General features: G+C 40.2%; 54 protein-coding genes and 2 pseudogenes. 27 read left to right on the top strand and 29 right to left on the bottom strand.

Annotation, left to right across the window (positions count from 1 at the left end):
• On the bottom strand, positions 1-785 hold a 785-nt coding region (locus ACJAZP_RS12780), incomplete at its 3' end, for a LysR family transcriptional regulator (RefSeq protein WP_415231127.1).
• 287 nt (positions 786-1,072) lie between these two features.
• Here ACJAZP_RS12780 and ACJAZP_RS12785 point away from each other — a divergent pair.
• The 5 genes from ACJAZP_RS12785 to ACJAZP_RS12805 all read left to right on the top strand — a co-directional run bounded on the left by ACJAZP_RS12785 (position 1,073) and on the right by ACJAZP_RS12805 (position 6,230).
• On the top strand, positions 1,073-2,191 hold the full coding sequence (locus ACJAZP_RS12785; protein ID WP_415231128.1) for an L-dopachrome tautomerase-related protein: 1,119 nt from the start codon (positions 1,073-1,075) through the stop codon (positions 2,189-2,191).
• Positions 2,192-2,321: 130 nt separating this feature from the next.
• Positions 2,322-3,365 (top strand): alkene reductase, encoded by a 1,044-nt coding sequence (locus tag ACJAZP_RS12790; RefSeq protein ID WP_415231129.1) that lies wholly within the window; start codon positions 2,322-2,324, stop codon positions 3,363-3,365.
• Between the two features lie 153 nt (positions 3,366-3,518).
• Positions 3,519-3,809 carry a putative quinol monooxygenase gene (locus ACJAZP_RS12795; protein WP_415231130.1) on the top strand — a complete coding sequence of 97 codons (291 nt, stop codon included), beginning with the start codon at positions 3,519-3,521 and terminating at the stop codon, positions 3,807-3,809.
• 132 nt (positions 3,810-3,941) lie between these two features.
• Entirely contained in the window at positions 3,942-4,730 is a 789-nt protein-coding gene (locus ACJAZP_RS12800) for a type 1 glutamine amidotransferase domain-containing protein (protein WP_415231131.1), read from the top strand.
• Positions 4,731-5,024: 294 nt separating this feature from the next.
• Complete coding sequence (locus ACJAZP_RS12805; RefSeq protein WP_415231132.1) at positions 5,025-6,230, top strand: MFS transporter; 1,206 nt, start codon at positions 5,025-5,027, stop codon at positions 6,228-6,230.
• Between the two features lie 493 nt (positions 6,231-6,723).
• Here ACJAZP_RS12805 and ACJAZP_RS12810 read toward each other — a convergent pair whose 3' ends face one another.
• Positions 6,724-7,152 carry a universal stress protein gene (locus ACJAZP_RS12810; protein WP_415231133.1) on the bottom strand — a complete coding sequence of 143 codons (429 nt, stop codon included), beginning with the start codon at positions 7,150-7,152 and terminating at the stop codon, positions 6,724-6,726.
• Positions 7,153-7,447: 295 nt separating this feature from the next.
• Between ACJAZP_RS12810 and ACJAZP_RS12815 the strand changes: the two genes are divergently transcribed.
• The gene (locus ACJAZP_RS12815) at positions 7,448-8,068 is read left to right on the top strand and encodes a glutaredoxin family protein (protein WP_415231134.1); all 621 of its coding nucleotides are present in this window, start codon (positions 7,448-7,450) and stop codon (positions 8,066-8,068) included.
• A gap of 396 nt (positions 8,069-8,464) precedes the next feature.
• On the opposite strand, the gene ACJAZP_RS12820 is transcribed toward ACJAZP_RS12815, so the two are convergent.
• The 5 genes and pseudogenes from ACJAZP_RS12820 to ACJAZP_RS12840 all read right to left on the bottom strand — a co-directional run bounded on the left by ACJAZP_RS12820 (position 8,465) and on the right by ACJAZP_RS12840 (position 11,559).
• Positions 8,465-8,926 (bottom strand): DMT family transporter, encoded by a 462-nt coding sequence (locus tag ACJAZP_RS12820; RefSeq protein ID WP_415231182.1) that lies wholly within the window; start codon positions 8,924-8,926, stop codon positions 8,465-8,467.
• Positions 8,927-8,971: 45 nt separating this feature from the next.
• Positions 8,972-9,310: pseudogene (locus ACJAZP_RS12825) on the bottom strand (EamA family transporter); the annotation flags it as partial.
• 200 nt (positions 9,311-9,510) lie between these two features.
• A complete protein-coding gene (locus tag ACJAZP_RS12830; RefSeq protein ID WP_415231135.1) occupies positions 9,511-10,608 on the bottom strand; it encodes an alkene reductase in 1,098 nt (365 codons plus the stop codon).
• A 19-nt stretch (positions 10,609-10,627) separates the two neighbouring features.
• On the bottom strand, positions 10,628-11,011 hold the full coding sequence (gene gloA, locus ACJAZP_RS12835) for a lactoylglutathione lyase (RefSeq protein WP_415231136.1): 384 nt from the start codon (positions 11,009-11,011) through the stop codon (positions 10,628-10,630).
• Positions 11,012-11,058: 47 nt separating this feature from the next.
• Complete coding sequence (locus tag ACJAZP_RS12840; protein WP_415231183.1) at positions 11,059-11,559, bottom strand: lactoylglutathione lyase family protein; 501 nt, start codon at positions 11,557-11,559, stop codon at positions 11,059-11,061.
• A gap of 155 nt (positions 11,560-11,714) precedes the next feature.
• Between ACJAZP_RS12840 and ACJAZP_RS12845 the strand changes: the two genes are divergently transcribed.
• Positions 11,715-11,834 carry a helix-turn-helix domain-containing protein gene (locus tag ACJAZP_RS12845; RefSeq protein ID WP_415231137.1) on the top strand — a complete coding sequence of 40 codons (120 nt, stop codon included), beginning with the start codon at positions 11,715-11,717 and terminating at the stop codon, positions 11,832-11,834.
• A 336-nt stretch (positions 11,835-12,170) separates the two neighbouring features.
• Here ACJAZP_RS12845 and ACJAZP_RS12850 read toward each other — a convergent pair whose 3' ends face one another.
• Positions 12,171-13,142: an EamA family transporter gene (locus ACJAZP_RS12850; RefSeq protein WP_415231138.1), complete on the bottom strand. Its 972-nt coding sequence runs from the start codon at positions 13,140-13,142 to the stop codon at positions 12,171-12,173.
• A 603-nt stretch (positions 13,143-13,745) separates the two neighbouring features.
• Here ACJAZP_RS12850 and ACJAZP_RS12855 point away from each other — a divergent pair.
• The 4 genes from ACJAZP_RS12855 to ACJAZP_RS12870 all read left to right on the top strand — a co-directional run bounded on the left by ACJAZP_RS12855 (position 13,746) and on the right by ACJAZP_RS12870 (position 16,699).
• The gene (locus ACJAZP_RS12855) at positions 13,746-14,156 is read left to right on the top strand and encodes a DUF4174 domain-containing protein (protein WP_415231139.1); all 411 of its coding nucleotides are present in this window, start codon (positions 13,746-13,748) and stop codon (positions 14,154-14,156) included.
• A gap of 153 nt (positions 14,157-14,309) precedes the next feature.
• Positions 14,310-15,473 carry an alpha/beta hydrolase gene (locus ACJAZP_RS12860; protein ID WP_415231140.1) on the top strand — a complete coding sequence of 388 codons (1,164 nt, stop codon included), beginning with the start codon at positions 14,310-14,312 and terminating at the stop codon, positions 15,471-15,473.
• Between the two features lie 250 nt (positions 15,474-15,723).
• Positions 15,724-16,248, top strand: coding sequence for a hypothetical protein (locus ACJAZP_RS12865; RefSeq protein ID WP_415231141.1), 525 nt, complete (start codon positions 15,724-15,726; stop codon positions 16,246-16,248).
• 163 nt (positions 16,249-16,411) lie between these two features.
• The gene (locus tag ACJAZP_RS12870) at positions 16,412-16,699 is read left to right on the top strand and encodes a transposase (RefSeq protein ID WP_415231142.1); all 288 of its coding nucleotides are present in this window, start codon (positions 16,412-16,414) and stop codon (positions 16,697-16,699) included.
• A gap of 593 nt (positions 16,700-17,292) precedes the next feature.
• On the opposite strand, the gene ACJAZP_RS12875 is transcribed toward ACJAZP_RS12870, so the two are convergent.
• The 3 genes and pseudogenes from ACJAZP_RS12875 to trpS all read right to left on the bottom strand — a co-directional run bounded on the left by ACJAZP_RS12875 (position 17,293) and on the right by trpS (position 20,634).
• Entirely contained in the window at positions 17,293-18,048 is a 756-nt protein-coding gene (locus ACJAZP_RS12875; protein WP_415231143.1) for a PEP-CTERM sorting domain-containing protein, read from the bottom strand.
• Between the two features lie 758 nt (positions 18,049-18,806).
• Positions 18,807-19,355: a hypothetical protein gene (locus tag ACJAZP_RS12880; RefSeq protein ID WP_415231144.1), complete on the bottom strand. Its 549-nt coding sequence runs from the start codon at positions 19,353-19,355 to the stop codon at positions 18,807-18,809.
• A 257-nt stretch (positions 19,356-19,612) separates the two neighbouring features.
• Positions 19,613-20,634, bottom strand: a pseudogene (gene trpS / locus ACJAZP_RS12885) (tryptophan--tRNA ligase).
• Positions 20,635-21,087: 453 nt separating this feature from the next.
• Here trpS and ACJAZP_RS12890 point away from each other — a divergent pair.
• Positions 21,088-21,588, top strand: a complete 501-nt coding sequence (locus tag ACJAZP_RS12890) for an asparaginase domain-containing protein (RefSeq protein WP_415231145.1) — start codon at positions 21,088-21,090, stop codon at positions 21,586-21,588.
• Positions 21,589-22,085: 497 nt separating this feature from the next.
• Here the strand turns inward: ACJAZP_RS12890 and katG are convergent, their stop codons facing one another.
• From katG to ACJAZP_RS12915, 5 genes are all read right to left on the bottom strand, one after another.
• Positions 22,086-24,260 carry a catalase/peroxidase HPI gene (gene katG, locus ACJAZP_RS12895; protein WP_415231146.1) on the bottom strand — a complete coding sequence of 725 codons (2,175 nt, stop codon included), beginning with the start codon at positions 24,258-24,260 and terminating at the stop codon, positions 22,086-22,088.
• Positions 24,261-25,407: 1,147 nt separating this feature from the next.
• Positions 25,408-27,639, bottom strand: a complete 2,232-nt coding sequence (locus ACJAZP_RS12900) for a CehA/McbA family metallohydrolase (RefSeq protein ID WP_415231184.1) — start codon at positions 27,637-27,639, stop codon at positions 25,408-25,410.
• A gap of 244 nt (positions 27,640-27,883) precedes the next feature.
• Positions 27,884-28,006: a hypothetical protein gene (locus ACJAZP_RS12905; protein ID WP_415231147.1), complete on the bottom strand. Its 123-nt coding sequence runs from the start codon at positions 28,004-28,006 to the stop codon at positions 27,884-27,886.
• Positions 28,007-28,120: 114 nt separating this feature from the next.
• The gene (locus ACJAZP_RS12910; protein WP_415231148.1) at positions 28,121-30,700 is read right to left on the bottom strand and encodes an EAL domain-containing protein; all 2,580 of its coding nucleotides are present in this window, start codon (positions 30,698-30,700) and stop codon (positions 28,121-28,123) included.
• 350 nt (positions 30,701-31,050) lie between these two features.
• Positions 31,051-31,590 (bottom strand): helix-turn-helix domain-containing protein, encoded by a 540-nt coding sequence (locus ACJAZP_RS12915; RefSeq protein ID WP_415231149.1) that lies wholly within the window; start codon positions 31,588-31,590, stop codon positions 31,051-31,053.
• Between the two features lie 94 nt (positions 31,591-31,684).
• Here ACJAZP_RS12915 and ACJAZP_RS12920 point away from each other — a divergent pair, with 94 nt between their 5' ends.
• Positions 31,685-32,893: a benzoate/H(+) symporter BenE family transporter gene (locus ACJAZP_RS12920; protein WP_415231150.1), complete on the top strand. Its 1,209-nt coding sequence runs from the start codon at positions 31,685-31,687 to the stop codon at positions 32,891-32,893.
• A gap of 58 nt (positions 32,894-32,951) precedes the next feature.
• On the opposite strand, the gene ACJAZP_RS12925 is transcribed toward ACJAZP_RS12920, so the two are convergent.
• Both ACJAZP_RS12925 and ACJAZP_RS12930 read right to left on the bottom strand, forming a co-directional pair.
• On the bottom strand, positions 32,952-33,734 hold the full coding sequence (locus ACJAZP_RS12925; RefSeq protein ID WP_415231151.1) for a phytanoyl-CoA dioxygenase family protein: 783 nt from the start codon (positions 33,732-33,734) through the stop codon (positions 32,952-32,954).
• A 168-nt stretch (positions 33,735-33,902) separates the two neighbouring features.
• Positions 33,903-35,318: a PLP-dependent aminotransferase family protein gene (locus tag ACJAZP_RS12930; RefSeq protein WP_415231152.1), complete on the bottom strand. Its 1,416-nt coding sequence runs from the start codon at positions 35,316-35,318 to the stop codon at positions 33,903-33,905.
• Between the two features lie 197 nt (positions 35,319-35,515).
• On the opposite strand from ACJAZP_RS12930, the gene ACJAZP_RS12935 reads away from it, so the two are divergent.
• On the top strand, positions 35,516-35,704 hold the full coding sequence (locus ACJAZP_RS12935) for a DUF1127 domain-containing protein (RefSeq protein WP_415231153.1): 189 nt from the start codon (positions 35,516-35,518) through the stop codon (positions 35,702-35,704).
• A gap of 1 nt (position 35,705) precedes the next feature.
• A complete protein-coding gene (locus ACJAZP_RS12940; RefSeq protein WP_415231154.1) occupies positions 35,706-36,329 on the top strand; it encodes a LysE family translocator in 624 nt (207 codons plus the stop codon).
• Positions 36,330-36,408: 79 nt separating this feature from the next.
• On the opposite strand, the gene ACJAZP_RS12945 is transcribed toward ACJAZP_RS12940, so the two are convergent.
• Complete coding sequence (locus ACJAZP_RS12945; RefSeq protein WP_415231155.1) at positions 36,409-37,407, bottom strand: NADP-dependent oxidoreductase; 999 nt, start codon at positions 37,405-37,407, stop codon at positions 36,409-36,411.
• Between the two features lie 166 nt (positions 37,408-37,573).
• Here ACJAZP_RS12945 and ACJAZP_RS12950 point away from each other — a divergent pair, with 166 nt between their 5' ends.
• The 8 genes from ACJAZP_RS12950 (at position 37,574) to ACJAZP_RS12985 (ending at position 43,592) form a co-directional block, all read left to right on the top strand.
• The gene (locus tag ACJAZP_RS12950) at positions 37,574-38,482 is read left to right on the top strand and encodes a LysR family transcriptional regulator (RefSeq protein WP_415231156.1); all 909 of its coding nucleotides are present in this window, start codon (positions 37,574-37,576) and stop codon (positions 38,480-38,482) included.
• Between the two features lie 102 nt (positions 38,483-38,584).
• Positions 38,585-39,394: a hypothetical protein gene (locus ACJAZP_RS12955; RefSeq protein WP_415231157.1), complete on the top strand. Its 810-nt coding sequence runs from the start codon at positions 38,585-38,587 to the stop codon at positions 39,392-39,394.
• 196 nt (positions 39,395-39,590) lie between these two features.
• The gene (locus tag ACJAZP_RS12960) at positions 39,591-40,463 is read left to right on the top strand and encodes an MYG1 family protein (RefSeq protein WP_415231158.1); all 873 of its coding nucleotides are present in this window, start codon (positions 39,591-39,593) and stop codon (positions 40,461-40,463) included.
• A 383-nt stretch (positions 40,464-40,846) separates the two neighbouring features.
• Positions 40,847-41,227: a putative zinc-binding protein gene (locus ACJAZP_RS12965; protein ID WP_415231159.1), complete on the top strand. Its 381-nt coding sequence runs from the start codon at positions 40,847-40,849 to the stop codon at positions 41,225-41,227.
• Between the two features lie 360 nt (positions 41,228-41,587).
• Positions 41,588-42,268 carry a hypothetical protein gene (locus ACJAZP_RS12970; RefSeq protein ID WP_415231160.1) on the top strand — a complete coding sequence of 227 codons (681 nt, stop codon included), beginning with the start codon at positions 41,588-41,590 and terminating at the stop codon, positions 42,266-42,268.
• A 129-nt stretch (positions 42,269-42,397) separates the two neighbouring features.
• Positions 42,398-42,727 carry a DMT family transporter gene (locus tag ACJAZP_RS12975; protein ID WP_415231161.1) on the top strand — a complete coding sequence of 110 codons (330 nt, stop codon included), beginning with the start codon at positions 42,398-42,400 and terminating at the stop codon, positions 42,725-42,727.
• Between the two features lie 32 nt (positions 42,728-42,759).
• Positions 42,760-43,125 carry an MmcQ/YjbR family DNA-binding protein gene (locus ACJAZP_RS12980; RefSeq protein WP_415231162.1) on the top strand — a complete coding sequence of 122 codons (366 nt, stop codon included), beginning with the start codon at positions 42,760-42,762 and terminating at the stop codon, positions 43,123-43,125.
• Positions 43,126-43,268: 143 nt separating this feature from the next.
• The gene (locus ACJAZP_RS12985; protein ID WP_415231163.1) at positions 43,269-43,592 is read left to right on the top strand and encodes a hypothetical protein; all 324 of its coding nucleotides are present in this window, start codon (positions 43,269-43,271) and stop codon (positions 43,590-43,592) included.
• Positions 43,593-43,739: 147 nt separating this feature from the next.
• Here the strand turns inward: ACJAZP_RS12985 and ACJAZP_RS12990 are convergent, their stop codons facing one another.
• A complete protein-coding gene (locus ACJAZP_RS12990; protein ID WP_415231164.1) occupies positions 43,740-43,919 on the bottom strand; it encodes a DUF6435 family protein in 180 nt (59 codons plus the stop codon).
• A 274-nt stretch (positions 43,920-44,193) separates the two neighbouring features.
• Between ACJAZP_RS12990 and ACJAZP_RS12995 the strand changes: the two genes are divergently transcribed.
• Positions 44,194-45,090, top strand: coding sequence for a LysR family transcriptional regulator (locus ACJAZP_RS12995; RefSeq protein ID WP_415231165.1), 897 nt, complete (start codon positions 44,194-44,196; stop codon positions 45,088-45,090).
• 49 nt (positions 45,091-45,139) lie between these two features.
• On the opposite strand, the gene gnd is transcribed toward ACJAZP_RS12995, so the two are convergent.
• The 3 genes from gnd to zwf are packed head-to-tail and all read right to left on the bottom strand — an operon-like array spanning position 45,140 to position 48,813.
• Entirely contained in the window at positions 45,140-46,588 is a 1,449-nt protein-coding gene (gnd, locus tag ACJAZP_RS13000; protein ID WP_415231166.1) for a decarboxylating NADP(+)-dependent phosphogluconate dehydrogenase, read from the bottom strand.
• Positions 46,578-47,312, bottom strand: a complete 735-nt coding sequence (gene pgl / locus ACJAZP_RS13005; RefSeq protein WP_415231167.1) for a 6-phosphogluconolactonase — start codon at positions 47,310-47,312, stop codon at positions 46,578-46,580. The genes gnd and pgl overlap by 11 nt, the downstream gene beginning before the upstream one ends.
• Position 47,313: 1 nt before the next feature.
• Positions 47,314-48,813 (bottom strand): glucose-6-phosphate dehydrogenase, encoded by a 1,500-nt coding sequence (gene zwf / locus ACJAZP_RS13010; protein ID WP_415231168.1) that lies wholly within the window; start codon positions 48,811-48,813, stop codon positions 47,314-47,316.
• Positions 48,814-49,305: 492 nt separating this feature from the next.
• On the opposite strand from zwf, the gene ACJAZP_RS13015 reads away from it, so the two are divergent.
• Positions 49,306-50,250, top strand: coding sequence for a siroheme synthase (locus ACJAZP_RS13015; protein WP_415231169.1), 945 nt, complete (start codon positions 49,306-49,308; stop codon positions 50,248-50,250).
• A 132-nt stretch (positions 50,251-50,382) separates the two neighbouring features.
• Here ACJAZP_RS13015 and ACJAZP_RS13020 read toward each other — a convergent pair whose 3' ends face one another.
• Positions 50,383-51,177, bottom strand: coding sequence for an LEA type 2 family protein (locus tag ACJAZP_RS13020; RefSeq protein ID WP_415231170.1), 795 nt, complete (start codon positions 51,175-51,177; stop codon positions 50,383-50,385).
• Between the two features lie 365 nt (positions 51,178-51,542).
• Positions 51,543-51,788: a hypothetical protein gene (locus tag ACJAZP_RS13025; RefSeq protein ID WP_415231171.1), complete on the bottom strand. Its 246-nt coding sequence runs from the start codon at positions 51,786-51,788 to the stop codon at positions 51,543-51,545.
• A 331-nt stretch (positions 51,789-52,119) separates the two neighbouring features.
• Between ACJAZP_RS13025 and ACJAZP_RS13030 the strand changes: the two genes are divergently transcribed.
• Positions 52,120-53,466, top strand: coding sequence for a magnesium transporter (locus tag ACJAZP_RS13030; protein ID WP_415231172.1), 1,347 nt, complete (start codon positions 52,120-52,122; stop codon positions 53,464-53,466).
• A 58-nt stretch (positions 53,467-53,524) separates the two neighbouring features.
• Here the strand turns inward: ACJAZP_RS13030 and ACJAZP_RS13035 are convergent, their stop codons facing one another.
• Complete coding sequence (locus tag ACJAZP_RS13035) at positions 53,525-54,373, bottom strand: LysR family transcriptional regulator (protein ID WP_415231173.1); 849 nt, start codon at positions 54,371-54,373, stop codon at positions 53,525-53,527.
• Between the two features lie 414 nt (positions 54,374-54,787).
• On the opposite strand from ACJAZP_RS13035, the gene ACJAZP_RS13040 reads away from it, so the two are divergent.
• Positions 54,788-55,996 carry an acetate kinase gene (locus tag ACJAZP_RS13040; protein ID WP_415231174.1) on the top strand — a complete coding sequence of 403 codons (1,209 nt, stop codon included), beginning with the start codon at positions 54,788-54,790 and terminating at the stop codon, positions 55,994-55,996.
• A gap of 97 nt (positions 55,997-56,093) precedes the next feature.
• Here the strand turns inward: ACJAZP_RS13040 and ACJAZP_RS13045 are convergent, their stop codons facing one another.
• From ACJAZP_RS13045 to ACJAZP_RS13055, 3 genes are all read right to left on the bottom strand, one after another.
• Positions 56,094-56,465: a VanZ family protein gene (locus tag ACJAZP_RS13045; protein WP_415231175.1), complete on the bottom strand. Its 372-nt coding sequence runs from the start codon at positions 56,463-56,465 to the stop codon at positions 56,094-56,096.
• Positions 56,466-56,770: 305 nt separating this feature from the next.
• The gene (locus ACJAZP_RS13050; RefSeq protein WP_415231185.1) at positions 56,771-57,016 is read right to left on the bottom strand and encodes a cation transporting ATPase C-terminal domain-containing protein; all 246 of its coding nucleotides are present in this window, start codon (positions 57,014-57,016) and stop codon (positions 56,771-56,773) included.
• Positions 57,017-57,070: 54 nt separating this feature from the next.
• A complete protein-coding gene (locus ACJAZP_RS13055) occupies positions 57,071-57,619 on the bottom strand; it encodes an HAD-IC family P-type ATPase (RefSeq protein ID WP_415231186.1) in 549 nt (182 codons plus the stop codon).
• Positions 57,620-57,671 lie beyond the last annotated feature (52 nt).

Here is a 57,671-nt window from a genome sequence, read left to right on the forward strand (position 1 = left end):
TGTAAGTTAGGAAATTGATCCATGGCCTGATCGGCAACTGAATCGAGACAAGTCAATATAAAATCTGATTGACTCACTATCTGTGCAGGTATCACAAAGCTTGATATACCAGAGATAACATTTCTCTGTTTTCCCATCAGTGACAGGGCTTGATCAACAACACCATTGAGATCTCCCGTAAGCGTGGTCACGATATGTTTACATTCTAAATAGGTCTCTAGACTGAATTTGTCACCTATCGTTGGATGGTCTTTTCTGGCTAACACATTCAATCGTTCTTCTTTTAACTTTTGCTGATAAAAAGTACTGGGGAGATCTGAGTAAAATCCAGCAATCGCGATATCACATTGGCCATTTTCTAGCATTTTTCTGGGCAATTTCCCCTGCGTATTATGAGTCACAATCTGCACAAAAGGCATGATTTTTTGAATTTCACATAGCAATTTAGGCAGCAGAATGCTTTCCATATAATCGGTTGTATAAATATGAATCACATCTTTCACTTTATCTAAAGGAATGTCTAATTCAGATTGATAAAAATGTTCTAACTCACACACCAAACGAGATATTTTTGGAGCAATAGCATGTGCCTTAGGCGTCGGAACCAGCCCTTTTATTCCTCTAACAAATAAAGGGTCGTCAAACTCATGCCTTAACTTATTGAGCCTGTGGCTAATCGCGGGCTGACTTATCGCTAATCTTTCTGCTGCTATCGAGGCGAGACCTTCTTCATACAAAATCTGAAACAGATAGAGAAGATTGATATCACGATTTCTAATATTCATATTTTGGAACTCAGTTATAAATTACATTCAATTTTCAATTGTATACATTAGTCATAAACTCCACGCAACTTAAATTGCTTATTAGGTAAGAGCAAAATGTCTATTGCCTTTTATACATCGCTATTTATGAGATGAGTAAGCGCATTTTAAAAAACTGAATACCGCTATTCATTAGTTTTTTAGGTTACGGAAATGCTTGTGGTGTGAAGTAGTCAATATCTTCAAAGCACCAAAGCAAAGTTAATCCAAGCAGATAAATCGGAAAATAACGTTAAAAGGTTTCAAAAATGGTAAATAATTTAGGCCAAGCTTCCCCAATGAAAAAAACGGTTATTAGCCTGCTAATGGCAATTACGGTTGCTGGTTGCGGTGTATTAAAAAGCACAAACCAGAATGTCGAAAAAGTGGCAACGCTTGGACAAATAGAAACGGTTATTGAACTGCCTTTTCGGCCAGGAAATGTGAGTGCCACAAAATCCGGTAGAGTCTTTGCAACAGTCCACCCTTTTGCCGGTGAACAAGGTGTACAACTGCTGGAGGTGACGGGCCCAAAAAGCTATCAACCTTGGCCCTCAAGCGAGGTGCAGTCACCAAAAGGCCAATACAGTGAAGAGACTATTGATACACCACTGGGTATCACTAAAGATAAGCAAGGTGGTTTGTGGATAGTCGACATGGGGCAGCATCTGGGTAAAACACGCATCTGGGGCTTTGATATCGACAGTGGTGAATTAATCAGCAAAATTGTTCTGCCAACGGATATAGCACCTGCTGACAGTTTTGTTCAGGATTTAGTAGTTGACCGTGAAAGAGGTTGGGTTTATTTAGCCGATCTGGCCAATCCCGGCATACTCGCGGTGGAATTGGCAACCAATAAGGTCCGACGCTTTGGCAACCACCCCTCATTAAAACCCGAAGCAAATGCAAAAATGGTGATTAATGGTCAAGCCGTCATGTTTGGTGGTAAGCCAGCCAACACAGGCATCAACCCAATCACCTTATCTGCTGACGGAGAAACATTGTTTTTCGGGGCAATGAATGGGAGAACTTGGTACAGCGTACCGGCTAAATTGTTCCGTGATGGTGTAACCGATGACGTTATTGCCCATCATATTACACGCGTAGGTGAGAAACCGATTTCAGATGGTGCAACGACGGATAGCTTTGGCAATCATTTCATTACTAACTTAAATGAAAATGGCATTGATAAGTTGAGTGCTAACGGAGTGCTTACCCCTCTTATCAGAGATGCTCGCCTAAGTTGGCCAGACAATGTATCGGCTGATGATAATGGCTGGCTCTACATTTCAGTCAACCAACTGCACAAATCTCCGCCCTTTAATGACGGGGCGGATATAGGCAAAGCGCCATATTACATTTACCGAGTATGGGCAAATACTCAATAAATTATGTCGTTATTGACACTTAACATTAATCATTTTAGATGATTGATTAACAGTACCGAAATCGTACTATTTTATAGAATATTTACGATAAATTTAAAAAACCGACAAATAATCTAGAGAAGTAATCAAAATGACCAATAATTTATTCCAATCATTCCAATTGAATGATGCAATAACGCTACAAAACCGAATTCTTATGGCACCACTCACTCGTTGTATGGCAGACAATAATTTGGTACCGACCAAAACGATGGCTGACTATTATGCCCGTCGTGCCGATACCGGTTTAATTATTTCAGAAGGCGTAGTCATTCGACCTGACGCTCAGGGAAACCCTAATGTACCAGGTCTCTTTACCGCAGAACAAATTAAAGGATGGCGACAAGTTACCGATGCAGTCCATGCCAATGGGGGGAAAATGTTCGCTCAGCTATGGCATACCGGTAGACTTGCACATTCTTATTTTTACGGTGGCGGTGATGTTTTAGCCCCATCAGCACTAGCGATTGAAGGCACAGTGCCTCGTCAGCGTGAATTGGTGTATGAAACACCTAAAGCCGTCACAATAGAAGATATTGAAAAACTGATTAAAGATTACAGTCAGGCAGCTGCAAATGCTATTGACGCCGGTTTTGATGGTGTTGAAATTCATGGTGCAAATGGTTATCTCGTTGATCAGTTTCTTCACCACAGCAGCAATATTCGCCAAGATAAATTTGGTGGTTCGCCTGAAAATATGACCCGCTTTCCATTAGCGGTTGTTGATGCCATTTCAGAGCGTATTGGTGAACAGCAAACCGCACTTCGTCTATCACCCGGTGCTTATCTTTGTATGGAAGAGGACTCTCGTGATCGCCAAGTTTTCGACTACCTGCTAGCTGAGCTTGAAAAACGCAATTTAGCTTACCTACATGTTGGTATTTTTGATGACAGCATGATCTTTACATCATTGGGTGGCAGAGTATCAGCATATATGCGTGCTCATTATAGCAAGACGCTTGTGGGTGTTGGTAGCTATACGCCACAAACAGGAAGTCAGGCTATTAGTGAACAAAAATTTGATTTACTTGCCATAGGTCGTCCACTTATTGCCAATCCAGATTACGTTACCAAAGTAAAAATGGGCGAAGCGTTAATTGAATTTTCAGACGAAATGCTTTCGCAATTAATTTAGCCTTGCTTATTAGATGAAAAGTACGGCTTTCCCCATATATTTTAGCGAATAAACTTCAATCGCAATCATATTCAGTGTGTGCCATAAAATTACAGAGATACAAAAAGATATTACATATCAAAAGTATATGTACTTATATATAGGTAAAACGAAATGAACAATAAATTGACAATCGTAGCAAAAATTGAAGCTAACAACGATAAAATCGAATTGGTTAAAGCTGAACTATTAAAGCTAATTGAACCCACTTTAAAAGAAACGGGCTGTATTCAATATGAGTTACAGCAAGACAACGATAACCCTGCGGTATTTGTGTTCTATGAAAAATGGGGAAGTTATGAGCTTTGGCAGCAACACCTGAGCAGTGTTCACATTGCAGAGCATATGAAGGCTGTTGAAGGAGCGGTTTCGTCTTTTACATTAAATGAAATGACAAATTTGTAAAAATATAAGCATGGCTATTTAGACGTATCTAAATAGCCTCTTGGATAACATAAACCGATGTATAACTATTAACATAGATAATTAAAAGAAAATTTTCACATCAAATTACAATTATAAAAGGATACAAATATAATGAAATCAAAACTAGCACAATGGTTAACTACTTTTGTCAGCATGATCATTTTAACCACTGGTTTGGCTTCAGCCTCAGTTGCTTCTGAATTAAGTGTCGCCGCTGGTTTAAAAACAACGACTTTAGCACCCACTATCAATACCGCCTCTCTTTTGGATAAAAATCCTGCTTTGAAAGCATTTTTTATGGCTCCGGTAAAAGAGGAAGAAATGATAACAGGGAAGCGGATTGCAATTGTCACAACGGATGGCGTGGAAGAGATTGAGTTGACCGCTTTTTTACAATATTTACAGGCTCGAGGCGCTATTGTGGATATTGTTGCGCCAAAATATTCTCCATGGCCTGAAAAATACGCAATACAATACCCTGCTAGTAGAAAAGAATATATACAGACCGTGCGATTTATGGAAAACGCCGGCACCATAAAAATCGACCGTTTTATAGGCGAAGTAAAAGCGGTTGACTATGACGCAGTGGTCATTCCTGGTGGTGCATGGAATCCTGATTCTTTACGTATGGACAAAAATGTCCTTGCTTTTGTCAGAGCAATGGATAAAGCCAAAAAACCGATTGCCTCAATCTGTCACGGACCATGGGTTCTTATCGATGCCGAGATTGTTAAAGGACGTAAAATGACAGCCGCTTGGAGTATTCATACCGATTTGAAAAATGCCGGAGCGATTGTAGAGGATAAACCATTAGTTGTGGATGGCAATCTTATGACGAGTCGTTTCCCTACCGACTTAGCTGATCTTCTGGCTGAAATGTTGCGTCAGTTAAAAAAGTAGATCTATTCCTGAAGCCGAACGCCTTGTCTAAATAAGATACACGGTGACGATTACGTTGCCGTGCATTGGAAGAATAAACTCTCGTAATTTTTCACCTTACAGTCGATAATCCAAAACAATTAATAGCGACGTTAATTATTGCAATAATGTTTGGATTAATTCGCGCACGCTTCTTTGACAGATGATAGTTTATCGACGACTTTCAAGCCTTAATGTTGCTTGTCTCTGTCACTATAGACTGCGCAGTTAAATCGTACCCATCACTGTTTTTCTTTTATCATTTACAGGATTTTTATGACACCAGCTACAACGTTACCTAACCAACTGAATACCACCGCCATTTTGCTGGTTTTAGCGTTAGGCACATTTATTTTGGGATTATCGGAGTTCTCGATGATGCCGATGCTGCCTTTAATCAGCGAAACATTTGCCTCAACACCGTCACAAAGCGGTTATGCCATTAGTGCTTACGCGATAGGGGTGGTTGTCGGGGCGCCGATTTTAATGCTGACGACGGCCAATATGAAAAAACGCCATGCCCTGGTTATATTTCTAACATTAATGTTTATCGCCAATGGCTTAAGTGCCATGGCAACCTCACTTGAGCAACTGATTGTGTTTCGTTTTTTAAGTGGCCTGCCCCATGGCGCTTACTTTGGCGCTGCCATATTATTAGCCGCCGATATTGCCCCACAAGATAAACGCGCCAGCTATATTTCCAAAGTGTTTATGGGCTTAACCATTGCGACTATCGTCGGGGTGCCTATCGTGACATTAGTCGGGCAAAATTTAAGCTGGCGCTATTGTTTAGCGGGTGCATCTGCTCTCGCCTTAGTGGCACTGGTGTGCGTGTATTTAGTGATCCCTAAAATAGAAAACAGCCAACCGTCAAATTTAATCAATGAATTTGGCGTGCTGAAAAATAAATTGGTGTGGTCAATTCTAGGCATTGTGATTATTGGCTTTGGCGGCGTATTTTGTATTTACACTTATATTGCCGACACCATTTTAGTGGTCACCGAAACACCGGCATACACGATTTCAATCGCGATGGTGATGTTTGGTATTGGCTGTACATTGGGTAACTATGTATTAGGCAAAGCGGCTGATCGTGCGGCTTTATACACCACCGGCATAGCCTTAATTTGTATGATTATATTTTCCCTCGCCTACGTCGGTGCCAGCCATAACATTTGGTTATTGTATGCGGTGATTTTCTTTATTGGCTGTAGTTTGGGCTTAGCCACCTTAATTCAAACTTTGCTGATGGATGTATCACCAAACGGCCACGCCATGATAGGTGCTTTGGTGCAGTGTTCATTTAACATTGCCAATGCCATCGGGCCTTGGGTGGGCGGCATGGTTATCGCACAAGGTGCATTACCCAACGAGACGGGTTATGTTGCGGCGGTACTCTTTACTGGCGGTTTCATAATGTGGCTGTTAAGTTATCTGCAAATGAATAACAAAAATGCCCAATTGGAGCAATGCACAGCGTAATCAGATTGGCGATGACATACCCTATGACATCGCGCTTAATGGACCCATTACATAGATGGGTCGCATCTTGCTTTTGCCTTTCTAAATTAACACTCACTTGCAACCTGTTTGGAGGTGTTAGCGAGTTAACTTTCTGACACAAAGGGGCAAAGCGCCTTGTTTTTGTTAGCAACCAACATTGCTCTATAGGCCTGGCTATTTGTCACGTTCAATATTGATTTTTAGTTGTCCGAGGTATTATATCGCCTTTAATTTAATGCATTAAAATGCATGAATTTCCTGCCTTTTAGTTTCTCGGCCAGCCAAATTCCATTCATCTGCGCCGTTATAGAATCTCAATGTAGGACAACTATACTTCAATTTCATGCCTCGTATCTAAGTACAATTTGGCTTGCTGATTTTGCATTTTGAAGTGACATGAGTATATATAAAGCACTCATCATTTAACCCATTCGCATGAGTTAACTAATACAGCCCGTCACCTATTCAGATATCATTTCTCAATATAAATAATTAATAAGTCTGTAACAGCTGTATTGACTAATTTACGCGCCGAAGATAATATTCGGCTCCAAAAATCATGATGATGCCCGCAGACTAGTAGATCAACTTCCATTTCTTGAACTGTTGCTTTTAATTTTTCATTTAAATCTCCTATTACAACCAAAGTATTTGCAACAGGATAATCCGCCTGTTCGGCTAATGTTTGCAACTCTTTTTGCATTATGGCTTGTTTTTCATCGAGCGGCATGTCCATCTCAATTTTTGTACTGACCCCCCCTATGCGACTAACAGAATTTACATCAACACAAACAAATGAAAGTTTAGAATTAGCGTCTTTAGCTAACGAGATTGCTTTATTGATCACTACTTCACTGGATTTAGATAAATCAACAGCTACTAATATATGCTTATAGCTCATTGTCTCCTCCCGATTGGCTCTACCATTATTAATGCGTTTAGAATAAGTCTAGCACCAATATCAAATCTTTTAGTTTGCAGTGGTCAAGTAAATCTGACCACTGTTTTATGTTTTGTAAGCTAAGGGGCATAGCGCCATACAAAATATCATCCATTTGCCAGCAAACGAGTAGCCAGAATCACTGTGCTATCACAAATCTACTATAATCATTTCATCAGGAAATATATTTCAGCTGCGCGCAAGTGGGAATGAGGGTTGATACACAATTTATTCACCCTATGAAAAAGGAAAAGAAATGACTCAACAAGCGATAAAAGTGTATTTATTTCGTTGGGCTGGCTCTTGGGGGCCCTTTCAAGTCAAGATACCTTGTGGTGAATGTACGTTAACCAAAGATGTGATTCTCGACACGATTAACAAGGAGTTATCTGGAATTCCAGTAGAATTAGAATTACGAGAGTGGCTTAGTGAATGGTGGAAACCTTTATTGAAAGGCGGATGGCATGCACCTATAGTAATAGTCGCAGGTAAGGTCATTAGCCAAGGAAGTGCGTTAAACCGAGGGCTTCTCACTCAAGCTGTCATTGAAGCTTACGCAAGTCGAGTAAAAATCACAGGGAATCACCTTTTTGGAAAAGAAAGTTGTCCTCATTGTAAACGTGCGAAAGGGTATCTTGAACAAGCCAGCATCACCTATGATTATCACGATGCAGTTAGTAGTCCACGCGCTTTATATGAGATGCTTGCCAGAGTAAAACCTCATATTGGTCCTAAAATGCCAATAACTGTTCCTCAGATCTGGATCGATGGTAATTATATCGGCGGCGCAGATCAGCTTCGCGATGTAGTCAAACAAAACGTCGAGCCTAATTATGATCGCGGACAAAGTTCATTGTCGCCTTTCAAAGATAATTAAGAACGGATCCTGCTTTCCGTTAAATTAAGAATCAATCAGTTAAAATATATCCGTTCACAAAAACATCCCCATTGATAGGCAAGACGCCATCGTTATTGTCAGATATTTATGGCGGCAATAACGCCCTGTAGTGGCCAAGTAAAACTGGCCATTGATTTGTAGCTTGCTAACGCTAAGGAGGCGTTAACGAGCCTGCTTTCTAGAGCGCAACGGGGCACAAACCGGATAATGTTTCTTCCGCGGTTTATTATGCCAGTCACGAATAGTTTTCATTGGTATATATCTATGGCTTTAACGGATTAAGGAGGCTGTCTAATTTATCCACATTAAGAAAAAACACTCTTTATCTGTTGGAAAAATCACTCAAAAGTGGGTTAACCACTTCATAAAAACCAGCTATCGCCTTGAAAGCCTTGTATAAACAAATAACGATAAGAAAATAACACCGGCACCTATTATTTTTTGCGGTTCAACTATTTCACTCAGGATCGTTATACTGAGTATTAATGTCCAAATAGGCTCTAAAATCATAATCAATGAGGCGGTTTCGATATTCACTGAATACTGCCCTACTGCCTGAAGCAAATAACGCAGTGTGGTTGCGATAATGGTCGACACAACAAACCAACATATAACGCTACTACTTAATTCGTAAGGTGCGTGCTTGGTCAAGGAAACAAAAATTGCACTGCTGATTCCGACGGTGAATAGTTGTAAAAATATAGAGACCAACGGTTTAACGTCTTTTGTCACTTTTTTATTAAACACAAAATAGACGGAAACTAATGCTGAAGAGAGTAAGAAATACCACTGACTTTTCTCGACATGCCAACCATTAGACAGAGTCAGCAGCATCATTCCTATAATGGCAACCGGTAATGCCAACCAAAATGCCTTGTTGGGTCTTGTTTGAAAAAATAGCCATGAAGTAAATGGTGCAATTATCATGGCTAAGCTCATGATAAAAGCCCCCCCTGAAAGACTGTTAGTGATAGAAACAGCATACACCCAGACTTGCATTGATAGCGCTAAAACAAGGCCAACAGCGCAAGCTGAAATCACTTGCTTCGCATTTAAACTTAGAACATTTTGGTAGCAAAAAGGAAATAAAATGATACTGGCAATCAGAAATCTAGCTGCAATAAAAATGTCTCCAGGCATCTCTACAACAACCGCTTTTGATGCAATCCACCCAACGGCCGCAAGCAGCGTTGCCATTAACAGATGAAATTCTCCGCGCATAATGTTGTCTCTTGTTAGGAATTGTCAGGCAGTCACTAAATATTTCGAAAAGAGATCACAGCAGCTTGTTTTTATTATAACTTTTGTAGCACTGTGTATCTTTTTTAAATCAACTTAAAGCATCTAATACAAAGAAAAATAGCAACCGCGCAGGGTTGCTATTCGAGGGTATATTTTAGGCTGTACTTGGCGGTTATAACCTACCTATTATATTCCGGGTAATCAGTAAGCCCCTTTTGTGCACCACCAAAAAAAATATCCGGATCGTGTGCCGCTAACGGGTAACCTTGTTTAATACGATTTGGAAGATCTGGGTTAGCAACAAAGGATCGCCCGAAAGCAATCATATCGGCTACGCCTTCAGCAATCGCTTGCTCTGCTTTCTCGGCGTGATAGCGACCGGCATAGATTAGAACACCATGGTAGGCTTCACGTAGCGCATGTTTAAATACTTGAGGAGTATCCGGTGCATCATCCCAGTCAACTTCTGCAATATGGAGATAAACAATCTTGTGCCTATTAAGTAATGCCGCAGCTGCCGTGTATGTATCAATCGGCGTGGCGTCAACGGTACCATTTAGCGATGTAAACGGAGCCAGACGAACACCAACACGCTCAGCGCCTATCGCATCAACCATAGCGCCAACAACTTCTCCCAAAAAGCATAATCTATTTTCGATAGAGCCACCGTATTGATCGGTTCGATTATTGGCTTCTGAATCAATAAACTGATTGATCAAATAACCATTTGCAGCATGTAATTCGATGCCATGAAATCCCGCCTCAATGGCATTGAGTGCTGCTTGACGATACTCTCCCACCACTTGCTTGATATCTAATTTTGTCATTGCTCGCGGCTCTACGACGTCAACAAATCCAGTCTCATCAGTGCCGTTATCGATGAACACTTTTACATTTTCAGCTTTCAGTGCAGAAGAAGATATTGGCTGTTCTCCGCCAATATTATCCGGGTGAGAAACACGTCCAACATGCCAAAGTTGAGCGAATATAACGCCACCTTTATTATGAACAGCATTAGTGACTTTCTTCCAGCCATCAATTTGCTCAGGAGTATAAATACCAGGTGTCCAGGCGTAGCCTTGGCCGAGTGCAGATATCTGAGTACCTTCGGTGACAATAAGGCCTGCAGTCGCCCGCTGTGCATAGTACTCAGCCATCATATCATGGGGCACATTACCCGGTTGACTGGCTCGAGCGCGAGTCATCGGAGCCATGACAATACGATTCTTGAGTGAGATGTTACCCAAGTATAATGGTTGAAATAGTAAGTCTGCCATTATCTGCTTCCTTGAAGAATTAGTTTGCTTGAATCAGCTCAATTTGGTATCCGTCAGGATCGCTAATAAAAGCAATATGCGTTGAGCCACCTTTAACTTGACCCGGCTCACGAGTAACGTTGCCGCCTGCTGTTTTTATGTTGTCGCATGCCGCATAGATATCGTCTACGCCAATTGCGAGGTGACCAAAAGCATTGCCCAGATCATATTGTTTCGGATCCCAATTGTAGGTCAATTCGATGCTTGTACCGTCTGCTTGATTTTCATAACCGACAAACACTAATGTATAGCGATATTCACTATTTTCAGATCGTGTTAATACTGTCATACCAAGAACCTTGCTATAAAAATCAATTGATTTTTCAAGGTCAGTCACCCGGATCATAGTGTGTAAAAATTTCATATATTGTCCTGTTAAAAGCCTCACTATAAATGAGGTCATAATCTAAATTAAGCGTTGTATGCGCCACTAGCGTAATGTAATTCATAGCTGTGACTATAAATTTCAATAATGTTGCCAAATGGGTCTTCCATATAAATCATGCGGTACGGTTTTTCGCCCGGGTAGTAATAACGTGGTGCTTTCATGCGTTTCTTACCGCCTGCTGCAACGATCTTTTCTGCCAGTTCTTCTAAATTTGGATCCTGTACGCTGAAATGAAATACACCGGTTTTCCAGTATTCAAAATTATCTTCAGGGTTTTCCTGGTATTTAAATTCAAACAGTTCAATACCAATGCGATCACCGGTAGATAAGTGAGCAATACGGAATTTATCCCAACCTGCGCCGAAAACATCCGTGCACATTTCGCCGATTGCTGAGTCATCTTCAACAACTTCAGTTGGCTCCATAATCAGATACCAACCGAGTACTTCAGTGTAAAACTTAACAGCAGCTTCAAGGTCAGGTACAGAAATACCAATATGGGAGAAAGTTCTTGGATACGGTATTGGATATTATGTAGACATAATAACCTCAATATTTTATATTAATAAGAGTGTTTTCCCTTCGATAGGGGAAATATACGCCCATCCGTCACGCTCGTGAAATTATCATTAATTATTATTATTATAATTTTTTGTTATAAACCTAAGGGCTCTCCCCGATGTTAAAACCATTTTGGCTAAATACATTTAAAACTTTGATAGAAGTTGGCCACTTTACTCAAACGGCTGAAAAGCTGAATATGACTCAGCCAGGTGTAAGTCAACATATAAAAAGCTAGAAAGTGCAGGTGCTCATTAGGCGTAAAAATAAAGGGTTTGAACTCACTGAACAAGAAATGATTGTTTATCAATAGGCACTAAAATCGCTAAAGATGAAGCTCACCTGGTTGAGAAGCTGAGTTTTGATAATCCCTACTCAGGGCAATGTATTTTATCTTGTTCAGGCTCTTTGGCGTTGTTGCTGTATTCGGAACTTTTGTCATTACAGCAACAATATCTCGATTTGAGTATTCATATTGAAGCCGCGCCCAATCAGAAAATTCTGTATTCTTATTATTTATATTTAACGACTTGTTCGTTTTTAGCCGACAAAATGGACTTTGATTGTTTTGCTTTTAAAAACCAGTTGCAATTATGCCGAAAATAACAGAAATAATACCAACCACCTGAAGTTTATGGACTTTTTCTTTTAAAAATATAATAGCCATCAATATAGTCACTACCGATAAAGCAGATGCGATGGGTGTAATTAAAATTGCATCTCCAATCGTTAATCCAAAATTAACGATTGCAATTGCACCGGCTTCTATAATACCTATCAATACAATTATTAATTTTGTTTTCTTTGTCGATTTCGTTAAGCAAATATCTTTTTTTACGAAAAATGAAAAAAGGAGAAGAATCAAAATTATTCCAAATTTAATAAATAAGGTAGCTTGTAACCATCCAATTTTTTCAGATATCAATTCACTTATATTCCAAAAAGAACCGAAGAAAAAAGCACCAATAACTGCTTCTTTAACACCCGCTGAAAGCTGAAATTTTTTGTTTTTAATATCACTCCAATTTAAAGATGCAATAATAGCTCCAGATATAATCATTAAAACGCCAATGAACTGAAACATTGAAAGCCGTTGACCCATAAAAGAAAAAGAAATGAGTATTGTGAATACAGCCCATAGATTCATTATTGCAGCAACAATCGAGATATTGCCAATCTCAAAGCCTTTCATGAAAAATAAGTATCCAGCAGAATATAAAAGTGAAGCGATTGGAAGTAAAATGATCACTAGAACTGGAATATTGAGATCAACTGAAAATAGCGAAGCAAGCAAAATGATAAAACAACAACCCGCTAATTGTGACCAGAATAGGGTTTTATACGAACCTATCTTTTTGGCATAAACTCCTGCGGCAAAATCGTACACCCCCCATCCAAACATTCCACCTAACCCTGATAAAAGGCTTATACTAGTTAAATTAATGAGCATAATTTCTCTTTCTCTTTCCCTTAAAATTGAGACAAAACGCACTGCTTTAGCAAGATTAATTTCAGCGCAGTAGCCCAACTGAAAACACCCAAGCATGAAGCACCTATACTTAAATACAAGTGTTAATTAATCAAGCCCATTTATTTCTCTTGGAAATCACCTACACCGACAGAAGCCCCATACACAAAATACCTATTATGGTAAGTAGCAACTTTTTCTTCCATAAATAATGGTTTCATTATCAGATTTAAAAAAAGCACTTAAAACCCAGAGTCAATTAATTTATATAACCTCAAAAATAACAGGTTGAAATTTTGTTTTAATGATTGTTTTTTTTGAGCATAAAAATGCTTTTTTCATTTGGTGTTTTGTTCAAGTTCAAATAGCTAAATGAACCTTTTTCGTTTTTGCAGAGGGTAAGTGATTTTGGTCCAAATTTTATAAGTTGCTAACTCACTAAGGGGGCGTTTGTGGCTCTGCCTTCTATGGCGCTTCGGGGCACAAAGCGAGATAGCTATATGAAAATTTTCATATGTTTTTGTCTCAATTTATGTTGTATCGAGCTGTATGAAAATATGTTTTTGATCCATTAATGTTTTATGTGCGTATGTATAAATGATAAAGAAATTCCGCAATCTAAAAGGTATTTTTATAGGGATTGTTAACAGCGCATATCATTTAATTATTAGGGCAGAGAATATGAAGTACGTTATTTTTTTTATCTTTAGTTTTTCCATTCAGGGTAAGGAGATTGTCATACTTCAAGACTTCAATTCATTAAAGTGGGGGAATAGGATAATTTTAGTCAATACAGTAAACAATAAAGACAGTATTATGAAAACATTTGAACAAAATGAAGATAATATTAATGAGCGTGATATTGTTTGGTTCGTAATACAAGACGACACTTTAGCAACAAACTTCAATGGCAATCTTACTGATGACTTTTTATCTAACACGGTTAAAAAATATAAAAGTAGCCAAGGAAAAATAACTTTAATCGGTAAAGACGGCGGTATAAAATCTAGTCGTGAAAGCCTGGATTTAGAGGCTATATTTTTAGAAATTGATGCGATGCCGATGCGTCAAATTGAGATGCAGAGTCAATAAGTTAAGATATTTTTCTTTCTGTCTAATCTAATACCTAAAAGGGCACATTCCGATTAGATTATATTAATTGATATACCTAAGACGTTGGACATATATGCTTGTTCACTGCACATTTTATTATTTTGTGTTTATTATTTTTAATAGGCTACTATCGTGACTTCATCTTTTTATCGCATTACTTTTATTGCTTCTTTTGCTCTTCTAATCGCCTGTAGTCAATCTACTACTGATCCTAACTATCAAGCCTCAAAATCTTTACCAAGTTATTCCCAAGACAATTTTCAACAGTACATTGATGAGACCAAGCTGTGGTTATCGCAACATCGAGTATTTAAAACAGATGATATTGAAAAAGAACTGCAAGCTAATATTCCTTTTGAATTAATTCCTGAAAACCCAAATGGTGACGCGGTTCTTTTAGTGCATGGTTTGGGAGATTCCCCATACTCTTTTATCGATGTTGCACGGCACTTAGTCTCACAAGGTTATCTTGTAAGAACGCTATTATTACCCGGGCATGGCAGTAAAGTGGGAGATCTAATGCTATCAACATTGGAAGATTGGCAAAATGTGGTGAGCCACCATATTGCTTTACTAAAGCCACAATCAAACAAACTCTGGCTTGGTGGTTACTCTACAGGTGCAAACTTAGTTACTTCAGAAGCATTAAATGACGACGACATAGAGGGACTATTACTATTTTCACCCGCCTTTAAACCGGGAAAAACCGCCGTGAAATGGGCAAGAGCTGCCAGTTATGTAATGACATGGGCAGACCAAGATCCTGAAACCAATTACATTCGCTATAATTCATTGCCAATGAACGGCGCTGCCGTTTATTACGATACCGCAAAAATAGTACAAAATGATTTAGAAGATACCACGTACAATAAACCCGTTTTTATGATGATAAGTGAAGGCGACAGTATCATTGATACTAAATTTCCCACCTCCGTATTCCAAAAAAAATTTACCAATCAAAATAATCAACTTATATGGCAAGGTGAGCTTGATTTATCTATTTCAAAAACCACCATATTCAGCATGGATCGTCCTGATTTAGGCATCGTTAATGGCTCTCACATGGGGTTGATGTTTTCACCTAATAATATCGAGTATGGTACCGAAGCCGCTATAATAATATGCAATAATGGGCAAACAAAAGAACAAGAAAATGCATGTGAACAAGGTGATGATATATGGTTTTCTTCTTACGGTATGATTGAAGAGGGAAAAATTTTTGCGCGCTTAACTTATAACCCTTATTTTGAACAAAGCATGGAAAAACTAGATACGGTGATGAAGAATGAACGCTAATATTTACATACTAGACTCCGATTTGGTGTTCTGAGACGCAAAGGGGCACAAACAATACGCCTTAGCATATTTGCTCGATTATCGGTTGGAATACCCAATTTATGTTGATTTCCTCTCAATAGAGAGTAATAGCAAAAAGCAAGATCTTACCCCATTCTCTTCTTAATGTTGATCTTCAAACTGTTATGGCTCGTATTGTCATTGTATAAATTAATGTCAATTCAATACTATCAAAGCTAGGGTGAATATTATGTCTAATATCTTATTGTCAGCAGTGTTACTGGTTATGTTGTGCGGTGGCGAATATGCTTATGCCAATATAGAAGTGAAGTTTTTGGAAGGAGCGCCAAAAGATAAATTTGTCTTTAAAAATACCAGTAAATGTAATTTACAAAATGTTGTTTTGAAAGTGGATCTTTCTAACAGTAAAGGCGGTTTGATATTTGATACAACTGCAACGGGTCAAGGCGTAGAAGTTTTTCAACCTTTTGAAGTAACAGAGGGAGACTTAGCCTTAACATCTTCAGGAAAAGTGAAAGATGGTGCTAAACACTTATCATTGAATGTTAAATCAATTAATGCAAAACAATCTGTCAGTTTTACCATTGATGTTGACGATACACTGGAGAGAAGTGAATTAGGTAATATCCGAGTGTCCGGTAATGAAATAACCGGTGCGACTGTCGACATAAAATTTGATAGTGAAGAACCAACTACGGTTGCATTTAATAACCAAGGTAAAGCACTTATATTGATGCCTCAATGCGATGCTTGAGGCTATGTACCTAGAGTATAATGCAGAGACATTAACCAGCCGCTGCCCAGCAGGTAAAGCGATGTGGCTTCGTGTCAAAAACATTGAAACCGCAGGTCGACAATATGTACGTTTCTTCGGTTACTTAAAAGACTGTCTAGTTTGCTCACTGCAAAAGTAATTTATGCATAAACCACCGAAGAAGCAGGGTCGGCAAGTACAATTTGAAATCAATAAAAGCAGTAAACCTATTACCTATACTGCTAAAATGCGGGTAAAAATAGATAGCAGTGCAGGTCGGCAGAAATACAGTAAACGACTTAGCGCCATTGAACCCGTATTTGGTAATATTAAGGTCAATAAAGGCATGAATAAATTCACACTGCGCGGTCAAGAGAAAGTAAATACCCAATGGCAGATGTATTGTCTTGTTCATAATATCGACAATAATTCCCTTTTTTTTCTTACTTAATTATTTTTTTGTGGATGTTAACAGAGCGGTTTGTAAGTCGCTATGGGGGCGTTTTCGCCCTAGCTTTCTAACTCGCAAAGGGGCACAAAGCGCCATAGAGCTTTTGCACTATTTATCTGTTGAGATCCCCCCATTGTTGCTTCGGTATAATACCTACAAATACAGATTCTTCCCGCCCATTCTTAAATTGTTTTACATCATCTCTTGAATAATACATCCAATCATATTGATTGAATGTATTGTCAAGCTTCCCCAGTTGCTGCACTGACTCCTTATTATCAATTCCATCCTCCAATACTACATTAGTCTGACTAAATATAGAGATTTGCACTATTTTACACGTTTAGCCACCAATGCAGCCGAAACTGTTTACGGTTAGTTTTATACTTCTAACTTCCTATGGCTCTCTTCATACCCTAATTATTGTCCAATAACGTCCTTGCCATTAGGATTGTCTTCCCCTTGGTTAGGGTGTCTACGCCTTTCATTTCAAGAGGACGGGGTTACCAGTTACACAGGACAAAAAAATGGTCCCCGAAGGGACCGTATATATTGAACAGCAGTTAATCTATTCGTTGGAATCGATACGGAATTTAAATGTAATGTTGTTTTCTTCTTCGAATGAGACCAAGACCTACTAGACTAAGGCTAAGTAAGGCTAAGCTTCCTGGCTCAGGAACACCCACTGGTGGCAAGCTTCCTGCATCAACTGATGCGTAACGAACTTGGCCACCAGCAACAAGATATTCACCTATACCATTACCCCAAAATGACACTTGATTAAAATAATCGGAATCATCAAACGCAGCGACAAAAATCTCAAATACATTACCACCAGTGGTCTGTGAAGGGAATAAACCATCAGTACTAGTATTAGCACTAGCGACTTGGATTGCAGCGCCTCCATCAAAAGAGATAAATAAGTCAGTTGTGGGAGCAGTACAACACGTCGCCCAGTCTCCAACCTCAAAACCAACCGAGTTTACCGCATCAGTAAATGTAAAGGTGAGACCGCTATTAAAATAATCCATGGGATCGGTACGTGGATTGCTACCACCACCGCTTGGATTAATGCCAATTGCTTGACCTGACAATGATCCATATGTCGTAACACTCCCTGAACCACCATCATTTTGAGTAATAACGTAATCGCCGCGATCAATACTAACCCCACTAGAGAGTCCACTCCAAACATCCGTTGTTACTATTGCACCAGCGGCTGTGACTGTTGTATCAAAAGAGGATTCACCCGCAGCTATACCATCAAAAACGGTCAGTATGGTCGCGTTTACATTTGTACTCAGTGCGAATGCACCTATCACTGTAAATATTTTTCCTATGTGCTTCATAATTTACTCCTTCTTGTACTCATTAAGTTATTTGTATGGCCAGACCGATGGAAATAATGAAAGTACTATGTTCGCAATGGTTAGGCCGTCTTTGAATAATATTTCTTGGCTTGCAGTATTTTATAATGCATATTTAATACCCAAATACACATACTTTTGATTTATAAAGAAAAAGAAAAATAAATATAAACAAAAGAGGAAAGGAAAACTGTGTGTGTTAATTAAATCGACATTTTCAATGTCCGTATTTAAGCGTAATGCACTGAAAATTATAGGATTAAATAATTAATAAACATCAAAAAAACTAAGAGGTTATGGTTTGTACAAAAAACGACACTAAAAATTAAATTCGAGAGAACGAGGGGGCTATCAATCTTTTTAGGTTAATCCAATATTGTAAATAAAATCGATATTAGAAGAGAAAAGATAGAAGAAGAATAGTGAAAAACATCTATGGCGATGTCCCAAACCTCCTAAATTAGTAAAAAATTTGCTCACTCATTCCCGAAAGCGAGCATAGTAGTGCCCAAGTAAATTTAGTCACTTATTTTCAGTATGTAAGTTGCTATGGGGGCGAAAGCGTCATAGTCTTACGCTTGGTATTGGGAGAAAGAGAGCGTAAATGGGATAGTCTGAACAGAGCAAAAGAGATAAGTCGTCTTGCCCCAAACCGAATTAGAAATAAATTCTAAAACACCTATTAACGCTCTGTTAACTGCGAAATATTACGAGCGTTAATTTAATTTTTTAGCTCTGTATTACTTAATCATTTGTTGATGCATGGCTTTAACTAAAGCAACCAGTGCATCTTTTGATAACTTATCAGCCTTTTCAACGGTCTCAGCCAGATTCTTTTTGTTAGCAACAATTGGCGTGAAGTCAATTACCGGCTTAAGTACCATTTTGATTAATTTCTTAGCCGTTTGCGGATCATTATTGGCAATAATCTCTAACACTTCAGCTTTCATTGCTGCATTTTTATCGAGCAGCAGCTTGGAGATATGCGTGAAACCAACTATTTCACATTGCTCTAATGTGCCAAATTTAGGCAACATACGCCAAGAAATCAGCGTATTAGGTGTCACCTCTTCAATATCTGTTGGACATTCAGCGATAACGTTTGACCATACCCAATCAAGAAAAGCTTCATCACTACAAAGGATCTCTCTTGCTTTGTTACATGCTTTACCAATTTTATACTTAGCTTCTTGCTTCTCTTCTGCTTTTGGCGCATTAAAGTCGATGTAATGTGTTGTATCTAAGTATTGTAGAATAGTTTCTTTTTGTTCTTTTAACGCTGAGCTCATTGAGTATACCTATTTTATAACACCTCATGATTGGGTGTATTGACGAATTAAACGCAGTGTATCTTACCAAAACAAAGAATCTAGAAATATAGACCGTTTGTTTGCATTAATTTCGTTGCCTGTGGAAATATCTACTCATAAAAAGTGATAAATAAGAAAGACAGATTTTTGAAAAAAACACTTAAGCCGTTGAATGTTAAGATTATAATGGTCAGTATCCACCTTGTTTGAGTGCCCTCTCACTTGCACTATTACAACTAAAACAAACTCAGGCCAAAGGCATTTTTAATACTGTTTAAAACCTGATTTGATTCTTGTTGTGATTTTTCACTGCCATTTCTAAGAATTTCGATTAATTGCGCTTTATCTGAAATAAATGATTTTCTACGCTCTCTAATCGGTTTTAGCGTCTCCTGCAAACATTCTTCGAGAATTTTTTTTAATGATCCATCACCTAAACCGCCCTGCTGGTATCGCGCCTTTAACTCACTAATATAAGCACTATCACAATGGAATGCATCCAAGTAGGTAAAAACAACATTACCTTCAATTTTACCGGGATCTTCAATTCGCAAATGGCTAGCGTCGGTATACATAGATTTTACTGCCTTAGAAATATCCCTTTCGCTTGAATCCAATAAAATACTGTTACCCATTGATTTAGACATTTTGCTTTTACCGTCCAAACTTGGCAACCGAGGCACTTTGCTTAACAAGGGTCGGCACTCAACTAAAATATCCGCTTGAGCGATATTATTTAGTTTTCTCACTATTTCATTAGTTTGTTCAATCATCGGTAATTGGTCATCACCACGGGAATAAGTGTTGCTCTGAATGCGGTTATATCGGCCGCCTGGCTAATAGGATAGGTTAAAAACCCTGCTGGTATTGAAGCGCCGAATGACTTACCTGCGATTTCACTTTTGACCGTTGGGTTTCTCTGTAATCGAGAGACGGAGACTAAATTTGAATAGTACATGGTCAATTCAGATAAAGCCGGTATTGCTGACTGCAAACAAATAGTGGTTTTTTGAGGATCAATACCAACTGCTAAGTAGTCAGCAACGACATTCAAAATATTGGATGATACTTTATGAGGATTGTGCCCATTGTCAGTCAGACCTTGTAAATCCGCGACTAAGATGGTCTGTTCGTACTGATGCTGTAAAGCAACCCTTTGTTGAAGTGAACCAACGAAGTGCCCGAGATGCAACTGCCCCGTTGCTCTATCACCGGTTAGTATTTTGTCTTTGTTAAGGGGAAGTGTTTGATTTTGCATTATATGACTCCTAATTTTACCATCGGAGACATAAGTTGCTTTATTCATAAACAGTCATCCGACGGCTTTGAATAAATGTGATTCAGCGTCGCTCTATAAAATAGAACGCCACCAAGAAATTGAGGTTAGTTGAAATGTATTGTTTGTCTGCATGACTGCAACTTATCATTCTATGAATGACGATTCAATAGGAATATCCACCAATGGATAGTAATCTAAGTTGTTTTTTTAAAAGCCAAAATTACGAAATGTATTCGTTATTAATTTCCTAGTGCGTTTACAGGTTATATCTAGGTAGCGAAGACTATTACGCTCGGTATTGGGAGTTTCAGAGCAAACCAAACACGATCGGAATCGGGAAAAAGCAAGCGTGATGATTTTACTAGCTGAGATGCTAATTTTTAATACTTGGTTTGATAAGCACAAAAATATAAAAATACTTAAGGGTTAATGATGAAAGTAAATGATATAAAAAAAATACAACTGATTATTACCGGTGGAACAATTGATTCTTACTATGACACGGATAAATGTACTACGATGCCGCATGAAAAAAGTGTACTGACTTCATTTCTAGAAAAGTACGCAAGAATGGGACATTCAAAAATAGTGACAACAGAAATCTGTATGAAAGACAGCCGTGATATTAACAACGAAGATATTGATAAAGTATTTACAGCGATAATGGAAAGCGAAAGTGATAGACACGTCGTTACTCATGGCAGTTTTACCATGTTTACAAGTGCACGTTATTTGCAGACATTGCTACCCAATAAGCATGGACAAGTTATTATTTTTACAGGCTCTATGATTCCGTTAGAAGGCTTTTCCCCAAATGATGCGGGGTTCAATCTTGGCTCAGCGACGATGGCAGCTCAGTGTTTAAAAGCGGGAATATATATTGCTTTTAACGGCCAGATATATGCTCCGGATGATATGGAAAACCTTCATTAATCAGTAATAATATATTGGCAGAACATTCGAGTGCCTAGTCTCTAATTCAGGTGGTTTTACCGCAGCCGCCAATCCATTGGAGCGACCAGGAGGTAACGTTATATTTATTACTGTTTATCGTTAATTTACTCTGCCAAAGCCTTGGACTCAACAGACACAATAGCAGTAAACCAGCGTAAAGTGGTGGCCAAATAAATTCGATAACAGTTTTTTTTGTATACGTGATGGGGAAGTTAGCTATTTTGCTTTTTGCTAGCTATTAGGAGAAAGCGGCCGTAAATTTTCAAGATTAAATTGAATCAGACAAACATCAAGGAGCCAATATATATTAAGTGAAGTTGCTTAATAAATAAAAAAGGCGAACCGCAAGGGGGCGCCTTTTTTTAGTCCGCATATCACAAGCAGAGCAGTCATTGTTTCGATTAAGCACAGTGACATTTCACAAGACAGCTCACTACGGCGCAATGCTCAGCACCATAAGGAACTATTATCCAAAACTAAAGCAGATCAAAACGATCGGCGTTCATCACTTTGGTCCATGCAGTTACAAAGTCTCGCACAAACTTTTCTTTGTTGTCATCCTGCGCATAAACTTCGGCATAGGCGCGTAGGATTGAATTAGAGCCAAAGACCAGATCAACACGTGTTGCTGTCCACTTGACCTTATCGGTCTTACGCTCGCGGATTTCATAGAGATTATTCCCGATCGGTTTCCAGGTGTAATTCATGTCCGTCAGGTTGACAAAAAAGTCGTTGCTGAGTGCACCTTCTTGATCGGTCAATACCCCGTGCTTAGTGCCACCATGGTTGGTGCCAATCACCCGCATACCGCCAATCAGTACGGTCATTTCATGCGCGGTCAGCCCCATTAATTGCGTACGGTCAAGCATCAGTTCTTCAGCGCTGACAATGTAGTCGTTCTTGAGCCAGTTACGATAGGCGTCATGAAGGGGTTCCAGTACGTCAAAAGAATCCACATCGGTCATCTCCGCGGTTGCATCTCCGCGTCCAGATGAAAACGGTACAGTCAGATCAAAGCCCGCCGCTTTTGCGGCCTGTTCAATACCAACATTTCCCGCCAGCACAATCACATCCGCAACACTTGCTTGACTTTCAGCCGCAATTTTTTCAAGCACTGCCAGTACTTTACTGAGACGCACAGGCTCGTTGCCTGGCCACTCTCTTTGCGGGGCGAGGCGAATACGTGCTCCGTTGGCACCACCGCGTTTGTCCGAACCACGGAAGGTTCTGGCGCTGTCCCATGCGGTAGTGACCATGTCGCTGAGACTCAGACCACTGGCGGATATTTTGTCTTTCAGCGCTTGAATATCATAATCAGTGGCGCCTGCGGGCACCGGATCTTGCCAGATGAGATTGTCTGACGGTACATCAGGACCGATATAACGGACCTTTGGCCCCATATCACGATGGGTCAGTTTGAACCATGCCCGCGCAAAAACCTCGGAGAAATATTCAAAGTCATTGTAGAAACGCTCGGAGATTTTTCTATATTCTGGATCCATCTTCATCGCCATGTCGGCATCGGTCATGATTGGATTGAAGCGAATCGAGGCGTCTTCAACATCCACCGGTTTGTCTTCTTCTTTAATATCAACCGGTTCCCATTGCCATGCGCCGGCCGGGCTCTTTTTCAGTTCCCACTGATAATTGAGTAATAGTTGGAAATAACCGTTATCCCACTGGGTAGGATGCGTTGTCCATGCGCCTTCAATACCACTGGAGACAGTATCGCGGCCAATGCCACGCGTGGTTTTATTTAACCAGCCAAAGCCCTGATCTTCAACGTCCGCACCTTCAGGTTCCGAGCCAAGCAGCGCGGCATCGCCATTACCATGACATTTACCCACGGTGTGACCACCCGCGGTGAGCGCGACGGTTTCCTCATCGTTCATGGCCATTCGCTCAAAGGTGACTCGAATGTCGTGAGCGGTCTTGAGCGGATCGGGATTGCCGTCGACACCTTCAGGGTTGACGTAGATAAGCCCCATCATTACGGAGGCGAGCGGGTTTTCCAGATCGCGTTTACCGGAATAGCGACTGCCTTCGCTGCCGCTGGGCGCAAGCCACTCTTTTTCTGCACCCCAATAGGTGTCCTTTTCCGGATGCCAGATATCTTCACGGCCAAAGGCAAAACCAAAGGTTTTTAAGCCCATGGATTCATAAGCCATAGTACCCGCATAGGCTATCAAATCAGCCCAGCTGAGCTTATTGCCGTATTTCTTTTTGATTGGCCAGAGCAGGCGCCGTGCCTTGTCCAGATTGACGTTGTCCGGCCAGGAGTTGATTGGTGCAAAGCGCTGATTGCCGGTGCCAGCCCCGCCTCGTCCGTCGGCGATACGATAAGTTCCTGCCGCGTGCCAGGACATACGGATCATCAGACCGCCGTAGTGTCCCCAGTCCGCCAGCCACCAGTCCTGGCTGTCGGTCATCAGTGCATGCATATCTTTCTTGAGCGCGGTCACGTCAAGCTTCTTGACGGTTTCCCGGTAGTTGAAGTCCGGCCCCATGGGATTGGTTTTGCTATCGTGTTGATGAAGAATATCGAGGTTCAGGGCCTTTGGCCACCATTCTATGTTCGACATGCTATTCTCTGTTGCACCGCCGTGCATCACTGGACATTTTCCGCCCGTATTTGTCGCATTTCCGTTCATATACATTTTTCCTCTTATAAGATGATAAATATAAATCTTTGTAAATAGCCTAACATGATCACTCAAAGTAACCACCTTCAGTCTTTTCAAAAAACAGCCGGTTACCAGATCACCTACGCATATCCGACTCTGTTAGCTTGTGTAAAACTGCTATTAATTTACAAGTGTATTACACCCGCTGACTTTTGCTGCGGCAATTTAAAAATACTTCAATGATAACGTTGCGGAGCAGATCGGCCATCCACCCGTTGTTATAACAGGTGTAAAATATAACGGTTATAACTGTGCTAAACCGTGGCTGTGCTCATAAAATAATAGGGTTTCAAAACTTTTCTCAGGTTAATAAGTCGATTTTTAACAAATCAATAAGTATCCAACAATTTTATTTTAAATCATCTAAGTGTTTAGAAAACTAAGAACTTACCATTATTCTGACACAGGGCTGACATCTATTAGTGTAGGTTATACCTATATTGTCTATAATTGTGCTCTTTATATATAAGCGCGCAGTTAAGCAGTGCACTGGCTTGGTCCCCTTTGACTGATTGTGCAAAAATCCAGTTTTTCTACCCCTCGTAAAGAGCCGAATATCCCGCTCAGTAACATTATTATCAATGCCAATTCACGGTTTTCAACATAGCGAATTAACGTTTGCTAATAATTCAACCTGTATGATACTGCGATACCCAGGTAGCTTTCGGGGAATAGGGGTTGTGCGGTTTCATCAAGCCATATTTAAAATTTATCTAAAATTGGGACTGACTCGATTTTCCTTATTCTCTGGTGCTTATTGGCGGATAATAACTTGGTGCCCTTTTCTACCGCATAAAGCTTTTGAGTCGTGCAGATAGCAACCTTAGCTTTGTCTGTTTTTTTAGGTTGAGTAATCAGCGCTGATAGCGGTTTGGTTTTTCCTGAGTATTTGTTTTCTTAAACCCTTAGATTCAAATAGTAAGTGGTTGGATTAATATTATTGGTATGGGGGGTTAATTGGGCGCTTACCTCGCCTTAAATAGTGCAAAATGTATGCTAAAAAGATCGAAAAATGGGGCCATGTTGGCACATGATCCCCGTTTATTTATCCTAACTAGAACGCTTCAACACGCGACTTAGTGCGCTTTAAAACTATTCAGATTCTACTTAATCCTCAGAATTGGGTTTTATCGACCATTTTCAACCATATTGGATTTGAAAAAGCTTTGTGTTCCTGGTTATCTTCTACGACTAAACTGACCCACCCTGATTTCTGTGGCACATCAAATACCACCGATGCCTTCTCGCCCGATAACGTCCGCTCACTGATCACACCATCATTGCCGATTAACTGCACCGACTTAAGCCCATTCACCGACAGCAGGTCAAAACTGATGGATTGTGGCTGATTTTCAGCCAGCTTGAGGGTGTCACCAAACATAACATTTTGTGGATATATTATCGGGCCAAACGATGCATAGGAGCGGCCATTTTTCATTGCTTGAGCAAAGGCTTCAGCATTTGGTTTACTCCCTGTATAGACAAACATACGGTTAAGACCGGTTGTTTGATTCCAGACATCATGGGTGTCAGAACCGGCAGTATAATAGTAAGGTAAGCCTTCCGACCATAGCTGACGGGCTTTCTCAACCGCCTTTTTATAGTCCACTGCCGAATTTATCTCGATCAGATCAATGCTCGAATCAAAGCCGCCGGGTGCCGTATTTTTGGCCAGACTGCTCAGATAACCATAGGGAATATAAGGATGGTTAGAAGCGACGACGGTTGCCCCCATACGTCGAGCATCTTTAAGGATGCTATGGATATCATCCACGCCGGGATCGACTGACAACTGCGCGCCAATCTCAATAGGGTATGCATTAAAATGCCCCCACGATGCTGAGATTTCTATCGATGGAATAAATGGCACGCCACGCTTATCCGATAGCGCTTTAATAGCAGCGTTGTTTTTTGTTGAGTCATGATCACTCACAAAAGTAACACTAAGACCCGCTGCCAGCTGTGAACGGACCAGATACTCGGGTGAGGTCGACCCTTCCAACACATCTGCATGATGATGCAGATCACCCGCGTACCAGCCTTGTTGTGTTGGATAGGTACTGACAGGGATTTCGCCGGCCAGGTTAGTTGTTTTATTGGGCACAATGCTGGCATCAAGCAATACAGGTTTAGCTAAAAAGTCATCACCAGAAGAAACTTTAAGCTGATAATCGCCGGGGGCCAATGTAAATGTGGCTTGTCCGACACTGTCTAACTCGGTGAAGAATGTTTTCGCACCAAAAAATTCAATCAGAGGTTTATTACCCTTTTCGATCTGAATTTTAGCGTCTAATGCAGACTTTTTCTGTGCATCCGTTACCTTAATATTGACTTTACCCGGGGCTAAAAGGTCAGCGAATGAAAGTGTTTGCGACTCATTCTTTTTGATACTGATGTCATGCTTTGTACTGTCTGAATAACCTTTACCCGCCGCATATACCTGGTAATCTCCCACCGGCAGATCAAGATTATACTGACCATTCTCACCTATTACCCAGATGTATGGCACGTCATCTTTAAGAACTACCACCGCCGGCTGATCGACAGATTTACCATTTTTAGTTTTTACGCTGCCCGTCAACGTTCCCGCCTGCAGATTTTTACGCTCAATTTCAGCCTTCACCACCGGCGAGAGGTCGCCACTGGCCAGCACCTGATAGTCACCTTCAAAGGACATTGACTGTGACTTTTTCAGGGTATGTTTTGCATATAGATCCCGTGATTTGTATTTCAGTTCTGTCATATACGGCGCATGCAATGCAATTGCCCAATCAGCGCCATAGCCAACAAAACGATCTGCTATTGGATTCTCAACCAGCGCTTCATCTTTATCCGCATAACCCGGCACGGCAAACTTATAACCACCATCCGGCCACAATGTATAACCGGATAACAGATCAGCGACTGCTTCACCTTCGTTGGTCATTGTAGTTTTAACGTGAATGAGATCAGACTCTGATGCCAGGCTATAAACAGTACTAATGACCATCTTACCAAAATCGCGAGTAATCTTAACTATCGCCTCATCCTTACTGTCTTTAATGATCTCAACATTTTGATAAGTATTCGGCCAGCTTGACCAGTTATTTGGAATAAAATCCGCAAAGGCGACTCGATCATTGCTTAAGGATCCGTCTTTTTTAACATTGGCAATATCAACAATACAACCACGCGCTACACCCCAAGGAGGCGCAGAGCCCACCGCTAATGAAAAGGCTAATTTATTATTCCTGACGGTTAAGTCTTGATCAGAAGTTGCGTTACCGGCGGGGATAATAGTCTTGCCCTGAGTAATACTGACAGCGGCATGGCTCTGCGCCGTGACAGCCAAGCCAGAAGCTAACATAACGGTACTAACAAGCAGGGTTTTACGAAATGATTTTATCAATACTGTTTACCTTACGCAGACACTGTAGCCTGCTTTTTATTTAAAGGTGAGTTTAATAAAAAGCAGGCTACAGTATCTTCGATAAAAGAGCAAAAAAGGCCCATTTTTTACTTTTCTCCAGAAAACAGATACAAATAGGGAAGTATCGGCAGCCTTCCCTCGCAAGGTGATAATTGAACAGAGTGACTAATTAATTGTTCCGTTAGCCGGTAGAGACAATCGGAAATAATGAATAAAGTGGATAGCAGCAATGGCAGATATCTTCACCCTCAGCTTCTATTTCGACTTCATTGGCATGTAAAACAAGATGCTGATTTTTAGGCATGATCGAATAGGCACTGGGCCTGATTGTCTCCCCTCCTCATATAAAAGCTTAATTTCGTAGCTGATGAAATTTACAATCCATTTAAAAATATTGGCTATCCGTACTTATTTGTCGCTAGGTGTTCTTTGCAACTACTTTTAGCACACTTTCCGCATTTGAATATCTTCTCAAGTAGTCAATAAAATCGACATTTGTTAATGGTTTGCTATACAGGTAGCCTTGCAGATACTGACAATTTGTAGACAGCATAAACGCCGCCTGCGCTGGTGTTTCTACACCTTCAGCAACAACACTCAGATCCAAGCTTTGAGCCATGGATAAAATTGCATTTACTAATGCGACATCTTCTGAAATTGTCGGCAAATTCATAATAAAAGAATGGTCAATTTTCAGGTAGCTGACCGGGAATTTTTTAAGATAACTCAGTGATGAATAACCCGTACCAAAGTCATCGATTGATAACTGGACACCCAGGCGACGAATTGCCTGCAGTTGATTCAGTGTTCTGTCATTGTCAGAAAAAAGCAGACTTTCAGTAATTTCCAAAATAAGTCTTTCTGCGGGCAGGCCCGATTCCAGTAAAACCACTTTCACTAATTCTGGAATATTTTGACTTTGAAACTGGCGGCTGGATAAATTAACGGCAACACTGGGTGGTTTTTTGTGAACTATTGACCAGGTCATCGCTTCCCTGCAGGCTTCACGCAAAACCCATTCGCCAATCGGTACAATAAGGCCAATCTCTTCAGCAAGCGGTATGAATTCACCGGGAGGTACCATCCCCTTTTCAGTATGCTGCCAGCGAATCAAAGCTTCGGCGCTATCAACACAGCCTGTTTCAGTATTAATAACAGGCTGATAATTAAGATGAAAGTCTCCGTTATCCAATGCGATGTGCAATGCTTCTTCTAACTCTTTCCGGCGCATCGCCTCATCATCCATTTCCTGAACAAAGAACTGGAACTGATTTCGGCCTTTTTTCTTAGCTCTATACATAGCACTGTCGGCTTTGCGCATAAGATTAACAGTATTATTACCATCATCAGGAAAAATGGTGATTCCTATGCTGGCCGAAACGAATGAATCTCGTCCTTCAAAATGATAAGGTTGCGCGAGATTTTTCAAAATTTTATTGGCAATAACTTCAATATCATAGGTGCTGTTGTTTTCAGGCAGTAAAATGGCAAACTCATCACCACCTAATCTGGCTACCGTATCGGATTTACGCATCTGGCTGATAAGTCGTTGAGATGCTTCTTGAAGCAGTTTATCCCCGACCAGATGACCCAAGGTATCGTTAACATGTTTAAAACCATCAAGATCAAGATACAATAAAGCAACGCGCGTGCGCTTCCTTTGAGCAATGTCTAATGCATGGGGAAAACGGTCATAAAACAGATTCCGATTAACTAATCCGGTCAAAGCATCAAAATTTCCCTGATGCCAAATGCGAGCTTCGTTTTGTTTGCGGTGAGTAATATCGACGAGGGTGACCGGAACACTTTGAAAACCCTCTGTAGTTTGAGGTATCTGAAAAGAGATAATACAGTTAATTTCGTTGCCGTCTAAGGTGTTATATATTGCTTCCGACCTGAACACCGTCTTTTTTCCCCAAATAGCATGCAGCCCTTTGGTGAAGACATCAATGGCATTTTCGCCAAAAGTCTCACTGATTCGGCCAAAAAAATCCTCCCGGCTTTTTGCAGCAAATAACCTCAGAGTCACTTCGTTGACCTCCAGTACTTTAACCATGCCGGCCAACTCCCAAGCCAGCTGCTGGTTGTTTAACAAATATTGCTCAAGATCTGTGACACCTTCCTGGCGGAGCTTATTGAGTGTATAGAAGACTTTCGAAAAATCTTCGTTCCAGATAGAGACCTCGGAATTATCAAAAAGACGCTTAAAATTTTCTTCACTTTTGCGCAACGCAGCGTAGGGAGTTTTCAGATTAGAAACAATAATGGCATTGAAAATCAGCCAGAAGGAAAACAGTTTAAAAATATGGCCGAGCAAATTTGAAATGCTATGGATGTTTATATAATAGGTAAATAAAAGCTCAGCACAGATGGTCATTGCAATCGAAGCAATAAGCAGTTTTCTCTCTCTTGCACAGATACCGTCTTTTATATAAAGCAGAGAAATCAGCGCCGATGCCAAAATAAAAACGATCAGATATTCGCTGTATACTTTAAAATGGGTAATGCCTTGCCCTTCGATAAATCCCGTGGGGAAGTTCCCTGACAAAATCAAGGCTGACAGAGCAACAGCCAGAGCGCCAAAAATACCGATCAGTAAATATCCATTTTGCTTTTTCATTGCAACAAAGGGAGCTGCAAACAGCAACAAGGCTTCCATATATCGGGCCGCAATCCAAAACTGCACGGTCAGATTGCCGCTTCCTTCTACAAAAACAGTCATCCCCTTAAAGACAAGGGTATGCATTAGATCTAAATAGCCAATCCATAAATAACCACAGGCAAGAAAAACCATAAAGTTGTTTTTAGTAAACTCTCTGGTGGACCATGCAAGGGTAAACATAACAAATGAAATAATGATGGTAAATAGTTCAATGAAGGTATGGAATGCAAGAAAACTGTACTGAGCAACAATAATCAGCAAAAGAGCTATTGCAGTTGGAATTGTCCATAGCCGCCATTGCATAAGTGGATTAATAAGCTTTTCCGGATCAGTCAATTTAGCCTCTATTAATTATTGGGATTTTTATTGTGCCGTTAAAAATAACCAGTATCAGCGTATTTTCCTTATTAAAAAGAGCCTCATTTTAGCAGGGTATTATGTCATTATCTTTACCTTAAGCCTCTAATTTTAAAGAGATGCATCAGAATCAGATCTTGGTCAGACATATTTACTCATTGAGCAAGCCATTTCCCCGTCAGAAAAGGACTTTAGCGCAACCACAGCTGAGTGAGTTAGCGAATAATTTCAGCGCGCCGGCAGTACAGTCATACTTATTCTATAACAGTTAAATAAAAGAGTAACTGGCCATTTACCGGATGCGTCAATTATCTATTATAAACAATCTGTTATAGCTGATAGCAGACGATATTATGAAAAATAACGGTTGCAGATATTGCTTGATAGCCGTGAGCTTGATCACTAAAAAATCGCATACTTTCACCACTATTCAACAGATGCCATTCACCATCAGAATAGATGCTTAATTGACCTTCTAATACGTGTATATGCTCAATCACCCCTGCCCCATGGGGAGATGACATCTGTTTATGATGTCCGGTCAAAGTAATTTCAAACACCTCTAAACCCGCATCAGCCTTAAAAGGAAATAACGTTTTAATCTTCATGTCAGGATCATTGGGAAAGATCGTTTCACTAGAGCATAACTGTGGCTCGTCAGCAAAAAAGGCGGAGAAAGAGGTTTCTAAACCACTGGAAATTTTCCACAGTGTAGAAATAGTTGGGCTAGACTCTTCGCGCTCTATCTGCCCTAACATCGCTTTAGACACACCTGTCGCCTTAGCTGCGGCATCCAAGCTGAGCTTTTTTTTATTGCGCAGGGACTTCAAATGCTTCGCTATATGCGATTTAAAAATCAATTGATTCATTACTCTTCCTTTGTTGTGCGCTATAACGCACAATGATACACTCGGCTTCGTGCGTAATAACGCACAACTATATCACTTGTCTATGGAGCGGTAAATGCTAAAAAAAACATTCAACATCAGTCACTTATTTTCTGGCTTTAGTGCAGTTTTGGTCGGCTACAGCAGCTCTGTTTTTATTATAATTCAGGCTGCCACCTCGGCTGGTGCATCAGCGGCGCAAATTGGCAGTTGGCTGCTTACCCTTGGTATCGCAACGGGGCTTGCCACTATTCTTTTTTCGTGGTTTTATAAGGCGCCCATTTTAACCGCATGGTCAACGCCCGGGGCTGTGATCTTAGTCACTGGAGCGACTCAATACGGGTTAGCGGTGGTTATTGGCGCTTTTGTTGTCTCGGCAATCTTAATTATATTAACCGGGCTTATCACGCCATTAAGCCGAATGTTAGAAAGGATACCTGCTCAATTGGCGACGGCAATGCTGGGCGCTATTCTTCTGCCATTTTGCCTGAAAGCCTTTATTCCGTTGATGGATAACCCGCTCATCTTCTTCAGTATGTTTGTCAGCTTTTTTACCGGTAAACGTTATTTTCCTCGTTATTCAATGGTGTTATTACTGACGACCGGCATTATCTGCGCAATCATGACGGGTGCATTTACGGATCAAGAAATTATACTCTCCGTTGCACAGCCATCATGGGTAACGCCGGAGTTTGATCTGCGGGCAATGATTAATCTGAGTATTCCACTCTATGTGATCACTATGCTCTCACAGAATTTACCGGGTATTGTAATGATCAGAAGTTATCAATACGAGACACCCGTCAAGCCGCTCTTAATAGGGACAGGATTAGCCAATTTATTAGCCGCACCATTCGGCGGTTTTAGCGTCAACCTCGCTGCAATTTCAGCGGCCATCTGTATGAATGAAGAAGCAGACCCCGATAAAACGGTGCGCTACCGGGCGGCAATATGGGCGGGCATTTTTTATCTTATAGCGGGTGTTTTTGCAACAACCTTAGTGGATATCTTCCTGTTTTTGCCCGCTGGAATTACAGACATATTAGCAGGGCTTGCTTTGTTAGGCACTTTGCAAATGTGCCTGCAGACGGCTTTTGAAAAAGAAAATTTCCGCGAATCAGCTTTGCTTACTTTTCTTCTGACCATGTCAGGCGCCACGCTCTTAGGTATTGGTTCGACACTGTGGGGGCTGTTAGCCGGATTAATACATATTCAGTTAACTAAAAACACTCAAAAAATTAAGATAACGGCTAAAAAAGCCAAGACGATTCAAAGCATAGAGTGAGTACTTCTACTTAATATTTATTCCGCTGCCTGCAAAAAGAAGCGCAAAGAGATCTCTATTAGAAAGCCGATTTTAAGTTAATAGTCTTCATAAATAACCTTGGATCGGCAATTTTATCCAGCATTGAACTGTCCGGTAAACAGTCATCATCGACATAGTCGGCATAATCACCCGCTGAATCAAAAACTAAAATATCAAAAGCCAGCCTATCCTGCCCGTACAGCCCGCGGTGGATCATATCCGCTGAAAAAACCAACAAGTCGCCCGCAGCTAATGCTATTTTCTTACCGGTGGAGAGACTTTCACTGCTCAGTCTTTGGTTTTCTTCCTGCCGAACATCAAATTCTTCGGCATTATCCCAGCGTTTATGCGAACCCGGTACGAGCTCCATTCCCGGTTCATCAAATAAAGGCACACGAAGATGTAATACCTGAGTAGCATGAATCACTTTCTTTTGCTCTTCGATATCAAAGTCATATTGGCAGTCTCGATGCCAAAAATCTTTTTGCTGAGGATTCACCGGATCAAAGAATAATTGAGTATTCATAAAAGCGGGATCAGCGGCGATAACCGACTCGACAATATTCATTATTTTTTTTGAACTGATAAAATTAAAAAGTGCCACCCGGTCATCAAACCCTAAATACTGACTGCCGGTGATTAAAGAAGAATTAAAGGCCTCTTCCCGATAGAAAACTTCGTTGTCATCTTTCCATGCTTGATGAAATTTTAATATGACTTTTCTAAGCGATGATATTTCAGCCGCATTAAAATAATTTCTAATGACAAAATAACCTTGTTGATCATAATAACTATTCAATTGACTTAAACTCTCTACCATTACTCTTGCCTTCACTTATTTAATCGAAAGGTTGTACAACACCCTTTATTTAACACCTGTTTTTTGCCCGTCGTATGATAGCCGGAAAGTAATATTAATGACATTAAAGAGCGAATCAATCTTAGCCGTTAAAGTATTGGTTAAAAAAATCTCAATTCAAATCGATGGTTAATCATTAACTTGCTTGTTGATATAACAAGCAAGCTCGCGGATCCCCTGCTCACGTTCGACTTCTGTTTTTTCACTAAAGTTAAGGCGCATGCAATGGCGGTATTTCCCGGTTGCAGAAAACAAGGTGCCGGGGGCAATGCTGACGTTGCCCTCTTTGCACTGTGAGGCTAATTTTACCGCATCGTATTGCTTATTTAACTCAACCCACAAAATATACCCTCCCTGCGGAAAACTGATTCGCGTGTCTTTAGGAAAGTATTGTTTAATACACTTTATAAGATGGTCGCGCCCTTGTTTGTAAAGCAGCCGCACTTTACGCGTATGGCGATTATATCCGCCCGACTGAATAAAATCGGCTATCGCTAACTGCGGCAATGTCGGGCACATCGAGCTACTGACATATTTAACGTGAGTCACTTTATCGCGATAACGCCCCGGTGCAATCCAGCCGACGCGCATACCGGGAGCAACGGTTTTAGAAAATGAGCTGCATAATAAAACCCGACCATCTTCATCAAATGATTTAATGGTTTTAGGGCGCGGTGATTGATAACTGATGTCACCGTAAATATCATCTTCAATAATGCAGATATCGTAGCTTTGTGCTAATTGATAAAGACGTTTTTTGTCCGGTTCAGGCATGCTGTAACCCATCGGGTTATTTGCAGTAGGCGTCACCAAAATGGCTTTAATGGGCCATTGTTCAAGTGCCAATTCTAATGCTTCTAGACTTAATCCATTTTCGGCATTGGTTGGAATCTCTATGGCTTTTAAATTAGCGGTTTTGATGGCCTGCATTGAGCCATAAAAACTCGGTGATTCAACGGCGACAATATCACCGGGCAGAGTCACCGAGCGTAAACAAACGGATAATGCTTCCTGGCAGCCGGAGGTGATAACCAGATCATCTGGGTGTAATACACAGCCGGAATTGGTCGCTAACTTGGCAATTTGTTCACGTAATACCTGCGCACCTGCGATATTGCCATAGGGCAAACTGAGTGCAACTTGGTGGCGCATTAACGAAGACATTTTTTTTAATAATGGATTTAAGCTTGGCATGCCCATATTAGGCATTGCATGTTGTAATTGAACCGTGGATACGTCTTCTTTCGCGAGCAGTACCTGCAAGACATCCTGCCACTGTGAAACCTCAATAGGGCGTTGCGCGGGTCGGGATGTGACCGGCAAGACAGGGACAGGGGTGGTAAAAGCCACAAAATAGCCAGATTTTGGGCGTGCGTCAATTAACCCCTCCATCTCAAGCTGGTGATAGGCTTGCTGCACCGTTGAAATACTGACCTTATGCGCGGCAACCAGCTGACGAATAGAGGGCAGTTTATCCCCTGCCACATACAACCCAGCGTGGATATTTTCACGTAAAACATTAGCAACCTTGTCGTATAGCTTCATATTTTAATTACCCTGTATTGTCTGTTATTGCATACTATCGAAAAAATCTCATAGTTTGCCATACAGATGAGTCTTAAATACACCATACAGGCTTTTATTTGAACAACCTGTATCGATAAAATGTATTTTTTTGAATCTGTATTGATATTTTCATTTATTTAGAATAGTGATTCAGGACTTATCAGAGGATCGTTATTATGAATATCAAGAGTAGAGTAAGGCGTTTAAGCAGCCGTTATCAGACCCGACAGCAGCTGCGTTGTTTACCGGATCATCTTTTAAAGGATATTGGCAAAACCAGACAAGATGTAACCAAGGAGCTAAATAAAAACACTTTGATCGGTGTTATTGCTCGGTTTTTACAACCTGTTAGAAAAGGAGCTTGATATGGAACTCTCCCTGTTATTGGCCATTTCGCTGTTTGCTTTTGTTATGTCGGTAACACCCGGACCGAATAATATAATGTTACTGGCATCCGGTGCACAATTTGGCTATCAAAAAACACTGCCTCATATTTTTGGTGTTTTAATCGGCATCGCCAGTTTGCTGGCGTCGGTATTATTGGGTTTTGGCGTGATCTTTGAGCTCTACCCTGCTCTTTACGATTTACTCAAAGTGCAGGGCTCTTTGTATCTCTTTTGGCTTGCCTGGAAAATAGCGACTGCCTCTATTGAACCGCCAGCAGTTAATGCTTCTCAAAGTAGCTCTGAGCGAAATAAAACCAAACCCATGACCCTATTTCGTGCCGTGACCTTTCAATTTGTAAACCCTAAAGCATGGGCGATGACCATTGGCAGCATCAGTAGTTTTACTCTTGCGGGCGAAGGTTATATTGAATCAGGTTTATGGATAATGCTGTGTTTTGCGATCACCGGTTTTATCGCGATCAGTTTATGGGCTTATCTTGGCGTGAACATCGCGCAACGATTGACGACCACAAAACGTAAAAAAGCCTTTAACTATACGATGGGCGTCATGACTATCGGGACGCTGTTTTTTATACTAAATTAAAGGTTGCCACGCAAAACGTGGCAACCTTTAAAGCTAACAAAAACAGCTAATTAAAGCAGAGTTAAAACATAAACATTTATTAAAACTGAACCATCAACTTGCCTTTGTTTTCACCCGTAGCGAATAAGTTCAGGCCTTCAATAGCTGACTCTAAACCTTGTAATAGATGCGCGCGGTGTTTAATTTGTCCAGCCATTACATAAGGTGTTAATTTTTCTAACAATTGCGGCACTTGATGAAAGTGATCCGGCATAGTAAAACCTTGAATGTTGATACGACGTTTAATAATATTTAACCAGCTTGGACCTAAATCAGGCACCTCGGCATCATAAGCTGAAATTAAGCCACAGACGACAACGCGGCCATGTGCATTAATACGATCAAAGATGAAATGCTGGATTGGACCGCCGGTATTTTCAAAGAATAAATCAATGCCGTCTGGCGCCGCTTTTGCCAGTTGCGCGTCTAAATCATCGCTTTTGTAATTGATTGCGGCATCAAAACCAAGTTCATTGACTATCCAGTCTGCTTTTTCCTGGTTTCCGACCACTCCAATCACCCGCAGACCTTCAGCTTTAGCAAGTTGTCCAACGATTGAACCAACTGAACCGGCAGCACCTGTGACAATAAGTGTTTCACCTTTTTTAGGTTTGCCGACGTTAAATAAACCTTGTACCGCGGTTAAACCGGGTAATGCAAATACCGATAAAACCGTTTCATTTGGTAATGGAGCGGTTACTTTATTTAACCCTTTACCATCACTTAAAAAATACTCCTGCCAGCCCATCATGCCCATCACCCGATCACCCACTTCAAAATCAGGATGGTTACTGATCGTGACTTCACCGATACCGGAACTGCGCATCACCTCACCCAGTGCAACGGGCGGAATATAACTGTTGGTATCAGCGCTCATCCAACCAAACATGGCCGGATCCAGTGACATATGCTGCTGTTTTACCAGAAACTGCCCTGCGCCAACGGTCGGAATGGTTTTTTTAACAACCTCAAACAATGATGAGTCAATAGGGCCACCAGCAGGACGTTTGATTAAATTAATTGCAGTAAATGTTGTCATGGTTATATTCCTTTTAGAAGATGCAGTTGTTAACTGATAGTGTCATTATGGCCGCTTAAAAGCGTGAGATATATACCCTAATTTGTCTTTCATTATTGTTATAAAGACAATAATAGGTTTATGATCAGTAGTTATTAATTAAATAGCCAGACTATAGGAAATGACCATGGATCAGTTACGTGCTCTTAAATATTTTGTTCAGGTTGTTGAAACGGGGAGCTTTACTAAAGCTGCAGAGGTATTTTCTGTGCCGCCGTCATCACTTTCACGGCGTATTGCAAATTTAGAGAAAAGCCTGGGAGCCACTTTATTAAAACGCTCAACCCGGGTTGTCAGCTTAACTGAAATCGGCCAGCGTTATTATCAGCAAGTGAGTGAAATTATAAGATCCCTTGAAATAAGCGATGAATCGGTACGCTCTTATCAAACAACGCCAATGGGGGTCTTAAATATCAGTTCAACGGTGGGCTTTGGTGAGCAGGTTTTATTGCCGCTGTTAGATAAGTTTTCTGTTTTATATCCTCAAGTGACCTTAAATGTAAATTTAAGTGATGAATTATCAACGCTGGCAAGGGATGAAGTTGATTTAGCCATACGCGGCGGTTACGCTCCTGATCAGCGGGTTATTGCCATTCAATTAATAAATAATGATTTTATTGCGGTGGCTTCCACAGCTTATATAGATAAATTTGGTTACCCCGGCGATGCTCTCAATTTAAAACAGCATCATGGTCTGTATTTTAAAACGCCTGCCGGGCCAACCCCCTGGTTATGTGAAATAAAAGGTCAGTGGCACGATGTTTCGGCGCCACCTTTGTTAATGACCAATAATCGCCATTGGTTATTACAAAAAGCGCTTGCGGGGGCCGGCATTTTGATGATGCCCCGTTGGGCACTTGCAGATTATTTAGCATCGGGTGAATTAATTGAGTTAACCGTGAAACCTGCCTTAACGGTGACCAGAAATCCAAATTTAGGAATGTTTTTGTTGTATCAAAAACAACGTTACCAGGTACCTAAGATTAAAGCCGCAGTCGATTTTTTGGTCGCAAGCATTAGGGATAATAAGCCATAAGGCAGGAATAAGAAAAGGCTGAAAGGCAAGAAAGCTGGAAGACGGGAAAGAGTTAGGGCTATATACTCGAAAACAGTAAATATAAAAGGGTGAACCGATAAGATGCAAGAACCTTGGGTAAATTGGTTATTAGAGCAACTGTTAATATTAGGAAGCCATGTGGGGCTATTTTTAATATTAACCTTAGTGCTATTTGCCCTGCAACGGGCGGTCTTTTTATTATCTAAAAATATGCTTGGCGGACGGGTTATTTATATTAGTGCCTGGGTAGGCACACCAATTCATGAATTAAGTCATGCTTTCTTTTGTTTAATATTTGGCCATAAAATTAAGCACCTGGTATTATTCAAACCCGATAAACATGGCACCTTAGGTTTCGTTTCTCATTCCTATAATAACCGTAATTTATGGCAGGTCATGGGTAATTTTTTTATTGGCATTGCGCCGTTATTTGGCGGATTGTTAGCTATTTACCTGCTCACCTCGCTGTTGCTGGATGATCCGCAGCCATTATTTAAAATGCTAAAAATGGCTGCTTTTAATGATATTGATACACTGCATTTTTTACCGTTACTTGAGCTAAATAATAATATAATCGCTTATCTTCAAAACGCCTATGCTAGGTCGCCGCTCAATGTTGTTATATGGGCTTATTTATGCGCGGCAGTCAGCCTGCATCTTTGCCCTTCAAAGGAAGACTTAAAAGGTGCCTGGGCGGGTTTTATTGTATTTATAGCCCTGTGTTTATCGCTTATGATGCTCAATCAAACGCTCGATGGAAACTACTTCGCAGGCTTTAAAAATACTATTAATATGAGCTCTATGTTATACGTAATAGGGATAGTCTTAGCGAGCGGGATAGTATTGTTTTTATTAATGTGTAAAGTCATTAGCTTGGTCTTCAAACGTTGATGAATTGATTTTGATTAACGACTGAATTTAATTAACTGCAGCTGCGGAATCGCGTTGTTCATATTTAAGTCAGTAAAAATGATCTGTTTTTGTCAGCCGTCTTCCTATAAACTCCTGCCTGTGATTTTTACTTATATATACTACTTCAAAAACACCACGGTTTAGCTTCTTGTCCCTTTCTAAAATGATACCAAAAATGAATATTAAAACGATAGCAACGCACAACGGCAATTTTCATGCAGATGATGTTTTTAGTATCGCTGCACTTAAGCAAATTTTTCCTTCTTTTAAACTCATACGCACACGTGATTTAGAGCTTATCGGCAAGGCAGATATAGTGCTTGATGTCGGTGGTGAATATGATCCCGATGCCGGTCGTTTTGATCATCATCAACGTGGTGGTGCAGGTGAGCGTGAGAATGGTATCCCCTACTCCTCATTTGGTTTAATTTGGAAAAAATATGGTGTAGAAATATGCAAGGGTAATCAGGACCTCGCCAATGCAGTTGATGCCGGCCTGGTATCCACCATTGACGCCATCGATTGCGGTCACGTTGAAGGTGTTTCTAAAGGGATCAGCCTTAGCCAAACGATTTCCATGTTTAACCCCACCTGGCAGGAAGAGAGTTACTTTGATGACTGTTTTGATGAAGCGGTTGACTTTGCAGCGCGCGTGTTAAGCCGCTTTATGGCCTCTGCTGACGGCGGTATTAGCGCCAAAGTCATTGTCGCTAAAGCGATTGAAAATGCATTAGATCCAAGAGTGATTGTATTAGAAAAATATACTCCCTGGAAAAGAACGGTTCACGCCTTATCTAGCGAGGCTTTATATATGGTTTTTCCATCTCAGACTGGACAATGGAGAATTCAAACCGTGCCCGTTGAACCCGGTTCATTTGAAGACAGAAAATCGCTGCCGAAAGCATGGGCCGGTTTATCCGATAAAGCGCTTGTCGAGGTAACCGGTATTGATGATGCTATGTTCTGCCATAACGGTTTATTTATTGCGGGTGCAGAATCATTTGCAAGCGCCATGAAAATGGCCACCATGGCACTGCAAGAAGAGTAAAATAGCCACTAAAAATATACAATGCAAGTTAACTTACCTCCGGCTGAGCCGGAGGCTTATTTAATGCCCCCTCAAAACAACTTAAATTATACCCATTACGCCCATTAAGTACTCTATTTATGCTCATAAAAATTCATTTTCAGGCAGAGAAATGGGTATCAATACAACGTTTACGCCGTTGTCCCTGTCTGCACTGTAAATAAGCAGTATTCCTTCTTTTCCACAACCGCCTTTTATTATCAAAAAAATATAACCATTTGATAATCAAACTAAAAACATATATTGTTTATTTTAATTGACATTTTTCTGGCGGAAACAGCGAACCCTTCCGTTTAATAAGATATTAACCACTCGTATATTTACTTTTTAAGGAGAGCCTGTTTATGGAAAAGACGAATCACAAGAAGTTACCTTTAGTATATTCATGCTCCGGGTGCTCCAGTATTGCCCAATTGGCAAACCAAATAGCAATTGAACTGGATCGTGACCATATAGCTGAGATGTCCTGCATAGCAGGGGTCGGTGGTGGCGTAAAACCTTTACTGAAAAAGGCTAAGTCTGGACGAAAGATCATTGCCTTAGATGGTTGCCCTTTACATTGCGTGACCACTTGTCTTTCACAGCATGGCATAGAATCCACCTATCATTACACCTTAACAAGTTATGGCATAAAGAAAAAATATCATATGGATTTTTCTCCATCGGATGTCAGTAACATAAAAAAAATAGTGATCAGTGAGATAGGTAGAAGTGAATCTGCTTAACGCATCAGGATAGATCTTGAACGCAACACCCACCACGGTCTATCCTTATTATGAAACAAGATTTACGGGGATAGATGTCTTTATTGACAGGAAAATATATTTATTTCCTTACCTTTCATCAGCCCTATAAAAACGACAATTTATCCAAAAACAGTTAACAACTGCGGCCTTTTCCACCATCAGCTTAGAAGCATTAAATCCAGTATCAAATAATTCCGCTTATCCCACTCAACACTCCGATTTTTCACTCAATTTAATTCGTCAGTTATTAAACATAGATTAACTTATTGAATACTCGTAAAATATGAGTCACCGTAGTTTTAATTTAAACCGCCTCGTTGAGTATCATTAAAGGACTGTATGTTTCGCTCGAATAAAATCATTATGCTTGGCGCTACCGGCGCAGTGGGAAATCACACCGCATTAACACTCTCAAAAATGCCATCGCTTAAGCAATTAACCTTACTGGGCAGAAGGCCTGCTGAGAACATTGTCGGTGACTCCGTTTTTCAACATAAAATCGACATTTTTTCAGTGCAATCCTATGAACCTTTCTTAAATGGACATGACACGGCAATCTGCACATTAGGTGTTGGTCAACCTTCAAAAATGAGTAAAGAAGAATTCATTAAAATTGATAAAAACGCTGTTTTAGACTTTGCCACTGCATGTAAAAAAGCAGGCATAGCGCATTTTGAACTCTTAAGTTCCGTGGCGGTGAGTGCGACATCAACTTCATTTTATTTGCGTACTAAGGGAGAGCTTGAAAATGCTTTAAAAGAACTCGGGTTTGAGCGTCTGAGTCTGTTCCACTCGTCAATGATTGTTACACCTAGGAATCGTTATGGTTTATTCCAGGCATTGGCACTTGCTGTTATGCCGTTGCTGGATCCTCTGCTTATCGGTTCTTTCAACAAATACCGGAGCATCCCGGTTGCCACATTAGGGAATGCTATCGCCATCAACTTATTTAAAAACAGCCGCCTTATTGGCACAGAAGTTTTACATTGGAATGATTTTATGGCGTTATCCAAAAAGTAAGAAGTAGCCGAACAGAGAATTAAGGTAATTAAATAGAACAAAAAAGCTAGCTTTTGTGGTTGAATCGAATCGGAATTACCCTGTACAGTATACAACAAAAACACTGAAAATTTTAACGGGAATGGAAGTATGGGTTACTGGTATTTAGCAATAGCGATTGTCGCTGAAGTGATAGCAACATTAGCACTTAAAGCATCGGATGGTTTTTCTCATTCAACCTCCGGTGCTGTTTGTGTCATCGGTTACACCGTGGCATTTTATTTTTTATCCTTAGTACTAAAAACAGTACCTATCGGCATCGCTTATGCGATTTGGGCCGGCATGGGAATAGTATTAATTGCATCAATAAGTGCTGTAATCTACAAACAAATACCTGATATTGCAGCCGTGCTGGGAATGTTTTTAATTTTGGCGGGGGTCATTGTTATTAATGTATTTTCAAAAACAGTGAGCCATTAGAAACTTAGATTCAAATAATAAGTGGAGTATTGATGAATTACGATGAGTTTAATAAGTTTTGCGGGTCTTTGCCTGCAACAACCTATGTAGTTCAATGGCGAAACTCACATGTGTGGAAAGTCGGTGGTAAAGTGTTTGCAATCGGTGGTTGGGCGCAGGACAAGAAACCAGCTTTTACTTTTAAAACATCAGCGTTAAATTTCGGGTTTTTAAATCAGTGTGAAGGTTACAAGCCTGCTCCCTATTTTGCGAATCGCGGTATGAAATGGATACAGCAAATTGATAGTGGAAAAGAAAAAGATGAAGACTTACGCTACTACCTTACTGAGTCCCACCGTTTAGTTTCACTCGGGTTAACTAAAATAAAACAGAAAAAACTTGGTTTGAATCAGCGCTAAGGTTTCAGAATTTATCATAAAAATCGCTTTAATGAATGCAAAACAATCGGTTCCGCTTCACTACATAATTATAGCCAACAATTTATCCCCAGTTATCAGGGCATTAGGTTTCAGTCAAATCCCCTAGATCAATAGAGTTGAACATGAAGAGTAAGCTAAAAAATTTATCAGAAATTGTCGCTAGAGCGAATGATTCATTCTACTGCAAGTACAATAATATCAATACGTTAATTGGGATCATGGATAAAACCCTGCGTAATCAAGGGATGAAAGCCGATGCGATTACAATTGATTGTATTGTTCAAGATAAGCGAATTGTTATCCTTCTCCATGATCATAAGCCTGATATTGCAGACATTGCTTTAGGTAATAAAGAAGGGCATATTTATTCATCATCTGAATACCAACTTAATGAAATATCAGAAGCCGTTATTGTGAACATGATGGAAGTAAATTTCATTTCCTGATTGACGCGCAAGTCACTTTACACTCTTGTCAGTTATGCCTTAATCAGACTCTTGAACTTACTAAAATTCCCATTATTCAATCTTTCGTTGAAGGCAGTTGGAAGTCCACCAATAAAAGTAATAACCCGTTAAAAAAACATGGAGTTATTACTTTGTATTTTGTGCTTCTATTTCTGAAATCTGTCTGTCTATTTGCTGGGCTTCAAAACTTAGCTGAGAATAGGTTCTTATATCACCCTTTCTTTGCGCAAGCATAGCCTGCTCTAGCTTTATTGAGAGAAGTTTATTTAATTTTTTTGTTGGATCGGATTTGAATATTGAAAACATAAATTGCTCCGTTTAATTACGACTCTCCTGTATACGACTCAATTGTCATATCGGTTTACATATTTTAAAAATAAAAACATAACGGCCAGCTTAAAGACTAATATCAGAAAATGCTCAGGATATGTAATTGGCATCTTTATTATCCATGGTATTAAAGAAACTGCCCTTTATAACGACAAAAAGGAACATGAAAATTATTAAAAAATGTCCTTATGATTATTTTTTGTTATAATTTATTGCTATCAGCACAGCTATTTAGAAACAGGATAATGAGATGATTAATGAAAAATGGTTATTAACTTTTATGACCCTTGCCGAAACTGGTCATTTCACCCTAACTGCAGAAAAATTAAATATGACCCAGCCCGGTGTCAGCCAGCATATTCAAAAATTAGAGATGCAGCTAAAAACGCAACTGTTAATCCGCTTCGGTAAACAATTTGAGATGAGTTTAGCGGGACAGAAACTCTATCAGTACGGCATTAATAATGCACATTTACAACGGCAGCTACAGCAAAATTTAGAGTTTGACGATCCCCATAGTGGCGAGTGTCGTTTTGCCTGCTCAGGGGCTTTAGCAATGTTTCTTTATCCGCAGTTTATCTCTTTTCAAACCCTTCACTCAAACCTTACCGTGGCGCTTGAAGCGGCACCTAATAAAAACATTATAAAAGATCTGTTAGACGATAAGGTCGATATCGGCATTGTCACACAACAGCTTGACTCCGAACAATTACAACAGCTTGAGATTGGTAACGAATTGCTGCAGTTAGTGCTGCCGGCCACCTTTAAAGAGCAGACGGTGGATGCCGCATTACTGCGCCGATTAGGTTTTATAAATCATCCCGACGGCTTTCATTTTTTTAATAAAATTAACCATACGAATCATCTTCTTGATGGCAAAAAAGCAACTAGTATTCCGATCCGCGGTTACATTAATCAATTAAACCAAATATTACTGCCGGTAGCTCAGGGTATTGGTTTTACAGTTCTGCCGGAACGTGCGGTGAAACAGTTTCAGCAACAACAGTCACTGCATATTGTGCCGCTGGCTAATCCGGTTGCCGAACCCTTATTTTTAACGAAAAAGCGCCATCGTCCGCTGCCCGTAAGATATGAATGGTTTGAAAAAAAGATAATTACGCTGTTAACGGATCCTGATATTCAATAAAAAAGGATCCGGCGGTTGGTTTAAGTAACTAATAAAATCAGTTGAACGGTTAAGCATCGTAGGTTGTTGAAGCGGTATTTCCTCCCTGTCCGGTCCAGTTGGTATGGAAAAACTCCCCGGGATTTTTATCGACCCTTTCATAGGTATGTGCACCAAAATAGTCGCGCTGCGCTTGAATCATATTCGCAGGTGATTTTGCTGTTGTATAACCGTCCAGAAAAGACAATGAGGAGGTCATACAGGGCATAGGTAATCCAGTCTGAAAAGAGGCGGCGGCAATTTTTCGCCAGGCGGGCATGCAGCGTTCTAAAATATTTTTAAAGTAAGGATCTAAGACCAGAAAATCCAATGCCGGTTGAGCAGCAAAAGCATCACGAATATTGCCTAAAAATGCACTGCGTATAATGCAGCCACCGCGCCACAGCAGTGCCACGTTACCATAATTAAGATCCCAATGATTATCCTCTGACGCTTGCTTCATCAGCATAAATCCCTGCGCATAGGAAATTATTTTACTCGCCAGCAATGCATCATGTAATGCCGCTATCCATTGCTGTTTATCATCATGAATTTCGCCAATAGATTTATTAAATAGTTTTTGAGCCTCTACACGCTGCAGCTTCAATGCCGACAAGCAGCGGGCAAAGACAGATTCAGTGATTAAGGTTAACGGAATGCCGGCATCTAAGGCATTTATTCCCGTCCATTTACCGGTTCCCTTTTGCCCTGCGGTATCCATTATTTTTTCAACTAAGGGATCCCCGTCGATATCCTTAAAAGCCAAAATATCGGCGGTTATTTCAACTAAGTAGCTATTTAACTCTGTCTTATTCCAGTCCATGAAAGTGGCTTGCATCTCTTGGTGAGACATCCGCAGCACATCCTTCATAAAATGGTAGGCTTCGCTAATTAACTGCATATCGCCATATTCTATGCCGTTGTGAATCATTTTAACAAAATGACCCGATCCGCCATGACCCACCCAGTCACAACAAGGCTCTCCTTTATCTGTTTTAGCTGAAATCCCTTGAAAAATCGCTTTGATAGAAGGCCACGCCTGTACGTCTCCGCCGGGCATAATTGACGGCCCGTGACGAGCCCCCTCTTCGCCACCGGAGACGCCCGCGCCAACATAATGTAAATCGAGTTTACTTAATTTTTCAACACGGCGGTTGGTATCGACAAAATTGGAATTACCGCCATCAATAATGATATCGCCTTTAGCCAATAAAGGGATTAACTTATCAATAAAATCATCGACAACCTCTCCCGCCTTGACCATCAGCATGATTTTACGCGGCAAGGCCAGTAAACTCAACATTTCTTCAATGGAGTGTGCAGCGATAACATCGGTATCTTTTGCTGCCGTCGCAAGAAATTGATCAACCTTGGAGACGGTGCGGTTAAATGCAACGACTTTAAAACCGTGATCGTTCATATTTAGAATTAAATTCTGTCCCATCACGGCCAGACCTATTACTGCAATATCAGCATTCATCACTGTTTCCTTCTATTAATAACTTTGCGGATCCTGAATCTAAATACCATTGGGTTAGCCCGGATTTTGCTTTTATTTTGCCCGCCGGATAACGTTCGCTACCCGCTGTTTCAGCGTTAATTTTACGAATAATATCGGCTTTACCTTCACCTAGTACCAGATAAGTAATTCGCTGACTGTTTTCAATTAAGACGGCTGTTTTAGATACCCGTAATTGCCCGCTTTGCGGCTGTGTTGCCACCAGGGTTAAATTCGAATCCTGATAGTTTGTTTGTCCGGGAAAAAGTGAAGCGGTATGACCGTCATCACCCATGCCTAAGAGGATCCAGTCAAACTGTGGAATGCCGTTAACACTTTTAACATGCGCCTTTATTTCCTGTGCGTAACGAAGAGCTTCCTGCTGCGGATCGTTTTCTCCCTTAATTCGGTGAATATTTTCTTCTGGAATAGTAATATGATCGAATAAAAATTGTTTACATTGCCCAAAATTACTTTCCGAATCAGTCGGTGCAACGCAGCGTTCATCCCCCCACCAAAAATGCAATTTCTGCCAGTTTATGCTCTGTGCATAGCTCGATTGCGCTAAATATTTAAATAGGAGGAGCGGGGTTGAGCCGCCGGATAAAGAGATATGGCTTGCTTTATCCTTTTGGCTTAAAAGAAAAAAATCCTCTGCCAGTTGATCTAGCAGTAATTGGGTTGCAGAAAAAATTTTATAGTTCATTTTATAACTCGCAGTAGTCAGTATCGGTTAGATTTTTACAAGGGGAACGCCATTGATGCTTATCCTGGTTTAGTAATTTTTCCGCTTCAATTGGCCCCCATGTCCCGGACGCGTATCCATACAGGGGAAATGATTGTTTTTTATAGTCTAAAATGGGTTGCACAAAATCCCAGCAAGCCCGAACAGCGTCGCTTCTGGCAAACAGGGTGGCATCACCTTTCATTAAATCGAGCAGTAAACGCTCATAGGCGGTTAATAATTCAGTCTCTTGCAATTCACTGTAATGAAAGTCCATGGCGACTTCTTTGGTCTCAAAACCAGATCCCGGTTGCTTTAAGCCAAAACCTAGCAGGATCCCTTCATCGGGTTGAATGCGAATAATTAATTTGTTTTCGGGGGCAGCGGCTGAAAAAACCGGGTGAGGCGTTTTTTTAAAATGGATAACCACTTCAGTTACACGTGTTGGTAGTCGCTTGCCGGTACGCAGATAAAACGGCACCCCATCCCAGCGCCAATTATTAATAAACAGCTTAAGGCCAACATAGGTTTCTGTTCTCGAGTTATGCGGCACGCCCTTCTCTTCGCGATAAGCCGGCAGACATTTTCCCCTGACGTGCGACTGAATATATTGCCCTAATACCAGATTATTTTCCAAATCAGATTGAGAAAGTGGTTTTAAACATTGTAAAACTTTGACCACCTCATCACGCATTGACTTGGCATTGATAACAGCTGGCGGCTCCATTGCAACCATCGCAATCACCTGTAACAAATGGTTTTGCAGCATATCCCGCATGGCACCGGAACCATCATAGTAACCGCCACGCTGCTCCACGCCCAAGGCTTCAGCCCCGGTGACTTCGATATAATCAATGTATTTACTATTCCACAATGGCTCAAAAATGCTGTTTGCAAAACGTAATACCAGCATATTCTGTACCGTTTCTTTGCCAAGATAATGATCAATACGATAAATTTGCTGTTCGTTAAAATGCCGGTACAGGGAGCTATCCAGACTAATTGCAGATTCAAGATCACAACCAAAGGGTTTTTCGACAACTAACCGTTTCCAACCATCAGTCTCTTTATTAAGACCCACAGCGGCAAGGTGTTGGGGAATAACAGAATATAAATTGGGCGGCGTAGCAAGGTAAAAAAGGGTGTTATTGTTAAGCTGTAAATCAGCATTAATAAGCGCGAGGCGTTCTTTCAGCAGTTTGTAATCATTCACATCGCTGGTATCTATCGCCTGATAAAACAGGTGTTCACAAAATTTGTTCAATAAGTCGTTATCAATATTTTTGTCAGATTTCATATTCGTAATTAATTTATTACGGAATGTCTGATCATTATAAACGCTACGACTTACTCCCAGAATGGCAAAAGATGTTGGTAGTTTCTGATCTATATAAAGATGATAAAGCGCTGGGATAAGCATACGATGGGTGAGATCGCCTGAAGCGCCAAATATCACAATACAGCTATTATCGATGACTGGCATTAAGACTCCTTATTTGGATTATATAATACTAAACCAATTAATTGTATGTGCGCTTGCAGCCACCTGCACCGCTCATTCTAGTCGATGGGTTTATAATAACGGCGACTGCCGACACATATTCAATGGTTCGGGAGCCTTAGCCAGCTAATATTAAAGTAATCGGCATGAAAATAGCCCTATATTGCTGGTTAAAATAAACGTTAACACTTGCTGTTTTTATTCGCAATAGGCTTTTATTACTCAATCAACGCCTTGCGTTTATGCTTTTTTTCTGTACAACTTTAAACCACCAGCTTAGGTTAATGTATATTAGGGACAGTTACCTCCTTTTATGCCAACCGGTCGATGCAGGTGTCTTTGTTAATTTTAAAACTTACGTTATGATTGTTACCCTCTTATTTTAATAATAAACAATAAGTTAAAAAATAATTTATCGAGAGATACTTAAGGGTATCTGCTTTAACCATAATATTTATTAACTAAGGCAGTATGATGGACTATTTCCCGATTTTTTTAGATGCTAAAAAATTTCAAGCCGTGGTTATCGGAGGCGGTAATGTTGCTGCGCGAAAGATTGAACTTTTGCTCAAGTCAAAAGCGCAAATAACTGTTGTCAGCCCGATGCTGAAAGAAAGTGTGCAAGCATTATTAGCCAACCGGCAACTTACCTGGATTAAAGCGGAATATTCGCCGCATTTTCTGGACAACCATCAGTTAGTGATAGCAGCAACAAATATCAGAGCGGTCAATATTGAAATCAGTATTGCGGCGAATCATCGCGCTATGCTGCTTAATGTGGTTGACGATCCTGATCTTTGTAATTACATCACTCCCGCGATCATTGACAGGGATCCGATGATCATCGCCATGTCCAGCTCGGGCAACGCCCCGATATTATTGCAAATGTTAAAATCTCAAATAGAGCAGATGTTACCCGCAGGTTATGGCAGATTAGCGCGCTTTTGTGGTCGCTACCGGATTGAAGTACAGGCCAGAATCAAGCAGTTTTCCGAACGTAAACTGTTCTGGAAAAAGGTATTAACGGGTGACGTCGCCAAACAGTTGCTGGCAGGGGACGATGAGCAAGCTGTGAAGATGTTTAATCGAGCGCTGAGCAGTGAACAATTTCAGGAAAGTGGCAGTATTAGTGTGATCAGAATTTATGACCAGCAACCCGATAATTTAACCCTGCAGGCCTATCAAAGAATGCAGCAGGCTGATGTAATATTTTTAGACACGGATATTACGACCTTGTTTTTTGACTATGGACGCCGCGATGCCGATAAATTCCAAAAAATTGATAAGCAGCGTATCGAACAGTTGGCAGATAATAACCAACAAGTGGTGATTATCACGACACATTCCGAGCAATTAAAGTCCGAATTTAACACTGACTTTCCCGTATCAGAAATTATTTGCGGACGTATTGTTGAATAAAACAGTTAAACAATACGTTCTCACCATTTGACCCAATCTGAATAATAAATTTTTACAACTCTAAAACTAAAAAAAAGGGACAGCGCTGTCCCTTTTTAGTTTTAGATTAAATTGTCTGTGAATATTGTTCAGTTAAAAAAAGCTGCTTAGATCCACTGATTGGTCATGGGATTTTTTAAACATTGGGCTGCTTATTTCAAAGTGCAGAGGAAGTTTGGGATTACTCATTAAACTAAACGCACTGCCAAATAAATCGCCAGGTTTAATAGTTAAGGGCAACTGAATATTATTTTGACCCGATCCTATTTTATTATTTTCAAGATCGCCTTTAAATAAAGTCTTACCATTGCTTGATACCGTATAATTGAGCATCCCTAAAGGTAACGTAAAATCATTGGGGTTATCAAGATCAACACTTAAGAGAATATCTAACTGGCTGAAGCTGCCATTAACAATTTTTACGTCTTTAATACTGACGTCCGGTACATACAAAGTGGCAGATTTTTCAAAGGGGATAGTTAAGCCCATGGTTTTTACAGCGCCTTTTACCACATAATCCAGTTTTTTATCTTTAAACAACAGTTGCTGCAATGAGGTTAATGTTTCGTCGGTTAGATCCAGCGACAGAGTGACATCTTTGGCATCATTTGCCGGCAGCGTCCCTATCGACTCTGTCTCACCCGCTAACATTTTTTTATTATTAAATGAAAGATCATAAGTAACTGCGTCAATGGGAAGAGAAAAATTATTGTTATTGGCGATATTAAAAGTAGGATTTAACTCAATCGCACTCATCGAAACCTTACCAATTGAAATCGATTTGTAGCTCACCTCGGGTTGTTTTACATAGTTTTTTAACCCTTGCTGCAAGGTAGTACATGCAGATACCATCACAACCAGTAAAACTGCTATTAAATTTTTAATCATAACCACTCCTGTTAATTAAGACTTCACTATTACAACATCAGTCGTTTTCATCACTGTTATTGTAACTATAAATTTGACCGGCGTTCACTTTTTATGGACATTAATAAGCCATAGAATCTTTTTTGATACTATGGCTTATTAAGTAACGGGGTAAATGCCAACAAAAATAGAAAGGCGCATTAATTATATCGAATGCTACATTTAGCGGCTCACCGTTGCTGGCAATCAATAATATATTTATACAAGAAAGAGCTGCAGTATTCACCTCTTATACAGAGTTGAATTTGTAGGCCTATTTGAAACGCTACCTACAAGTGGTTAAAATCGCCCGTCACAGCTTTTACAGCCCTATCATCATGTAAATATTAGTTCCAGTCATCATATAAAGAGTCGAATTCTTTTTTTTCTCTTATCCTTTCAAGCTGCATCTCTATTTTTCCCTTAAGAATTCGTTTATTTCTATTTTTAGAACGAACTTTTTGGACATTAGATTCTTCGTTATCATTTTCTAATTCCAGATCAGCTAAATCTTTAAGATAAGTATTGTCTTCATCTTCCTGTTCAACGTCTAAATCAAGATCGGATTCTACTGCACTATTACGGTTATTCATTTGCAATCTCTATAGGTCAGAATTTGGTGCATAATCAGGCTTTTTACTGCAAAAAAAAAGCAAAAAATTTTGTTCTTAATGATTCATTTTTTTTGTCAAATAAAATAGAGCCTACATTTATTTTTTAAGGTCATAGCAAAAAAAATTATTAAATAAGACCGTCTACTCTGCCAGAATATAAGACAATCGGCAGTTTACGGCTGCTTAAGAATATAGAATATTTGTTACGGATCCGTTAAACTTAGTAACTTATTTTCTTTCGGCTGATTAAAAAACTCCCCACAGCATTTTTTATCAATAAATCAGTTTATCTCCAACAAGGATCCTATCTATGTCATTTGAAAAACTGCCTTTTTTCATTGAAATGCTTAATGATAATATTGAGAACCCCTCAGCGTTGGCAGATGTTGTCACTGAACTAGAAGAAAGTTTATCTTTTGAACAAATAGCGGTCTTATTGGAAGCATTCCCGATTCCGCTAAGAAAATTAATTTGGCAATTGATAAGCCAGGAAGTGCAGCAACAAGTTTTTATTGAAATGCGTAATGAATCACGGCAATTGATTTTAAATGCCAGTGAAGATGATGAGTGTTTCCCGTTATTTGAGAAACTGGATGCAGATGAATTATTAGATCTTTCAGAAGATTTGAGTGATCGCTTTGTTGATTACGCGGTCTCTAAAATGACCGCTAAACAAAGAGCATTATTTAAGAAAGCACAGGAATTCTCAAATGATGAAGTTGGCCATTGGCAAAGTTTTGACGATATACAGATTCCTGAACGGCTAAAAACCTCGGCAGTAAAAAAAATTCTTTCAAAGTCTTTACCTCCCCTCTCCGAAGTATTTTATGTCACTAATCATGATGCAACATTGATTGGCGAAGTTACTATTGCAAAGCTGATTGCAATCCAAGATGAGACTCCAATATCTACCGTTGTGGACAGTGATTATGAGGTTTTATACTCCACTGATAATATTTATTCTGCGGCTGAAAAGGTCATGATGTCGGGCAAATCCGCCCTGCCCGTTGTCGATTTAAACGGATTTTTAACCGGAAGATTGGATTTACAGCAAGCTTATACGATAAGAGAGCAGCAAAAAGATATTCAGTTATTTAAATCATCGGGCATGGTTGAAGAAGAGGATCTGTTTTCCAATATATGGATCAGTAGTAAAAATCGCGCCGTTTGGTTAGGTGTTAATCTTGTCACCGCTTTTTTAGCTTCCTGGTTTATCGGTCTGTTTGAGGGCACACTGCAACAGGTTGTCGCGCTAGCCGTACTGATGCCGGTGGTTGCATCGATGGGAGGAATATCGGGAAGCCAAACACTGACCTTGATTATTCGCGGACTTGCATTGGGGCAGATAACCGAGGCGAACCAAAAAGCCATCGTACTAAAAGAACTTAAAGTGGGCTGTATCAATGGATTACTGTGGGCGGCAATTATTGCGGGCATTACCTACCTGTGGTTTGAAAATCCACTATTATCCTTGGCTATTTATATTGCCATTCTCGGTAATATCATTATTGCTTCTCTTTCCGGTGTCTGGGTGCCCTGGTTGTTAACTAAACTGAACATTGATCCCGCACTTTCGGGCGCGGTTATATTAACCACGGTAACCGATATTTTTGGCTTTATTACCTTCTTAGGATTAGGTGCGCTATTCCTGACTTAAGTCCGTCAGCTCTCATTTCTGCTGCAACTATTCACCACAGCAGAAATGAGAGCATTTCTTAATAAGCCATCTCAGGAAAATATTGGATTGCCTTATTAATAACATCTGCCTTATTACTTTTCGCCAGATAAATGGCAAATATTTCTCGAGAATAAACGGGAGCATCTTCAATCAAATAGAGTTTTTCATTGTTTATATGATCAACAACCATCTGCCTAGGAAGATAAGCACAGCCTCCCGCCTCTAATATGTACTCTAATGCAACCCGGGGTTGACTCATAAAATGTTTTGCGGGTGGAGAATTTTTAAACTCTCTCATATGCTGAGTATTGACCGACTCACCATAATCAACCATCACATAATCATTTAAATTCTGCGTTTTTATATCAAGATTGGCGTGCGTTGAAACCAGATGAAGCGGCACCGTCGCGACCTTTTCCGTTACCAATTCTTCAACAAAGGGAGGTTCAAACAAAAAAGCGATATCGGTAACCCTGTTTAAAACACTTTTACGTAACTCAAGGGGCGAACTGGCATTGGTTAACAAACTAATCTCCCCCATGTTTCGGTGAATTTTTTGTAACCAGGTCTGCAAAATAACATCCCAAATAGACATCATTGAACCTATCGCCAACTGGGTACTTTGCTGGTCTGAGACGCCAACATCCTGTTTCGCTTTTTGCCACATAAAAATAATTTCATTGGCATGTTTAATTAAACGATGACCTGCCGGTGTTAATTTAAGATGCTTTTGCCGGCGATCAAATAACAGTACTCCTAACTCATCTTCAAGCAGTTTAATTCTTGCACTCACTGCAGATTGAGTAATAAATAAAGATTCAGACGCCAAACGAAAATGCAGCGTTCGACTGACTTCTAAAAATGTTTTAAGCAATTCAATTTTCATTTACTGGCAACTCTCACTAATCAATTTTTTTTATCAAACAATCAAAATTTTTATTTATTGTACCTTTATTGTTGCGAGCATAGTAAAAATAATTAGATCTTAAAAGCGCTATAAAAGGCATTGATAATGACGATTCAAAACAGCTGCAGATATTTATCGAATCATAAATCAGCAAATTAGCTATTCGATCATACAGTTTAGATTAAAATCTGACGCCAAATTGTTCTTAATACAAACTATTATTGTTATCTTTCAACTTCACCTGTATCCTACGCACCCCTTTGATAAAGGGCAGTATGCAGAGTGTTTTCTGGTTATCCGGCATTTTCTAAAAATAGACAATATAACCTTTACAAATACTCATATTATAAATCTAAGTAACTGTTTTTAAATAATAAATAGGAAACACAACACATGAGCAACAAGCTGATACTTGTACTTAACTGCGGCAGTTCTTCATTGAAGTTTGCTATCATCGACATGTCAAGCGGTGAAGAAAAACTCTCAGGTATTGCAGAATGCCTGCACCTTGATGATGCGCGGATGAAATGGAAATTGGAAGGCGCGAAAGGCAGTGCAGATTTAGGTATTGGCGCAGCTCATAAAGAAGCGCTGAACTATATTGTAAAGGAAATTCTGTGCAAACACCCTGAATTGGAAGAACACCTATTTGCAATCGGTCATCGTGTTGTGCACGGTGGTGAAAAATTCACTCAATCAGCAGTGATCACAGATGAAGTAATCCAAGGCATTGAAGATTGCGTGTCCCTGGCTCCTTTGCATAATCCTGCTCACCTCGTTGGTATCCGTGCGGCACAGTTTGCTTTCGCCGGACTGCCAAATGTTGCTGTATTTGATACGGCTTTTCACCAGAGTATGCCGGAACAAGCGTTCTTATATGCGCTGCCTTATAAACTTTACCGCGAAAATGGTATCCGTCGATACGGCATGCACGGTACCAGTCACCTGTTCATCAGCCTTGAAGCTGCCTGTATATTACAAAAACCTGTTGAAGAGTTAAATATTATTAACTGTCATCTTGGTAACGGTGGCTCTGTTTGTGCGATTAAAAACGGTAAATCAGTTGATACTTCCATGGGAATGACTCCCTTAGAAGGCTTGGTAATGGGGACTCGTTGTGGCGATATTGACCCGGCCGTGATCTTCCATCTGCATGATGAATTAGGTTATAGCATGGAAAAAATAAATACTATGCTGACTAAAGAGTCGGGTTTATTAGGGTTGACTGAAAAAACCTCTGATTGCCGTTTTGTTGAAGATAACTACGAGACAGATGCAGCAGCGAAACGTGCCATAGATTTATACTGCTACCGTCTGGCCAAATATATTGCCAGTTACACGGCGGCATTAGACGGACGATTAGACGCAGTAGTATTTACCGGCGGTATTGGCGAGAATTCAGCACCTATCCGTGAACAGACACTCGCACGTTTAAGCTTGTTAGGCTTTAAAGTAAACCAGCAGGCTAACCTTGCAAACCGCTTTGGTAAATCATCGAATCAAGGCATCATTACTGAACAGGATAGTACTGTCGCCATGGTCATTCAAACCAATGAAGAATGGGTTATTGCCTGTGATACATTGGCTTTAGTAAGCGCTTAATTTAAGCTCTTTTAATGGCAATAAAGCTTGTAATACCCTTGGTTATTGCAAGCTTTTAATTTAATTTGGGACTGTTCCTGATTAATACATTGCTGAATCAGCGTTCTTGGTTTAGCGACGAGGGAAATGCTTTATTTATCAACTGCGCTAATAAGATACTGAGCATAATACCTGTCCAATTAGCAGAAAGATCAAGCCAATCATTCTGACGACCAACCAGAGGCTGCAGTAATTCAATTGCACCGCTCAAACAAACAAAGAACAAACCAATTAAAGGCCAATGTTTCGGTTTTTTCAACGCAACCGGAAACATTAATATTGCATAGGCAATGATATGATGAATTTTATCTCCACCTGGTACGGAAGGTAGATTAACGCTAGGGTTAAGCGACAGCAGCATAATCACTGTCAGCGAAAAAACAGTGCAGGCAAGCCAGTAATTGCGCATCATTGTTAATAAGTTAATCATTCGATATTCCCGTGTAAAATTTCAAACCGCTCATTGATATTGTAAAACCAACAGATTCAATAACGGTACCTTTAAGCAATTAAAATTGATTTCCTCTAAATCATAATATTAGTTGTTAACTAGCCAGTTAGAAAGATAAAGACGCTTTATTATTCTGGGTATTCTACATAAGCAAAATTATTCGTCTAGAATATTCTAACTTAGCCATTAATAAAACGCGTTATAAAAGGCACATCTTGGCTTGAAGTAAACTGACTTACCCTTTCCTTTTTATAATAACTTCGATTTAAGATCTACTTTTTTTGTTAACTTTTATTATTTGCGGTTTTTTCCCTCACAAAATATTTATGCATCTCCTCGGTAAAAAGCAGGATAAAAGCAAGCAACAATAATTCCCCCCACTGCTCAACTGTAATTGCCTGAATCTGCAGCACATTATTCAGTACTGGAGTATACATCGCCCCGATATGAATAAGTTGCGCAATGGAGACGGCTAATATTAATAATGGTTTGGAAAATAAGGGCATTCTGAAAAGTGATTTTTTTCTGATCGGCTGGAAAGAACATGAATATTGCCAAAAAGAACCATCAACATTAAAGTCATATTACGTGCATCTTGCAGATCGCTTTCCATTTTGATTAAATAGGAAAAAATGGTAAAAGCGAGTACCCCCATCCGATGCCCACTCTCCTCCCGAATAATCTAAATGGCTTTCATTAGCTAATACGCCGGTAATACAAAGTTCCCTAAGCTGCATGATATTCTGACCTTCTATTTTACCACCAGCAACACCTCCTCTTGAGACCTTATAAATATCACCTTCAGGCAAAACAACCTGCTGAATGGTTAGCTCATTGACCGTTAAGGTGCCGGTTTTGTCTGAGCAGATAAAAGTACAAGATCTAAACGCTTCCACTGCGACTAATTTTCGAATGATCACATGATGCTTGACCATGCGCCTCATCCCTATTGCCAAAGCAACGGTTAGCGCTGCGGGTAAACCTTCGGGGATGGTTGAGACTGCCAGACAAATAGCCATCATCACTATTTGTTCTGTTTGGTAACCGCCGATCAACAGCATCAAAAAAATTAATATCAGTATTGAAAGGGTAATGGCAAAGGCCACTTTATAGGTGAATTTCCGCATCCGTATTAATAGAGGTGGTTCTTAAATCCTTTGCGCAGAAAAATGAGTGGCAATATTG

It is taken from the genome of Psychromonas sp., from assembly GCF_047632955.1.
Taxonomy (GTDB): Bacteria; Pseudomonadota; Gammaproteobacteria; order Enterobacterales; family Psychromonadaceae; genus Psychromonas.

What these genes read in the sequence shown, in the direction of transcription:
- ACJAZP_RS12865 (WP_415231141.1), top strand. Translation starts at nt 15,724, where the DNA reads ATGTCTAATATCTTATTGTCAGCAGTGTTACTGGTTATGTTGTGCGGT.
- ACJAZP_RS13030 (WP_415231172.1), top strand. Translation starts at nt 52,120, where the DNA reads ATGTCATTTGAAAAACTGCCTTTTTTCATTGAAATGCTTAATGATAAT.
- ACJAZP_RS12845 (WP_415231137.1), top strand. Translation starts at nt 11,715, where the DNA reads ATGTTAAAACCATTTTGGCTAAATACATTTAAAACTTTGATAGAAGTT.
- ACJAZP_RS12925 (WP_415231151.1), bottom strand. Translation starts at nt 33,734, where the DNA reads ATGGTAGAGAGTTTAAGTCAATTGAATAGTTATTATGATCAACAAGGT.
- ACJAZP_RS12945 (WP_415231155.1), bottom strand. Translation starts at nt 37,407, where the DNA reads ATGACAACATTTACTGCAATTAATTTAATCAAACGTCCTGCTGGTGGC.
- ACJAZP_RS13045 (WP_415231175.1), bottom strand. Translation starts at nt 56,465, where the DNA reads ATGATTAACTTATTAACAATGATGCGCAATTACTGGCTTGCCTGCACT.
- ACJAZP_RS13020 (WP_415231170.1), bottom strand. Translation starts at nt 51,177, where the DNA reads ATGATTAAAAATTTAATAGCAGTTTTACTGGTTGTGATGGTATCTGCA.
- ACJAZP_RS13015 (WP_415231169.1), top strand. Translation starts at nt 49,306, where the DNA reads ATGGACTATTTCCCGATTTTTTTAGATGCTAAAAAATTTCAAGCCGTG.
- gloA (WP_415231136.1), bottom strand. Translation starts at nt 11,011, where the DNA reads ATGAAATTTTTACACACTATGATCCGGGTGACTGACCTTGAAAAATCA.
- ACJAZP_RS12970 (WP_415231160.1), top strand. Translation starts at nt 41,588, where the DNA reads ATGTTTCGCTCGAATAAAATCATTATGCTTGGCGCTACCGGCGCAGTG.
- ACJAZP_RS12975 (WP_415231161.1), top strand. Translation starts at nt 42,398, where the DNA reads ATGGGTTACTGGTATTTAGCAATAGCGATTGTCGCTGAAGTGATAGCA.
- ACJAZP_RS12990 (WP_415231164.1), bottom strand. Translation starts at nt 43,919, where the DNA reads ATGTTTTCAATATTCAAATCCGATCCAACAAAAAAATTAAATAAACTT.
- ACJAZP_RS12790 (WP_415231129.1), top strand. Translation starts at nt 2,322, where the DNA reads ATGACCAATAATTTATTCCAATCATTCCAATTGAATGATGCAATAACG.
- ACJAZP_RS12930 (WP_415231152.1), bottom strand. Translation starts at nt 35,318, where the DNA reads ATGAAGCTATACGACAAGGTTGCTAATGTTTTACGTGAAAATATCCAC.
- ACJAZP_RS12820 (WP_415231182.1), bottom strand. Translation starts at nt 8,926, where the DNA reads ATGATGCTGCTGACTCTGTCTAATGGTTGGCATGTCGAGAAAAGTCAG.
- ACJAZP_RS13040 (WP_415231174.1), top strand. Translation starts at nt 54,788, where the DNA reads ATGAGCAACAAGCTGATACTTGTACTTAACTGCGGCAGTTCTTCATTG.
- ACJAZP_RS12890 (WP_415231145.1), top strand. Translation starts at nt 21,088, where the DNA reads ATGAAAGTAAATGATATAAAAAAAATACAACTGATTATTACCGGTGGA.
- ACJAZP_RS12870 (WP_415231142.1), top strand. Translation starts at nt 16,412, where the DNA reads ATGCATAAACCACCGAAGAAGCAGGGTCGGCAAGTACAATTTGAAATC.
- ACJAZP_RS12880 (WP_415231144.1), bottom strand. Translation starts at nt 19,355, where the DNA reads ATGAGCTCAGCGTTAAAAGAACAAAAAGAAACTATTCTACAATACTTA.
- ACJAZP_RS12915 (WP_415231149.1), bottom strand. Translation starts at nt 31,590, where the DNA reads ATGAATCAATTGATTTTTAAATCGCATATAGCGAAGCATTTGAAGTCC.
- ACJAZP_RS12980 (WP_415231162.1), top strand. Translation starts at nt 42,760, where the DNA reads ATGAATTACGATGAGTTTAATAAGTTTTGCGGGTCTTTGCCTGCAACA.
- ACJAZP_RS12875 (WP_415231143.1), bottom strand. Translation starts at nt 18,048, where the DNA reads ATGAAGCACATAGGAAAAATATTTACAGTGATAGGTGCATTCGCACTG.
- zwf (WP_415231168.1), bottom strand. Translation starts at nt 48,813, where the DNA reads ATGCCAGTCATCGATAATAGCTGTATTGTGATATTTGGCGCTTCAGGC.
- ACJAZP_RS12960 (WP_415231158.1), top strand. Translation starts at nt 39,591, where the DNA reads ATGAATATTAAAACGATAGCAACGCACAACGGCAATTTTCATGCAGAT.
- ACJAZP_RS12955 (WP_415231157.1), top strand. Translation starts at nt 38,585, where the DNA reads ATGCAAGAACCTTGGGTAAATTGGTTATTAGAGCAACTGTTAATATTA.
- ACJAZP_RS12785 (WP_415231128.1), top strand. Translation starts at nt 1,073, where the DNA reads ATGGTAAATAATTTAGGCCAAGCTTCCCCAATGAAAAAAACGGTTATT.
- ACJAZP_RS12905 (WP_415231147.1), bottom strand. Translation starts at nt 28,006, where the DNA reads ATGCCTAAAAATCAGCATCTTGTTTTACATGCCAATGAAGTCGAAATA.
- ACJAZP_RS12950 (WP_415231156.1), top strand. Translation starts at nt 37,574, where the DNA reads ATGGATCAGTTACGTGCTCTTAAATATTTTGTTCAGGTTGTTGAAACG.
- ACJAZP_RS12920 (WP_415231150.1), top strand. Translation starts at nt 31,685, where the DNA reads ATGCTAAAAAAAACATTCAACATCAGTCACTTATTTTCTGGCTTTAGT.
- ACJAZP_RS13035 (WP_415231173.1), bottom strand. Translation starts at nt 54,373, where the DNA reads ATGAAAATTGAATTGCTTAAAACATTTTTAGAAGTCAGTCGAACGCTG.
- ACJAZP_RS12965 (WP_415231159.1), top strand. Translation starts at nt 40,847, where the DNA reads ATGGAAAAGACGAATCACAAGAAGTTACCTTTAGTATATTCATGCTCC.
- ACJAZP_RS12815 (WP_415231134.1), top strand. Translation starts at nt 7,448, where the DNA reads ATGACTCAACAAGCGATAAAAGTGTATTTATTTCGTTGGGCTGGCTCT.
- ACJAZP_RS12935 (WP_415231153.1), top strand. Translation starts at nt 35,516, where the DNA reads ATGAATATCAAGAGTAGAGTAAGGCGTTTAAGCAGCCGTTATCAGACC.
- ACJAZP_RS12995 (WP_415231165.1), top strand. Translation starts at nt 44,194, where the DNA reads ATGATTAATGAAAAATGGTTATTAACTTTTATGACCCTTGCCGAAACT.
- ACJAZP_RS12855 (WP_415231139.1), top strand. Translation starts at nt 13,746, where the DNA reads ATGAAGTACGTTATTTTTTTTATCTTTAGTTTTTCCATTCAGGGTAAG.
- ACJAZP_RS12850 (WP_415231138.1), bottom strand. Translation starts at nt 13,142, where the DNA reads ATGCTTGGGTGTTTTCAGTTGGGCTACTGCGCTGAAATTAATCTTGCT.
- pgl (WP_415231167.1), bottom strand. Translation starts at nt 47,312, where the DNA reads ATGAACTATAAAATTTTTTCTGCAACCCAATTACTGCTAGATCAACTG.
- ACJAZP_RS12800 (WP_415231131.1), top strand. Translation starts at nt 3,942, where the DNA reads ATGAAATCAAAACTAGCACAATGGTTAACTACTTTTGTCAGCATGATC.
- ACJAZP_RS12795 (WP_415231130.1), top strand. Translation starts at nt 3,519, where the DNA reads ATGAACAATAAATTGACAATCGTAGCAAAAATTGAAGCTAACAACGAT.
- ACJAZP_RS13025 (WP_415231171.1), bottom strand. Translation starts at nt 51,788, where the DNA reads ATGAATAACCGTAATAGTGCAGTAGAATCCGATCTTGATTTAGACGTT.
- katG (WP_415231146.1), bottom strand. Translation starts at nt 24,260, where the DNA reads ATGAACGGAAATGCGACAAATACGGGCGGAAAATGTCCAGTGATGCAC.
- ACJAZP_RS12830 (WP_415231135.1), bottom strand. Translation starts at nt 10,608, where the DNA reads ATGGCAGACTTACTATTTCAACCATTATACTTGGGTAACATCTCACTC.
- ACJAZP_RS12805 (WP_415231132.1), top strand. Translation starts at nt 5,025, where the DNA reads ATGACACCAGCTACAACGTTACCTAACCAACTGAATACCACCGCCATT.
- gnd (WP_415231166.1), bottom strand. Translation starts at nt 46,588, where the DNA reads ATGAATGCTGATATTGCAGTAATAGGTCTGGCCGTGATGGGACAGAAT.
- ACJAZP_RS12900 (WP_415231184.1), bottom strand. Translation starts at nt 27,639, where the DNA reads ATGTTAGCTTCTGGCTTGGCTGTCACGGCGCAGAGCCATGCCGCTGTC.
- ACJAZP_RS12940 (WP_415231154.1), top strand. Translation starts at nt 35,706, where the DNA reads ATGGAACTCTCCCTGTTATTGGCCATTTCGCTGTTTGCTTTTGTTATG.
- ACJAZP_RS12810 (WP_415231133.1), bottom strand. Translation starts at nt 7,152, where the DNA reads ATGAGCTATAAGCATATATTAGTAGCTGTTGATTTATCTAAATCCAGT.
- ACJAZP_RS12985 (WP_415231163.1), top strand. Translation starts at nt 43,269, where the DNA reads ATGAAGAGTAAGCTAAAAAATTTATCAGAAATTGTCGCTAGAGCGAAT.